Origin of the sequence: Falsiroseomonas frigidaquae (assembly GCF_012163145.1) — a bacterium.
GTDB lineage: Bacteria > Pseudomonadota > Alphaproteobacteria > Acetobacterales > Acetobacteraceae > Falsiroseomonas > Falsiroseomonas frigidaquae.
This window is the reverse complement of the sequence record NZ_JAAVTX010000002.1, coordinates 449,237-503,267: the sequence shown is the minus strand read 5'-3', so window position 1 is coordinate 503,267 and position 54,031 is coordinate 449,237. Positions and strand designations below refer to the sequence as shown.

The window sequence follows — 54,031 nt, the reverse complement described above, 5'->3', positions numbered from 1 at the left end:
GGAATGGATGGGCCGCAGCCCGGCGGCGCGCCAGGCCAAGTCCAAGGCGCGTATCGCCTCCTATGAGGAGATGCTGGCCAAGAGCCAGGAGAAGACCAGCGGCGAGGCCGAGATCGTCATTCCCCCGGCGCCCCGCCTGGGCAATACGGTCATCGTCGCCGACCATCTCCGCAAGGGCTATGGCAACCGCCTGCTGATCGACGATCTGAGCTTCAAGCTGCCGCCGGGCGGCATCGTCGGCATCATCGGACCGAACGGCGCCGGCAAATCCACGCTGTTCAAGATGATCACCGGCGTCGATACGCCCGATGGCGGCAGCCTGATCGTCGGCGAGACGGTGAAGCTCGGCTATGTCGACCAGTCGCGCGACAGCCTGGATGACACGCGCACCGTCTGGCAGGAGATCTCCGACGGGCTGGACCAGATCACCATCGGCAAGCGGACGATCCCGTCCCGCGCCTATGTCGCCGCCTTCAACTTCAAGGGGGCGGACCAGCAGAAGCGCGTCGGCGTGCTCTCGGGCGGTGAGCGCAACCGGGTGCATCTGGCAAAGATGCTGAAGCGGGAGCACAACGTGCTGCTGCTGGACGAGCCGACCAACGACCTCGACATCGACACGCTGCGGGCCCTGGAAGACGCGCTGGAGGAATTCGCCGGCTGCGCCGTGGTCATCAGCCACGACCGCTGGTTCCTCGACCGCCTGGCGACGCATATCCTGAGCTTCGAGGGCGACAGCCACGTGGAGTGGTTCGAGGGTAACTTCGAAGCCTACGAAGCGGACAAGCGACGTCGACTCGGCGCCGCGGCGGACCAGCCGCACCGCATCAAGTACCGGCCGCTGGCCCGATAAGTGGCAGGGTAGGGGATTGGTTCAACCCCGCCTGGCGGAAGGCAACGGCATCACCACGCCACGCCTTTCGCTGCGCCCCGTCGCGCCGGAAAACCTGCCGGACCTCATCGCCCTGAAGGGCGACGAGGCCGCTTTCGGCCTCATGCTCCACGGCACCCGCACCCCCGAGCGGGCGCGGGAGGAGCTGGAGGACGACATGGAATTCTGGCTGGTGCGCGGCTACGGCACCTGGGCGGTTTTTCTCCGCGAAACCGGGGAATTCCTGGGCATCACCGGGCTGATGGAGCGGCCGGATGGCCGCGGCGTTGCGCTGCGCTACGCGTTGTGGCCGGCATGCCGCGGCAAGGGCTTCGCGCGGGAGGCGGCGCGCGCCGCGCTGGCCTTCGGCTTCCGGCGCGGCCTTTCGCGCATCATCGCGGTGGCGTGGGAGGGCAATACCGCCTCCCGCCAGGTGCTGGCCGATATCGGCATGCGGGACTGCGACAGCTTCACCCATCGCGGCCGCCACATGCTGGTCTTCGAGGCGCTGCGGGACGCGAGCTAAGGCGCCGCCGCGAGGAAGCCGCGGATCCGCTCCGCCAACGGCGCCATGCCGAGCACGCCGTTGAGGTGGCCGAGCGGGCCGGTCACCTCCACCAGATCCGCCGGGCGGCCGACGCGTTGCAGGGTCGCCAGCAATTCCCGGTTGGCGTCGAACAGGAACACCCTGTCGCTGGGCGAGGCCACCACCAGCCAGCGCGCCTGGCTGCGCGCAAGGGCGGCCTCCGTGCTCGGGTATTCGTTCAGGAAAAGCTGGTTGGCGCGGGTCAGGTACAGGAAGTGGTTGGCATCCGACAGGCGCGCGCGGGCCATCGCCGCCGCGTCGATGGCGCGCTCGGCCTCGAAGCGGTCTGCCAGGCGCCGGGCGGGGTCCTGGCCCTCCGGAATGGCGCGGCCGAAGCGGGCCAGGCTGGCGCGGTCCTGGGCGTGGACGGTGACGATCTTCAGCGCGGCCGCCAGACCTTCCAGCGGCGGCTCCCGCCCCGGTGCGTAGTAGTCGCCGCCCTGCCAATTCGGGTCCAGGCGGATCGGCTGTTCCCAGATATCGAGCCAGTTCAGCATCCAGGGGTCGATTTCCCCGGCGCCGATCACCGGCATGACGCGGTCGATCATCTCCGGATAGGCGGCGGCCCATTCGATGGCCTGCAGCGCGCCCATGGACGGGCCGGTGACCATCGCCAGGCGCTTCACACCCAGGCTGTCCAGCAGCTTCTTCTGCACCTCGATGAAGTCCCGCATGGAAACCACGGGGAAATCCGTGCCCCAGGGGCGGCCGGTCGCGGAGTTGATGGTCACAGGGCCGGTGGTGACGGTGCGGCCGTCCCGCACATTCAGGTTCACCAGCGTGTCGGAGGAGACGACGAAGTAGCGGTTGGTGTCGATGGCGCGGCCCGGGCCGATGATGGCGTCCCAGTAGCCGGGCGGCTGGTCCGCCGCGTAGCGGCCGAAGGCGTGGCTGTTGCCGGAGAAGAAATGCGCCACCAGCACCGCGTTGTCGCCCGCCGCATTCAGCGTGCCGGCCGTCTGGTAGCCGATGCGGAGCGTGGGCAGGGTGGTGCCGTTGCGAAGGGTGTGGCCGGTGGCCTCGAAGCTTCGCTTCTCGACGATCCCGGTTTCGGATTGGGCCGAGGCGGCGCCTGCCAGCCCGGCCGCCATCAGGGCGGCCAGCAGCCATCGACGGTACATGTCCCGGAGTCCCTTCCCGTTTGCTTGCGGCAAGCCTGCGGCGGCGGCCGGGTCGGGCGCAAGCGCCTTTCGGGTCCCCCGAACCGCCCCTTGTAGGCCCCCCGTCGCCTCCCGCCGCCCGGCGCGCTAGGGTGGGGGATCAGAACGCAAGCCAAGGTCCTCCCCGACATGAACCTCGCCAAGATACCGACCGGCAAGGCCCCGCCGCACGACGTCAACGTGGTGGTGGAAATTCCCCAGGGCAGCCAGGTGAAGTACGAGCTGGACAAGGAAAGCGGCGCGGTGGTGGTGGACCGCTTCCTGTTCACCCCCATGGCCTACCCGGCCGCCTATGGCTTCATCCCCGGCACGCTCGCCGATGATGGCGACCCGGCCGATGTGCTGGTGCTGACCCCCGCCCCGGTGGTGCCGGGCTGCGTCATCCGCGCCCGGCCGATCGGCGTGCTGCACATGGAGGATGAGGCCGGCTCGGATGAGAAGCTGGTCTGCGTGCCGCATGACAAGGTCCACCCGATGTTCTCCGGCATCACCAGCGCGGAGGAACTGCCCGAGATCACCCGCCGCTCGATCGAGCACTTCTTCGCCACCTACAAGGATCTCGAATCCGACAAATGGGTGAAGGTGCGCGGCTGGGGATCGGCCAGCGAGGCGGCGGACATCATCCTGTCCTCGATGGCCGCCTATGAGGCGGAGGCAGCGAAGGGCGCGGCCGAGTAACGAACGCCCCGTTTTTTTCTCGGCTGCACTTGACGGGCGGCGTGGACAGCGCATCCGCCGCCCGGCAAGCTTCCACCGGCCCGCGGCGCGGACCGGCCCCACGCGGCTCCCCCCGCACCCGGACCGGCCCGAACAACGGACCGGGGGACCAAGAAAAAGGGGGAGATCGTCGCTTTGATGACGCTCGCATTGTTGCTGATCATCGCACTGGGCGCGCTATCCATCGCCTATGGCGTAATCACGGCGAAGGAGGTGCTGGCCCGTGATGCCGGCACCGACCGGATGCAGGAAATCGCCAAGGCCATCCAGGAAGGCGCCAACGCCTATCTGAAGCGCCAATACATCACCATCTCCATCGTCGGAATCGTGCTGTTCTTCGTCATCCTGGCGGCCTTCGGCTTCGGCGGGCATGCCTTCGCGGTGGCGATCGGCTTCCTGATCGGCGCGATCCTGTCGGGGGCCGCCGGCTTCATCGGCATGAACGTCTCGGTGCGCGCCAATGTCCGCACCGCCCAGGCGGCGACGCAGTCGCTGGCCCAGGGGCTCGACGTCGCCTTCAAGTCGGGCGCCATCACCGGCATGCTGGTGGCGGGCCTCGCCCTGCTCGGCGTCGCCACCTACTTCATGATCCTGGTGCCGATCGGCGGGCTGGCGGCCAACAGTCGGCTGGTGATCGATGCGCTGGTGGCGCTGGGCTTCGGCGCCTCCCTCATCTCCATTTTTGCGCGACTTGGCGGCGGCATCTTCACCAAGGGCGCGGATGTCGGCGGCGACATGGTGGGGAAGGTCGAGGCCGGCATCCCCGAGGATGACCCCCGCAACCCGGCCACCATCGCGGACAATGTGGGCGACAATGTCGGCGACTGCGCCGGCATGGCGGCGGACCTGTTCGAGACCTATGCCGTGACCATGGTGGCGACGATGGTGCTGGCCGCCATCTCCTTCACCGCGGAAGCGCGCATCGCGGGCATGCTGTTCCCGCTGGCGATCGGCGCGGTCTGCGTGGTGACCTCCATCGCCGGCACCTATTTCGTGAAGCTGCCGGCTTCCAACAACATCATGCACGCCATGTACCGGGGCTTCATCGTCACCGGCGCGCTGTCGCTCGCCGTGCTGCTGCCGCTTTGCTACCTGGTGTTCGGGACCGGCACGATCACCGCCGGCGGCCATACCTTCGGCGCCCTGGCGCTGTTCCTGTGCGGCGCGGTGGGCCTGGCGGTGACGGCGGCCATCGTGGTGGTGACGGAATACTACACCGGCACGCAGTTCCGCCCGGTGCGCTCCATCGCCGAAGCGTCGCAGACCGGGCACGGCACCAATGTGATCCGCGGCCTGGCCGTCTCCATGGAAAGCACGGCGCTGCCGGCGCTGATCATCATCGCGGGCGTGCTTTCGTCCTATGGACTTGCGGGCCTGTATGGCATCGCGATCGCCACGACGACGATGCTGGCGCTGGCGGGCATGGTTGTGGCGCTGGATGCCTTCGGCCCGGTGACGGACAATGCCGGCGGCATCGCGGAAATGGCCGGGCTGCCGAGCGAGGTGCGGGTTTCCACGGATGCACTGGATGCCGTGGGCAACACCACCAAGGCGGTGACCAAGGGCTATGCCATCGGCTCCGCCGGCCTCGGCGCGCTGGTGCTGTTCGCGGCCTATACGCAGGACCTGAACCACTTCATCGCCAACCCGGACATCTACCCGTACTTCGCCGGGATCGGCGTGATGACCTTCAGCCTGTCCGATCCCTACGTCGTGGTCGGCCTGCTGTTCGGCGGGTTGTTGCCCTATCTGTTCGGCGGCATGTCGATGACGGCGGTGGGCCGTGCGGCGACCGCGGTGGTGGAGGAAGTGCGCCGCCAGTTCCGCGAGCATCCGGGCATCATGACCGGCGCGGAAAAGCCGGATTACGGCCGGGCGGTGGACATGCTGACCAAGGCGGCGATCAAGGAGATGATCATCCCGTCCCTGCTGCCGGTGCTGTCGCCGATCGTGGTGTTCTTCGTGATCCTGATGATCGGCGGCAAGGCGGCGGCCTTCTCCTCGCTCGGTGCCATGCTGCTCGGCGTCATCGTCACCGGCTTCTTCGTCGCGGTCTCCATGACCACCGGCGGCGGCGCCTGGGACAACGCCAAGAAGTACATCGAGGAAGGCCATTACGGCGGCAAGGGCAGCGAGGCCCACAAGGCCGCGGTGACTGGCGACACGGTGGGCGATCCCTACAAGGACACCTCCGGCCCGGCGGTGAACCCGATGATCAAGATCACCAACATCGTGGCGCTGCTGCTGCTGGCGATCCTGGCGCATAGCTGAGTTGGGCTTCGCCCTCCCCCGCGCTTGCGGGGGAGGTTACCGGTCTCTCCCTCTCCCGCACTTGCGGGGGAGGGTCGGGGTGGGGGTTTCCCGACATGCGCGACCCCCACCTCCGTGACATCGCCCGCCGCCTGCGCCGCGACGCGACGGCCGAGGAACGCCGTCTCTGGCAGGCTCTGCGTCAGGACGCGCTCGGCGCCGCTTTCCGCCGCCAGCACCCCATCCCGCCGCATGTCGCCGACTTTGCCTGCCTGGAGGCCCGACTGGTCGTCGAGGTGGATGGCGGCCAGCACGGCGATGCACGGGATGCCGCGCGCGATAAGGCGATGGCCGCTGCGGGGTGGCGGGTGCTGCGCTACTGGAACAACGAGGTGCGCGAGAACCTGGGCGGGGTGGTGGCGGATATCGCGCGGGTGTTGGGGGACAGGTCGGAGTGGGGGTCTCTAACTCGCTGAAGCCTCAGCGCCCCCTGAACACCGGCTTCCGCTTCTCCACGAAGGCCCGCGTCGCCTCCCGGAAATCCTCGGTGTAGGGGAAGCTCTTGCTCGCCTCGTACTGCTCCGCGCTGATCGGCAGCGCGCCGCGCAACTCCTGCAGCGCCCGCTTGTGGAAGCGGTTGGCCAGTGGCGCGCCCTGGGCGATGCGGTGGGCCATGGACAGCGCCTCCTCCTGCACCGCCGCATCCTCCACCAGGCGGGACAGCAGGCCCTTCTCGTAGGCCTCGGCGCCGGTGAAGACGCGGCCCTCAACCAGCATCTCCATCGCCACGCCGTAGCCGACCGACTGCAACAGCGGGTCCAGCTCCTCATAGGCATAGAAGATGTTCAGGTTGCGCGCCGGGATGCCGATGCGCGTGGCGGGGCCGCCGACGCGGAAATCCGCCATCGTCGCCAGCCCGGCCCCGCCGCCCATGGTCCAGCCGCGGCAGGCGGCGACCACCGGGTGGCGGCACAGGCGGAGCGACTGGAAGCTGCGGCCGATCTCGGCGGCATAGACCGCCTCCCGTTCCGGCGTGCCGCGCTCGGTCGCGAAGGCGGCGATGTCGGCGCCGGCGCAGAAGGCGTCCTCGCCGGCGCCGCGCAGCACCAGGCAGCGCAGATCGTCATCGGCCGAGCAGGCCTCCACCGCCTCGGCCAGGCCGATCCACATCGGCAGGTCCATGGCGTTGCGCTTGGCCGGCCGGTCGATGGTGAGGATGACGATGGCGCCATCGCGCGCGAGCTTGATCAGGGGGTGCGACATGGGCGCGACCGTAACGCCGCGCTGCGCGCTCGGCCAGATGGCCGCGGAGAATGGCGGCCAGATGGCTGCACGCAACCCGCGCCCCGCCCATCCGTTCTGACCGCGACCGACCACAGGAGCCATCCATGACCCAGACACGCACCGACCAGGCCGCCCGCGACAAGGTTTGGGAGCTGATCCGCGACATCGAGGTGGCGACCATGGTCACCCTCGACCAGCAGGGCCACATGCGCGGTCGCCCGATGCGCGCGGTGGAGATGAAGGAATTCGACGGCACGCTGTGGTTCTTCACCGCAGGCGCCTCTCCCAAGGCCGACGAGATCCGCCAGGATGAGCGGGTGCTGCTGGCCTATGCCGAGCCGTCCGACCAGAACTACGTCTCGATCTCCGGCACCGCGCAGATCATCCGCGACGTGGCGAAGCAGAAGGCGATGTGGTCCGAGCCGCTGCGCACCTGGTTCCCGAACGGCCCGGAAGACCCCAACGCCGCGCTGCTGAAGGTGGAGGTCGAGGGCGCCGAATATTGGGACGCCCCGTCCTCCACCCTGCTGCACGCCTATGGCTATGTGAAATCGGCCATCACCGGCGAGCCGCCGAAGGCCGGCGAGAACGACAAGGTGGCCTTCAAGCGCCCGGCATAAGCCTTCTCAGGGCCGGGTGATTCACGCTTCCGGCCATTCGGCCTTCAGCGATCACCCGGCACACCGGAAAGCTCGGCCACCAGCGCCCCGACCGAGGCGCTGTCCAGCCCGCCGCGGCCGGAGGTGCACAGCGCCTCCAGCATCTGCGCCGTCAGCGCCGTGGCGGGGGCGAAGACCGCGTGGTCGCGCATCGCCGTTGCCGACAGGCGCAGATCCTTCCGCATCAGTTCCGCCCGGAAGCCCGGCGCGAAATTGCCGGCCAGCATGCGCGCCGCGTGGTTCTCCATGACGAAGCTGGCGGCGCTGCCGCCGCGCAGTGCCTGGCGCATCTTCTCCCCATCCAGCCCGGCCTTGGCGCCCAGCGCCAGCGCCTCCGCCACCGCCAGCATGGTCGTCGCAACGATCAGCTGGTTGGCCGACTTGCACACCTGCCCGGCCCCGGCCGGGCCAAGATGCGTCAGCGTCTTGCCCATGGCCCGGAAACAGGGCTCGGCGCGGGCGAAGGCGTTGGCGTCGCCGCCGACCATGCAGGTCAGCGTGCCGTCCAGCGCGCCCTTCGGCCCGCCGGAGACCGGGCTGTCCAGCAGGATCGCGCCCGTCTCCGCCGCCAGCCGGGCCGCGAAGCCCGCGGCGGCGGCGGCGGAGATGGTGGAGAAATCCACCACCACGGTTCCCGGTGCCACACCCTTCGCCACGCCATCCTTCCCGAACAGTACAGCCTCCACATCCGGCGTGTCCGGCAGGCAGAGCGCGACGAAGGCGGCGCCACGCGCGGCCTCTGCCGGCGTCTCGGCCCAGCGTGCGCCGCTCGCCTCCAGCGCCGCCGCCTTGCCGCGGCTGCGGTTGGACACAGCCAGCGCATAGCCGGCCTTGGCGAGATTGGCGGCCATGGCGGCCCCCATCACGCCCAAGCCTACGAAGGCAACGGGGGCGGGCGGCTGGATCGTGTCGGTCATGCTGTTTCCCTGGTCAGGCGCGGCGCATCGCCGCGCGGATGTTGTCCAGCAGCGTGTCCATGTCGCGCTGGAAATCGGCGCCGTTGGCATAGCCATCGGCCTCGCCGGTGGTTTCCATGAAGCGCTGCCAGCCGGGCGAGGACATGCCCTGGCGGAAGCGGTCATGCAGATAGCCCACCATCTCCGGCGGCATCCCGGCCGGGCCGACCCAGCCCTTCATATTGTCCGCCACCAGCTCGATCCCCAGCTCCCGCAGCGTCGGCACCTGCGGATAGGCGGGCATGCGCCGGGCGCTGGCGCAGGCCAGCGGCAGGATGTCGCCGGAGGCGGCGAGGCCCCGCAACTCGTCCGAGGCCTGCACCACCAGGTCCACCTGGCCCGCCAGAAGTGCCTGCTGCTGCGGTCCGCCGCCGGTATAGGGCACGTGCAGCAGCTCCGTCCCCGTCGCCCGGCCGAGCATGATGAAGATGGAATGCGACAGCGTGCCGACGCCGGAGGAGCCATGCGTCACCGCCTCCGGCCGCGCCTTCGCCGCCTCGATCACCTGCTGCATGCTGGTGAAGCGGCCGCCCTTGCCGCGGGCGCAGATGAAATGCGCATTTCGCGTCAAGCGAATGACGGAGGTGAAGGACCGCTTCGGGTCATAGGGCAGGTCCCGATGCGCGGGCAGGGAGGTGCTCTCGGACCCGCCCGCGATCAGCAGCGTGTGGCCATCCGGCGCCGCCCGGCTGACGAATTCGGCGGCGATGGCGCCACCGGCACCGGGCCGGTTCACCACCACCAGCGGCTGCGGGAACAGCGGGGCCGCGGCCTCCGCGATGGTGCGGGCGATGATGTCGGAGCCGCCACCGGGGGCGAAGCCGACGATGAGCTGGATCGGCCGGGTCGGCTGCCAGCCTGGCTGCGCCCGCGCCGGGGCGATGAAGGGCAGGGCAAGCGGGGCGGCCAGCAGGGTGCGGCGGGTCACTGACATGGAGACTCTCCCGGTTCCGGCCGTCTGCGCGGCCTGCCGGGCAGCATGCCGGCCGAGCCAGCCGGGGGCAACAAGCTCAGTTCTCGTCGTCCGGAATGTTGAGCTGGATGCCGCAGGCCTTGCAGTGCACCGCATCCGTATCGTGCCGGCCGAGGCCGCAGCTCGGGCAGCGGAAGCGCACCTTCAGCGGCCGGAACAGCGCCTGCGCCAGGCGCAGGAACAGGGTTACGCCGCACAGCATGATGATCACGGTCAGCAGCCGGCCCCAGGTGCCGTCCAGCGTGATGTCGCCGAAGCCGGTCGTGGTGAGGGCCGCCACGGTGAAATACAGCGCATCCGCCCAGTTAGCGATCTCCGGATTGCGGGCGTACTGCGTGGCGTGGACGATGCCGGTCATCACCGCGATGAAGACCAGCAGGTCCGCGGCGGCGATCGGGGCCTCCGGATTGGCGCGGAACAGCGGCAGGTCGCGCCGCAGCTGCGCCACCAGCCGGGCGGAGCGCAGCAGCCGCAGCGTCCGCAGGCTGCGCAGGAAGCCCCAGCCCGGGGCGAAGGGGGCCAGCAGGAAGGCCAGGACCGCGATGATGTCGGCGATGCCGGCGGGGTGCGTCGCCTCCCGCCACGGCCGCGGGCTGGCCGCCAGCCGCAGCACCAGCTCCGCACCGAGCACCAGGCCGAAGCCGAAATCCACCAGCCGCAGCGCCGGGCCTTGCGGCAGGAAGGATTCGCCGATGACCCAGGCCAGCGCCAGCAGGTCCAGCGCCAGCAGCCCATAGCCGCCACCGAGGCCGAACCGCCCGGCGAACCGGTCGAACGGGCCGATCTCGGCGGACATGTCTAGCGGGTCGGCTTGGGGGGGGTGGCGGAATAATCGTAGAAGCCGCGGCCCGATTTGCGGCCGAGCCAGCCGGCCTCGACATATTTGGCCAGCAGCGGGCTCGGCCGGTATTTCGGGTCGCCCATGCCTTCCTGCAGCACGCGCAGCACGGCGAGGCAGGTGTCCAGGCCGATGTAGTCCGCCAGTTCCAGCGGCCCCATCGGGTGGTTGCAGCCCAGCTTCATGCCGGCATCGATGGAGGCGACATCGCCCACCCCCTCATGCAGCGCGAAGCAGGCTTCGTTGATCATCGGCAGCAGGATGCGGTTGACGATGAAGGCCGGGTAGTCGGCGGCATAGGCCACCGTCTTGCCCATGCGCTCCGCCAGTGCCGCCACGGCCTGCACCGTGGCGTCATCCGTCGCGAGGCCGCGGATCACCTCGACCAGCTTCATCAGCGGCACGGGGTTGAAGAAATGCATGCCGACGAAGGCGCCCGGCCGGTCCGTCGCCGCCGCCAGCCGCGTGATCGGGATGGAGGAGGTGTTCGACGCCACCAGCGCGCCCGCCTTCAGATGCGGCGTCAGCGTCGCGAAGATCTTGTGCTTGATGTCCTCGCGCTCGGTCGCGGCCTCGATCACCAGGTCGCAATCGCCGAAGGCGGCGTAGTCCGTGCTGGTGGAGATGCGGGCGAGCGCCGCGTCACGGTCCGCCTGGGACAGCGTGCCCTTGGAGACCTGGCGGTCCATGTTCTTCGCCAGCGTCGCCATGCCCTTGTCGAGCGCCGCCTGGGCGACGTCCAGCAGCACCACCTCCAGCCCGGACTGGGCCGCGACATGGGCGATGCCATTGCCCATCTGGCCGGCGCCGATGACGCCGAGTTTCTGGATCTGCGTCATCATCGTCTCCGCCTAAGCGCCCTCTCCCCCCGACGGGGGGAGAGGGATGGGGTGAGGGGGGCCGCCCAGGTCGGGGAGAGCGAGTAACCCCGCTCGGATTCATTCATGGTCGGTGGCGCGGGCGGCAGGCCCCCCACCCAACCCTCCTCCCCAAGCGGGGGGAGGGCTTTGGCTACTTCTTGTCCAGCGCCGCTTCCAGCTCCGGGATCACCTTGAAGACGTCGCCGACCAGGCCGTAATCGGCCACCTGGAAGATCGGCGCCTCCTCGTCCTTGTTGATCGCGACGATCACCTTGCTGTCCTTCATGCCGGCCAGGTGCTGGATCGCGCCCGAGATGCCGAAGGCCATGTAGAGTTCCGGCGCGACGATCTTGCCGGTCTGGCCGACCTGCATGTCGTTCGGCGCGTAGCCCGCATCGACCGCGGCGCGGGAGGCACCGATGGCGGCGCCCAGCCGGTCCGCGATGCCGTCCAGGATCTTGAAGTTGTCGGACGAGCCCATGGCGCGGCCGCCGGAGATCACCACCCGGGCGGCGGTCAGTTCCGGCCGCTCGAGCTTCACAAGCTCGGCGCCGACGAAGCTGGAAACGCCCGGATCCTCCGCCGCGGCGGCGGTCTCGATGGCGGCGCTGCCACCTGCGGCGGCGACCGGGTCGAAGCTGGCGGCGCGCACCGTCAGCACCTTCTTCGCATCGGCCGTCTTCACCGTGGCCAGCGCATTGCCGGCATAGATGAAGCGGCGGAAGGTGTCGGGACCCTCCACGCCGGCGACGTCGGAGATGATCTGCACGTCCAGCAGGGCGGCGACGCGCGGCATCACGTTCTTGCCGGCGGCGCTGCCGGGGGCCAGCAGGTGGTCATAGGACGGGGCGAGGGAGACCAGCAGGGCCGCGACCGGCTCCGCCAGCCCCTGCGCGGTGGCGCCACCATCGGCCACCAGCACCTTGGCCACGCCGGGAAGCTGCGCGGCGGCGGCGGCGTCGGACTGCGCCAGCACCAGCACATGCACGTCGCCGCCCAGCTGCTGCGCCGCGGCAACCGCGCTGCGGGTCGGGGTGGAGACGGTTTCGCCGCGATCGGCGAGAACGAGCACGGCCATGGTCAGATCACCTTCGCTTCGTTGCGCAGCTTGTCCACCAGCTCGGCGACGCTGCCGACCTTCACGCCCGCCTGGCGCTTCGGCGGTTCCTCCACCTTCAGCACGGTCAGGCGCGGCGCGGCATCGACGCCGAGATCGGCCGGCTTCACCGTCTCGATCGGCTTTTTCCGAGCTTTCATGATGTTCGGCAGGGAGGCGTAGCGCGGCTCGTTCAGCCGCAGGTCCGCGGTCACGATGGCCGGCAGCTTGAGGGAGACGGTCTCAAGCCCGCCATCGACCTCGCGGGTCACCTTCGCCGCGCCATCCGCGATCTCGACCTTGCTGGCAAAAGTGCCCTGGCCCCAGCCCATCAGCGCCGCCAGCATCTGGCCGGTGGCGTTCATGTCGTCATCGATGGCCTGCTTGCCCATGATGACGAGTTCCGGCGATTCCTTGGCGATCAGCGCCTTCAGGATCTTGGCCACCGCGAGCGGCTCGACCACGCCATCGACCTCGACCAGGATGCCGCGATCGGCGCCCATGGCGAGCGCGGTACGGATCTGTTCCTGCGCCGCGGTCGGGCCGACGGAGACGGCGATGATCTCGGTGGCGGCGCCCTTTTCCTTCAGGCGCACGGCTTCCTCGACCGCGATCTCATCGAACGGGTTCATGGACATCTTGACGTTGGCCGTCTCGACGCCCGTGCCATCCGCCTTCACGCGGACCTTCACGTTGTAGTCCACCACCCGCTTCACGGGGACGAGGATTTTCATGATTTGCCGGGTCCCTGGTCGTCGCGCGGCGCAGAAACCAGGCGCCGGGCGTATTTCGCACATGCAAAAACGGCCCGGACCATAGGGCGGGGCTTCGGTGTGGGCAAGGCAGGCCCGGGTAAAGCAGACCCGGGTAATGCAGGCTCGGGCGAAGCAGGCCCGGGTAATGCAGGCTCGGGCGAAGCAGGCATCAGCCGCGCGTGGCGAGGATGAGGATCAGGAACAGCACCAGCGTGACGCCCTGCAGCGCCACGCGCCAGCGCATCAACCGGTTGGAACGGGCGCCACCGGCGGCCTCGTTGCGCGCCAGGCCGAGCATGCCTGCGAACATCACGCCGAGCGTGGCGAACATGGAAAGGCCCACCAGGACCGTCAGGAAGGTCGTCATCGGGCCAAGATGGCACGTCCCGCCGCCCCGGCAAGGCGGGAAGCGTCGCTACCTGCGCGCGCCCGCCATTACCTGCGCGCGCCCGCGATGGCGAAGGCGCCGATCGCCACGGCGACGACGCACATCAGGAAGCCGGCGGAATAGCCGCCGGTCAGGGCGATCAGCCCGGAAAAGGCCGGGGGCGCCACCAGCATGGTCATGCCGAAGGCGAAGGACAGCGCGGCGGTTGCACCGCCGACCTGGCCGGGCGGCGCCAGGCGGGCGGCCTCGGCCAGCATCACGCCGTTCCAGCCCACCGCGGTGGCGCCCATCACCACCCCGGCCGCGGCCACCAGGAAGCCCGGCCAGCCCGGCCCGGCCAGCGCCAGCGCCAGCCCGGCGAGCGCCGCGCCGCCGCCGCAGGCCGCCAGCACGCGGGATGCGCCCAGCCGGTCCGCCAGCAGCGCCCAGCCGACGCGCCCGACCACGCCGGCCGCCTGCGCCAGCGCCAGTCGCAGCCCGGCCTCGGCCAGGGGGGTCCCCAGGCTGGCCACCTGGAACGCCACGAAGAAGGTGGAGAAGCAGAATTGCGCGATGCCGTAGCCGCAGGCCATCACCGTCAGCCGCGCCAGTTCCCCATTGGTCCGCAGCAGGCCGACATTGGCCGCCGATTCGCGCAGCACCGCCAGCAGCCCGGCGCTGGCCCCGGGACGGTCCCGCCCGCCATCCAGCCCGGCCCGCAGCGGCTGGATGCCGAGCGCGACCAGGAAGGCGATGCCCGCCATGCACAGGATGCTGATGCGCCAGCCGGCGACCAGCGCGATGGCCGGCGCCAGGGCGGCGACGATCATGGCGCCCAGCGGCACCCCGGCCTGCTTCACGCTGAACACCAGCGCTCGCCGCCGGGCCGGGGTATGCGCCGCGATCAGATGGCTGCCGCCCGGCGTCACCGGCCCATGTCCCATCCCGGCCAGGACGGCGGAGGCGGCCAGCGCCAGCGGATGCCCCAGCGCCGCCAGCGCGATGCCGCAGCCGAGCACCACCATCGAAACCTGCAACATCCGCACGCCACCCCAGCGACGGATCAGCGGCCCGGTCAGCGGCCCGGTCACCAGCGCGCCGGCATAGACCAGCGCGGTGTGCAGCCCGGCCAGGCTGGCCGGCACGCCGGTTTCGGCGGCCATGGCCGGCGCCAGCACCGGCACCGTCAGGAAGGCGCCCATGCCGGCCAGATGCGCCGCCATCAGGGCCAGCATGATCACGGGCAGCGGGGGGGCGGGGGAGGTCACCGGTGCATCCTCAACCGGCCTGCGCTGCACCGCAACATGCCGGCGGGCATTCTTCCTGTTCCGAGCCTCCGGCTTCCTGTTCCAGGCCCCCGGCCCGGATGCGCCCGCACTCCAGGGTTGACCCGCCCGGCATGAGCAGGTTCATCCCCGGCATGCGCGCAATCCTTCATCTACTTCCGATCCTGGCGCTGCTGCTCGGCGGCCCGGTCCTTGGCCAGACCGCCGCCCCGGCCGCTCCCGCAGCCGCACCATCCGCAGCGCCTGCGGGCGGCAATGCGGAGCTGGAGCGGCTGCTGGCGACGCTGCGGAATGATGCTGCGCGCGCCGAATTGATGCGGAACCTGGAGGCGCTGGTCGCCGCCCAGCGCAGCGCGCCCCCTGGCACGGCGTCCTCTGGCACGGCGTCCTCTGGCACGGCGTCCTCTGGCACGGCGTCCTCTGGCACGGCGTCCCCCGGCACCGCGCCCGCCGCTGCTCCGGGCAGCACCCCCGCCGCCAGCGGCGCCCCGGCGCCGGGGGCTGCCACGCCCGCCACGCCGCCGGCGGCCGAGCCGGCGCTGCTCGCCCCCAACACGCTGGGCGCGCAGCTGCTGATGGGCGCCTCGCAGCGCCTGCAGGGCATCTCGGAAAGCCTGGTGGCGGCGGCGGAGGCGGCGACGGACCTGCCATCGGTGGCGCGCTGGGCCTCGGATTTCGCGCGCGACCCGGTGACGCAGACCCGCGTCATCGACGCCGCCTGGAAGCTGGCGCTGCTGTTCGGCGCCGGCCTGCTGGCGGAAATGCTGGTCCGCCGCCTGCTGCGGCGATTCTCCGACCGGCTGGACCGCATGGCGCCGCACAATGGCGATGCCTGGACGCGGATGCGCCGCGTGCCGCTGGTGCTGGCCCGCTTCCTGCTGGACCTGGTGCCGCTGGCCGCCTTCGCCGTCATCTCCTACGGCATGATCGGCGCGGTGCGCCCGCTGCCGACGACGGAACTGGTGCTGCTGACCGCCAACAATGCCTACATCGTGCTGCGCGCGGTGATGGCGCTGTCGCGGATGATCTTCTCCCCGGCGTCGAGCCATCTGCGCCTGGTGCCCTGCCACGACGAGACGGCGGCCTATGTCACCATCTGGGTGCGCCGCATCGTGGCCGTGGCGATCTTCGGCTATGCGGTGGCGGAGGCGGGGCTGCTGTTCGGCCTGCCCTGGGCGGCCTATGACGGCATCCTGCGGCTGACCGCGCTGGTCGTTTCCCTGCTGCTGGTCATCGTCATCCTGCAGAATCGCGGCGCCATGGCGGACCTGCTGCGCGCGCCGGACCTCAAGCCCGGCGACCAGCCGGACCGCATGCGGCGCATGCTGCGGACGCTGCGCAACCGCGTCGCGGACATCTGGCACCTGCTGGCCATCCTGTGGCTGATGGCGCTGTGGGGCGTCTGGGCGCTGGAGGTGCGGGATGGCTTCGAACGCCTGCTGCGCGTTTCCCTCGCCACGCTGCTGATCATCGGCCTGGCCAAGCTGGTGGATGAGCTGCTGCGGCGGGCGATCAACCGCGGCTTCGGCATCGGCCACGAACTCGCCCGGCGCTATCCGGGGCTGGAGGCGCGGGCCAATCGCTACGTGCCGGTGCTGAAGGGCATCGTCAGCGGCATCATCATGGTCGTCACCCTGCTGTTCCTTCTGGAAGCCTGGGGGGTTGCCGCCTTCGCCTGGTTCAGCCGCGGCCAGCTCGGCGCCCGGCTGCTCGGCTCGCTGGTCTCCATCGGGCTGACCGTGATCGTCGCGATCACGGTGTGGGAAGTGGCGAATGCCGCCATCCAGCGCTACCTGGTCCGCCTGTCGCGGGATGCCCAGGCGGCGCGTTCCGCCCGGGTGCGGACGCTTATGCCGATGCTGCGCACCCTGCTGTCCGGCACCATCCTGGTCTTCGTCGCGCTCAACGTGCTGACCGAGATCGGCATCAACGTCGCACCCCTGATCGCCGGTGCCGGCGTCATCGGCCTGGCCATCGGCTTTGGGTCGCAGACCCTGGTTCGGGACGTCATCACCGGCATCTTCCTGCTGTTCGAGGATGCGGTGGCGGTGGGCGACGTGGTTTCCGTCGGCGGGCTGGCGGGCGTGGTGGAGCAGCTTTCCATCCGCTCCATCAAGCTGCGCGCGCAGGACGGCTCCATCCACATCATCCCGTTCAGCGCCGTGACCACCGTGACCAACATGACCCGCGACTTCTCCTTCGCCGTGCTCGATGTCAGCGTCGGCTATGGCGAGGACACGGACCGGGTGGTGGAGGTGATGCGGGAGGTGGCGGCCGATATCCGCGCCGACCCGAAGTTCAACCCGATCGTCCGCGACGAGCTGGAAGTGCTGGGTGTCGAGCGGCTGGCCGATTCCGGCGTGCTGATCCGCGCCCGCATCAAGGGCGAGCCGATGGCGCGCTGGAGCATCGGGCGCGAGTTCAACCGCCGCATCAAGCAGCGCTTCGACCAGCTCGGCATCGAGATCCCGTACCCGCACCAGAAGCTGATCATCGACCGCCAGCAGGGCCGCCACCCGACAGAGGACTTCCCGGACGCGCCGGAAGCCGCTAAGACCTAGGCGTGACGATTTTCCGGATCCTTACGGGCCGAATTACCGGCCCGGCCGCCTGACCCCGATCCCCCTCATGGGGGGATGGGCGCATGTGCGGCCGGGTGCCTTTTCGGTTCTTCGCCACCCGATCCGGAGCTTCCCCATATGTCCTTCTACGATCCCGAGCCGCTCTGCGCGGCGCGTTTCACCGTCACCGCGGATGCCGCGCCCGGCCTGCTGCCGCGCATCCTGGAGCCTTTCGCCAAGCGCGACCTGATCCCCGACCTGGTGCGCGCCTCGCGGGATGGCGATGCGATCCGCGCCGAAGTCGCCCTGCACGCCATGCCGCTGTGCATGGTGCATCTGGTGGCGGGCAATCTCGGGCAGATCATCGGCGTGCGGCGGGTGGAGGCGATGGAGGGCCGCGTGGTCCATCCGGTGCTGGACCTCGCCACGGCGGCGTGACCGACTAGGCGGATTGAACCCGGGGGGCGGCGAAACGATATGAGGGGTATCATGCAATACCTCCTCGCCATCCTCCTCCCGCCGCTCGCCATCCTCTTCGCCGGCAAGCCGTTCCAGGCCGTGTTCAACGGGCTGCTTTGGATCGGCGGGCTGGCCTTCATCCTGCTGCCCTTCGTCGCCGGGCAGGCGGCCTGGGGCATCGCGGTGATCTGGGCGCTCGCCGTGGTGCATGGCCGCCGCAACGAGGCGCGCGACCGGCAATTGGTGGAGGACGCGCTGCGCCGGCGGGGCTAAGTGACCGTTGAGAATGCGGGCGGCTGAGGATCCGCAGGGGATTTTTCGTCCCTGGAAGGCGCCAGATGCCGCCGATGCTGATTACATCGGCAAGTTCGGCAACGCTCCAGGGGCAAAGACCCGCGGAGCCGACCCGCAGGCGTTTTCAAACAGTCACTCAGCCCCAAGCACCCGCCGCGCCTCCGCCGCATCCGCCGCGATTGCCGCCTTCAGTTCCTCCAGCCCGGTGAAGGTGGCGTCAGGCCTCAGGAAGCGCACCAGGCGCACGCCGATCTCCTGGTCGTACAGGTCGCCGGCGAAGTCGAAGATGTGGGTTTCCAGCCGCGTCACCGGGTCCCCGCCCAGCGTCGGGCGGCGGCCGACATTGGCGACGCCATCGGCCACCCGTCCATCCGGCAGTGCCACGCGCACCGCATAGACCCCGCGCGCCGGCTCCAGATGCCGGCCGAGCAGGATATTGGCGGTGGGCCAGCCGAGTTCCCGCCCCAGCTTGTCGCCGTGGAACACCGTGCCACGCACTTCCCAGTCCCGCCCGAGCTCCGCGGCGGCACGGTCCGGGTAGCCATCCTGCAGGGCCCGCCGGATACGGGTGGAGGAGATCGGCCCCCCCTCATCCACCACCGGCGGTACCACCGTCAGGCCGATGCCACGCGCCTCGCATTGCTGTGCCAGGAAGGCCACGTCGCCGCCGCGGCGGTGGCCGAAGGCGAAGTCGGCGCCACAGGCCAGATGCCTGGCGCCGATCGCCTGGTGCAGCACCTGTTCCACGAAGGCCTCGGCCGGCATCGCCGCCAGCCGGGCATCGAAAGGCAGCGCGAATACCGTGCGCACGCCCTGGGCCGCCAGCGCCTGCGCCTTGGCCGGCAGCAGGGTCAGGCGGAAGGGCGGGTCCTCCGGCCGAAAATGCTCGCGCGGATGCGGCTCGAAGGTCAGCGCGGCCAGCGTCAGCTCCGGCCGGGCCGCATGGGCGGCGCGCAGCACCGCCGCATGGCCCAGATGCACGCCGTCGAAATTGCCCAGCGCGACGGTGGCGCCGCGGGCCGCCTCCGGCACCGCGTGCCAGTCCGCGTGAATTTCGGGCATCACGCCTGGTCGGGCCGCAGCCAGGGCTGGGTGCCTGGGGGCGGGGCGAAGGCGGCGAGCTTGTCCAGCGCCTCCGCCACCGTCGCGGCCCGCATGGCGAGCGGCCGCTGCGCCTCCCGCACGAAGCCTTCCTTCTGCATGAAGTCCAGCACATCCAGGAAGGGGGTCCAGAAGCCGGCGACATCGAGGAACACCACGCCCTTGGCCTGGATGCCGAGCTGTGCCCAGGTCAGCGCCTCCACCGCCTCCTCCAGCGTGCCGAAGCCGCCCGGCAGCACGATGAAGCCGTCCGACAGCTCCGCCATCTTCGCCTTGCGCTCATGCATCGTGTCGACGACATGCATCTCGACGCCGCCGCCATGGCCGACCTCGCGCTTCAGCAGGCCGTGCGGGATCACGCCGATCACCTCGGCCCCGGCGGTCAGGGCCGCGTCCGCGGCGATGCCCATCAGCCCGACGGCGCCGCCGCCATAGACCAGGCCGAGGCCGCGCCGTGCGACCTCTCGCCCCAATTCCCGCGCGGCTTCCGCATAATCGTCCCGGGCGCCGGTCATGGAGCCGCAGAATACGCACACCCGCTTCGGTCTGGTCACGAAATGGCCCTCATGCTGCGCCGCCGCATGGTGGCGTTAGCCGGGGCGGGTCGGATCGACAAGGCCGGGGCGGTTTGCGAGAACCGCCCGGCCCAATAGCAGATGGATCTTGCAATGCCCGCCACCACCCTCGGCACTTCGGAGCAGCTTCTGGCGGAACTCCGCCAATGGGTGGAGCAGGAGACGCCGACCACCGATCCGCGGGCGGTGAACACGCTGATCGACCGCTGCGAGGCCGAGCTGCGGGCGGTTGGTGGCGAGATCACCCGCATCCCGGGCCGGGACGGCTTCGGTGATACGCTGGTCTGCCGCACCCCGGCCGCCGCGGGCAGCAACCTGGCGCCGGTGATGGTCTCCGGCCATCTCGACACGGTGTGGGACCATGGCACGCTGGCCGGCCCGATGCCGTTCCGGGTGGAGGGCGACAAGGCCTATGGCCCGGGCATCTACGACATGAAGGCGGGCTCCTTCATGGCCTTCCACAGCGTGCGGGAAATCCTGCGCCAGAAGATCCCGACGAAGCGGCCGATCGTGCTGCTGCTGACGCCGGATGAGGAAGTCGGCAGCCCGACCAGCCGCGACATCATCGAGGATACCGCGCGTGGCGCGCGGGCCGTGCTGATCCCGGAACCGGCCGGCGCCGGCGGTGCCTGCGTCACCGCGCGCAAGGGCGTCGGCCGCTTCGTCATCAAGGTGCGCGGCGTCTCGGCGCATGCCGGCGGCAACTGGTCCGAGGGCCGCAGCGCCGTCGTTGCCCTGTCCCGCCTGGTGCTGAAGATCCATGAGCTGACGGATCTGGCGGCCGGCATCACCACCAATGTCGCCCCCGTCTTCGGCGGCACCCGCCCCAATGTCATCCCGCCCGAGGCCGGGGCGGAGGTCGATCTGCGCGTGCCGACCATCGCCGAGGGCGAGCGGCTGGAGAAGCTGATCCTGGGCCTGGCCGGCGAGCAGGACGGCATCCGCATCGAGATCACCGGCGGCATGAACCGCCCTCCCTTTGCGGAGAATGGCGAGATCGTCGCGCTGTATGAGCAGGCGAAGGCCCTGGCGGCGGCGGCGGGCTACACGCTGCCGAAGCAGCATCGCGGCGGCGGCTCGGATGGCAACTTCACGGCGGCGCTGGGCATCCCGACGCTGGATGGCCTCGGCTGTACCGGGGCGGGCGCCCATGCGCCGCATGAGCACATCGTCTGGACCGACCTCGCCGCCCGCTGCGCGACGCTGTGCGGGCTGCTGGAGGAGATCGACTGACCGGCTGCCCCACCATGCGGGCGGCCCGGTCCGGTGCGCCCGTTCCAGGTGGGCGGCGTTGCCGTCGCGGCCTGGATGCGAAATCCGCGGCCGGCCGCCAGCCGCCTGCCTCGTGGGGCAGGCGATGACCACCTTCCCCCTCTACGCCCTGGCGGCCCTGGCCGAGATCGCCGGCTGCTTCGCCGCCTGGGCGGTGTTGCGGGACGGGCGCAGCGCCTGGTGGCTGGTCCCGGGCCTGCTGTGCCTGGCCTTCTTCGCCTGGGCGCTGACGCGGATCGACACGCCCTTCGCCGGGCGCGCCTTCGCCGCCTATGGCGGGGTCTATATCGCCGCCTCGCTGGGCTGGATGTGGGCGGTGGAGGGCGCGCGGCCGGATCGCTTCGATCTGCTGGGTATGCTCCTATGTCTGGCGGGCGCCGGCTTCATCCTGCTGGCGCCACGCGGGTAAAGCATTTTCGGGCCTAGCGGCTGCGCAAGGCGGCCCGGAAATGCGCAAGAACAATAGGATGGAGACGTTGCACCGTCCTCCTTCCGGTGAAACGGCTCCAGGGGAACAGCCATGCCAAGAGCACTCATCGTCGGCGCCGGGCCGGGCTTTTCCGCCTCCCTCGCCAGGTTGCTGGCCCGCGAGGGCTATACCGTCGCGCTGGCGGCACGGGACACCGGCAAGCTGGCCGCCCTGGCCGCGGAAACCGGCGCCAGCCTGCATCGCTGCGACGCCAGCGACCCCGCCCAGGTCGCCGCCTTGTTTGGCCAGCCGGAGGCGGCGGAGGCGGAGGTGGTGTCCTACAACGCCTCCTTCCGCGTGCGCGGCCCGACGGTGGAACTGGCGCCGGAGGATGTGCGCCGCACGCTGGAGGTCTGCGCCTTCGGCGCCTTCCTGGTGGCGCAGCAGGCTGCCGCCCACATGCTGGCGCGTGGCAACGGGACCATCCTGCTGACCGGCGCCTCCGCCGGGGTGAAGGGCTATGCCCGCTCCGCCCCCTTCGCCATGGGGAAGTTCGCCCTGCGCGGCCTGGGCCAGGCGCTGGCGCGGGAGATGCATCCGCAGGGGGTGCATGTGGTCCATATCGTCGTGGATGGCGGCATCCGCAGCGAGCGGCGGCCGGAGACGGGGCAGGACACGCTGCTGGACCCTGATGCCATCGCCACCGCCGCACTGGCCGCCATCCGCCAGCCACGCAGCGCCTGGTCAGCCGAGATCGAGCTGCGGCCTTGGGTCGAGACCTTCTGAGGGGAAACGCCAGATGTACACTGATGCCCAGGGCAACGCCCTGACCGTCGCCTCCGCCGAGGCCGCCCGCGCCTTCGACCATGCGATCGAGGGCTTCCTGAAGTACCGCTTCGACGCCGGGCTGCGGCTGAAGGCTTTCATCACCGCCGATCCCTCGGCGCCGCTGGGGCAGGTGATGGCGGGCAGTTTTGCCATGCTGGCCTATGACCGGGGCCTGCTCGGCCGCGCCGCCGGGTCGCTCGCCAAGGCGCAGGCGCTGCCGGCCAATGCGCGGGAGAAGGCCCATATGGCCGCGCTCTCGGCCTGGATCGACGGCACGCCGGAGAAGGCGCTGTCGGTCTGGGAGCAGATCGTGGCGGAACACCCGCGCGACCTGCTCGCCTTCCGCCTGCACCATTTCTGCGCCTTCTGGATGGGCGCGCCGGAACGCATGGTGACGCTGGTGGAACAGGTGATGCCGGCCTGGTCCGATGAGACGGCGGGCTATGGCAGCGTGCTCGCCTGCCGCTGCTTCGCGCATGAGGAAACCGGCAGCTACACCATCGCCGAACATGCGGGCCGCGATGCGGTGGCGCTGGACCGCGGCGACCTATGGGCCGCGCATGGCGTGGCACATGTGCTGGAGATGCAGGGCCGCCGGGCCGAGGGCCTGGATTGGATCGCGGCGCTGGAGCCGAACTGGGATGGCGGCAACAACCTGATGCACCATCTGTGGTGGCACCAGGCGATGTTCATGGCGGAGCAGCGCGATTTCGACGGCGTGCTGCGGCTGTACGACACGCGCTTCCGCAACCGCGAATCCAAGGTCCACCTGGCGCAGCCGGATTTGTACATCGATGTGCAGAATGCGGCTTCGATGCTGTTCCGCCTGCAGCTGCGCGGCATCGCCGTGGGCGATCGGTGGGAGGAGTTGGCGGAGAAGGCGGAGGCCCGCATCGGCGACACGCTGTCGGCCTTCACCCAGCCGCACTGGATGATGGCGCTGGCCGCCAGCGGCAGGCGGGACGCGGCGGCGCGGATGCTGACGGCGCTGGAGGATGCGGCGCGCGGCAACACCCACCACGCCCGCATCCTGCGCGACGCCGCGCTGCCGGCGACGCGCGCCGTGGCATTGCATGCGGAAGGCCGGCACGACGAGGTCTGCGACATCCTGCGCCCGGCGCTGGGCGACCTGCATCGCCTCGGCGGCAGCCACGCGCAGCAGGATGTGCTGGAACAGATCTTTGTTGATTCCGCCATGAAGGCGGGGCGGCAGGCGGATGCGCGGCTTGCGCTGGAACGCGCCGCCGCGAAATCCCCGGTGCCGCCGGCGCGGCGCGTCGGTTTTGCCGAAGCCGCGCTGGCGGTCGCCTACTGAGGGGGGACCTACTGACCGGCCAGCGCGCGGGCGAAGACCGGCACGGCGTCGATCAGGTCCTGCGCGCGTACATATTCGCGCGGCGTATGCGCCATGGCGATGTCGCCCGGGCCGAGCACCACGCAGGGCGCCAGCACCTGCAATTCGCTGGCGTCGGTGCCATAGGGGGCGGTGCGTGGCGCGTGGTTGGTCAGCCGCGTGGCGCGGGCGACGAAGGGGTGGTCCGCCGGCAGCTCGGGCGGGAAACCCTCCATCTGCTCCGCCAGGTCGATGCCGGCATCGCGCGCCGCCTGGCGCACGGCCTGCAGGATGGGCTTCGGGTCCACCTTGGCGCTGTAGCGGAACTTGATCTGCGCCGTGGCCTTGGCGACCGTCACATTCATCGCCGTGCCGTGGTTGTCCAGGATCAGGTTGAAGTCGGAGAAGGGCGGGTCGTAATCCGCATCCTGCAAGGCGGGGTTGCTGCGAAGCTCGTCATGCACCGCGCGCATCGCCACCAGGAAGGGCAGCAGCTTCCAATTGGCGTTGGTGCCCTTGCCGGTGGAGGAATGTGCCTGCACCCCATGCGCCGTGGCGGTGAAGGCGATGTGGCTGCGATGGCCGCGCACCGGCACCAGGCTCGTCGGCTCCACCACGAAGATGCCTGCCAGGTTCAGTGACTTTGCCAATGCGCTGTCGCGGGCGATGCGGCGGGCGCCGGCCTTGGTGGTTTCCTCATCCGTCGTGATCAGCAGCGTCGCCCCGACATCCGCCGGCGCCCGCTGCGCGGCGATGATGGCCGCCGCCACCTGGCCCTTCATGTCCACGCTGCCGAGGCCGTGCAGCAGCCCCGCCTCATCCAGACGCGGCGCCCAGGGATCACTCTCCCATCCCGTGGCCGGCACCGTGTCCATATGGCCGGACAGCGCATAGCCGCCCCTCGGCCCCTTATGGGCGACCAGCACCCGCTTCGGCACGCCGTTGGCATCCGTGTAGTCCAGCCGCTCCACCTCGAATCCCGAAAGCTCCTGCTCGATGCGGTCGGCGACCGGCAGGTTGGAGAGGCTGGATCGGCTGTCGATCGCGATGAGGTCGGCTGCCAGGCGCAGCACAGGGTCGGAGAAGGTCATGCGCCGCAGGGTCGCTTGCCGAGGCCGGGCGGGCAAGGGAGGATGGGCGCATGACCCCGCAAAGCTACCTCGACCCCCGCAGCGGCCGGACCTGGCCGCTCGACACCCCCCGCTGGTGCGGCGACGACCAGGCACCGCTGCTGCTGACGCTGCGGCAGGGCCTGACCCGCGCCGAGATCGAAACCGGCACCCGCAGCATCTGGCGCTATGCCGCCGCCCTGCCTTGGATGCCCAAGGCCCCGATCAGCATGGGGGAGGGCTGCACGCCGCTGGTGGAACGCGTGCTGCCCGGCGGCACGGCGCTGCTGAAATGCGAATGGTTCATGCCGACCGGCAGCTTCAAGGACCGCGGCGCCAGCGTCATGCTGTCCCTGCTGCGCGACCAGGGCGTAACGAGCGTGCTGGAGGACAGCTCCGGCAATGGCGGCGCGGCGGTTTCCGCCTATGCCGCGGCCGGTGGCATGGCCGCCACCATCTTCGTCCCCGCCAGCACCAGCCCGGCCAAGACCGTGCAGTCCCGCGCGGCGGGCGCCGCCATCGAACTCATCCCCGGCTCCCGCCAGGACTGCGCCGATGCGGCGCTCGCGAAATCGGCGGAGATCTTCTACGCCAGCCACAACTGGCAGCCCTTCTTCCTGGAGGGCACCAAGACCCTGGCCTATGAGCTGTGGGAAGACCTCGGCTTCAAGGTGCCGGACAACGTCATCGTCCCCTGCGGCGCCGGGTCCAATGTGCTGGGCTGCTGGCTCGGCTTTTCTGAACTCTTGCGGGCGGGCCAGATCGCGAAGCTCCCGAAGATCTGGGCGGCGCAGCCGGCGAATTGCGGCCCCATCGCGCGCGCGGCCCTAGGCCTGCCGGCGGTGGAGGCGCAGCCGACCATCGCGGAGGGCACCGCCATCGCCCAGCCGATCCGCCTGCCGGAATGCCTCACGGCGCTGCGCGAATCGCATGGCGGCGCCGTGCTGCTGGAGGAGGCGGAGATCGCCGAGGCCGCGCTGGCCCTGGCCCGCACCGGCCTCTACGTGGAGCCCACCTGCGCCCAGGCCGCCGCCGCCTTCTCAAAGCTGCGCGCCGAGGGCCGGATCGCGGAGCGCGAGACCACGGTCGTGGTGCTGACCGGTACCGGCCTGAAGGCCACGCCGCGATTCGCGGAAATGCTGGGGGTCGCCATCTGATGTCGCTGGACCATCTGCCGACCCCCTGCCTGCTGCTCGACCTGGCCACGCTGAAGCGCAACATCGCGCGCATGGCGGCGGCGGTGGCCCGCCACCCCGGCGTGCAACTGCGGCCGCATATGAAGACCGCGAAATCGGCGGCGGTGGCGGAGCTGGCCGCGCCGGGCGGCGGCCCCATCACCGTCTCCACCCTGGCGGAGGCGCGCTACTTCGCGGCGCACGGCTTCCGCGACCAGATCTATGCCGTCGGCATCACCCCCTCGAAGCTGGATGCCGTCGCCGCCCTGAACGCGGAGGGCGCGGAGATTCGGATCATCACGGATGACCTGGAGACGGCGCAGGCCATCGCCGCCCATCCCGGCCGCCTGCCCACCCTGATCGAGGTGGATATCGGCGAGGGCCGCGCCGGCGTGGCGCCGGATGGCGAGGCGCTGCTGGCGATCGGCGCCGCGCTGGGGGCGAAGCTCGCCGGCGTGCTGTCCCATTCCGGCCATTCCTATGCCGGCCGCAGCGAGGCCGCGATGGCGGAGCTGGCGGAGATCGAGCGCGCGGGAATCGTGCTCGCGGCGACGCGGCTGCGCGAGGCGGGCCATGTGGTCAGCGTGGTTTCCGCCGGCGCCTCCCCCACCGCCATGTATGCGGCGCATCTCGACGGCGTCACCGAAATGCGGGCCGGCGTCTATATGATGGGCGACCTGCTGCAGGCGCAGCTCGGCGTGCATCCGCTGGAGGATATTGCCGTCACCGTGCTGACCAGCGTCACCGGCCGCTACCCCGCGCGCAATGCGGTGCTGGTGGATGCTGGGGCGCTCGCCTTGTCCAAGGACCGCAGTACGGAAGCCGCGCCGCGCGACTGGAAGTTCGGCCGCGTGCTGGATGCCGCCGGCCAGCCGAGCCTGGGCGACGCCATGGTGGTGCGGGTGCACCAGGAACATGGCGAGGTCCGCGCGGCGGAAGGCGGCACGCTGCCGATGGACCAGCTGCGTGTCGGCACCCGGCTGCGAGTGGCGCCCAACCATGTCTGCCTGACCGCCGCGGCGCATCCGCACTATCATGTGCTGGATGAATCCGGTCGCGTGGTGGCGGTGTGGGACCGGGTGAACTTCTGGTAGCCGTTGCGGAATGTGACATTTCTTGTTCGGCGCGGTGACATCTGGGATGCTGTGGCTTCCCCATGATGGGTGTCCGCAATGGCTCGATTGTCCCGCCGGGCCGCCATCTCGCTGCCCGTGCTGTTGCTTCCGGTTGCGCCCGCGCGCGCCGGTCGTCTTGTGCCGCCCTTTCCCGAATGGGTAGGGCGCACCGCGCGGCTGCGCAGCCCGGCGGGTGACGCCCGGCGTCTCCTCGCGGCGGATGGCACCGGGCTGATCGCCGTGCGCGCCCTGTTCGCCTGCCGCCCCTTGCCTGTGCGGTCCTGGCGCATGGATGAATCGGGCCGGGCGCTGACCTACCAGCGGCAAAGCGCGCTGTTCCCCGGCCGCCTGGTGCAAGGCAGCGCCCGCATCGAACCGGGCAGCGGCGGCCTGCGCTGGATCGAGGCGCAGGAACAGCTCGCGGAGTTCGATGGGTTCGAGGCGGCGGAGGCGGCCGGACACTGCCTCTGATGGCGGAAATCTGAACCTCGCCAGGCACCGCCTGGGTGGGCGGCCCGGCCCGCGCTGCTTAATCTTGCCGCATGTCCGCTTTCGCCAACGCGGCCACCTCCGCCCTGCTGGTCGCCCTGGCCGGCGCCGCGATCCTGGTGGTCGCCATCCTCGGACCCTTCGGCCTGGTGCTGCTCGGGCTGCTCACCCTGGTCGTCTGCGTGCGGCTGCAGCTCGTTGAGCTGGTGCCGAGCTGGGGCAGCCGGGTCGATGCCGGGGAAACGCGGGCGCGGCCGGCGGAGCGTGCGGCGCTGGCCGGCCAGCTGCGCTTCTATCGTCGCTGCGGGCTGCTGCTGCTGGCGGCTGGCCTCGCCGGCACCGCCTTCGGCAAGTGGCGCCGCGGCGGTCAGCGGCGGTCGGGATAATCCCGTGCCGGGCGCGGCTTGAAGGCCGGCAGCGACCAGCCGCGCCAGATCGCGGCGCCACGGATGCCGAAGCCCAGCGCGATGCCCGCCAGCAGCGCCACGTCCCGCGGCAGCGGCGCCAGGCGCAGCGCCACATAGGCGAAGGCGGCGGCCGCTGCGGCGGTGATGTAGATTTCCTTGCGCAGGATCAGCGGCAGCTCGTCGCAGACCACGTCGCGGATGATGCCGCCGGCCGTGGCCGTGACGGTGCCGAGCAGCACCGCCGCCCAGGGCTGCGCGCCGCCGATCAGCGCGATCTCCGCCCCCAGCACGGCGAACAGCGCCATGCCCAGCGCATCCGCCCAGAGCAGCGCCTTGAAGCGGCTTTCGATCAGATGGGCGAAGAAGAACACCACCAGCGCGGCGGCGGCGGCAATCGCCGGCAGTTCCGGCTGCTTCAGCCAGAACAGCGGCGTGCGGCCCAGCAGCAGGTCGCGGATCGTGCCGCCGCCGAAGCCGGTGATCATGCCGATCAGCACGAAGCCCACCGCATCCAACTGCTTGCGGCTGGCGACCAGCGCGCCGGAGGCGGCAAAGACGGCGATGCCCAGCAGGTCCAGGACCTGCAGCGCGGTGTCCAGCCCGCCCAATTATTCCGCCGGCACGGCAAGCGGCGCGGCGCGCCGTGCGGCATGGCTGGCGCGGCCCATGCACAGCAGCGATCCCAGCAGCAGCAGGGCCGCCAGCGGCAGCACCAGCGCGGCCAGCCCGAAATCGATCAGCAGCCCCACCGGCACCGGCGTGATGGCGCCACCGAGCGGCAGGCCGGAGGAGACGAAGCCGAACACCTTGCCCATCTGCCCCGGCGGGATCGCGTCCTTCAGCATCACGTCGCGCGGCGTGCGGGACGAACCCATCGCCAGCCCCGCCGCGGCGGCCACCACCGGCTGCAGCCAATGCGGCATCGGCAGCACGCCCAGCGCCAGCAGCAGCACCACCGCCACCAGCGTCAGCCCGACTATGAAGGCCAGGTGCTTCTTCGAACGGTCCGCGAACCAGCCGCCCACCAGCGTGCCGCCCGTCGCACCCACCATATATCCGGTGAGCGCGAAGGACGCGATGGCAACCGGCGTGCCCCAGATCTCCATCAGCACGGTGATGGAAAAGGCCTGGATCACCGACCCCGCCATGGCGGAGAGCAGGAAGAAGCCGAAGAACAGCAGGATCGGACGGGACAGCAGCAATTCCCGCCCGCCCGGCCCGCCGGCGGCCTTCTTCGGCTTCGCCTGGTCCTGCAGGATGCGGCTCTGCCACAGGATCGCCAGCACCACCGGCAGGCCGATCAGGCCGAGCAGCAGCAGCGTCGGCCGCCAGCCCATCACCAGCAGCAGCCCGGCCACCACCGGCGGGCCCGCGGCGAAGCCCAGATTGCCGGTGAAGGTGTGCATGGCGAAGGCGCGGCCGATGCGGCTCGGGTGGATCGACCCGCCGAGGATCGCGTAATCCGCCGGGTGGATCACCGAATTGCCCACCCCCGACAGCAGCGCCAGCAGCAGGATCGCCCAGTAGCCCGGCGCAAAGGCCATGGCGGCGATGGACAGCGCCATCAGCAGGACGCCGCCCACCAGGAAGGGCCGCGCGCCGTGCCTGTCCACCAGGAAGCCCACCGGCGTCTGCAGCGCCGCCGTGACCGCCGCCATCAGCGCCACGGCCAGGCCCAGCTCACCGAAGGACACGCCGAATTCGTCCCGCCACACCAGGAACAGCGGCGGCAGGCACAGCATGTAGAAATGGCTGAGGAAATGCCCGGTGCCGATCAGCGCCAGGATGCGGGCGTCATGGCCGGGCGGCGGCAGGGTCGAGAGCGAGACGTCGGGGGAGGCGGGGGCGACCATGCCGGGCGGGCTCCGAGGTTGCCCGAAACTGCGCCCGGCCCGGCCCCAAGGTCAATCGGCCGCCTTCAGCCCGGCCAGATCCAGAACAGATACAAGCCATACAGCGCCAGCAGCAGCGCGCCTTCACGCCGGCCGATGCGCCAGCCACTGCGCGCCAGCACCAGCAGCAGCAGGGCCACGCCCAGCATCACGAACATGTCGAAGCCCGCAATCTCCGGAGGCACCGCGGTGGGCGCGATCAGCGCCGTGGCGCCGCCGATGCCCAGCAGGTTGTAGATGTTGGAGCCGAGCACATTGCCCAGCGCCACATCCGCATGCCGCCGCAGCGCCGCGACCAGGGAGGTGACGAGTTCGGGCATCGAGGTGCCGATGGCGACGATGGTCAGCCCGATCACGCTCTCCGACACGCCGAGGCTGCGGGCCAGGGTCGTCGCCCCCTCCACCAGCAGCCCGCCGCCGCCCACCACCAGCGCCAGCCCCACCGCCACGAAGCCGATCGAGGCCGGCACGCCGCGCCAGAAGCCGCCGGGCGGGACCGGCCCATGCTGTGCCAGCCCGCCCGGATGCACCTCCTCCAGCGCCTGCGCCTTCTCGAAGGCGGCGGTGTGGTCGCCGGTGGTGGCGCTTTCCTGCCGCCAGGCATAGACGAGGTAGGCCGCCAGCCCGAGCAGGAAGGCCACGCCGACCATCCGGTCCAGCGTCCAGGCCAGCCCCACCGCCAGCAGCGCCGCCGCCGCCGCGGCGCCCAGCACGCCATCCCGCCACAGCGCCGCGGAGGGCACCGCGATGGGGAAGATCAGCGCCGACAGGCCCAGGATCAGCAGGATATTGGCGATGTTGGAGCCGACGATATTGCCCAGCGCGATGCCGGGCGACCCGGCCAGCGAGGCCTGCACGCTGGTCACCAGCTCCGGCGTCGAGGTGCCGAAGCCGACCAGGGTCAGACCGATCATCAACGGCGAGACGCCCAGCCGCTCCGCGATCCGGACCGAGCCGCGCACGAACAACTCGCCCCCCAGCACCAGCAGGACGAGGCCGAGCAGGATCAGCAGCGGGCTGCTCATGCCGGCTGGCGCCGCAGCGCCAGCAGCAGCGCCACGAGACCCCAGCCCGCCACCAGCGCCGTCGCGACGCGGGATGCGGCGGCGGCGCCGGCCTCCCCCGCCAGCAGCGCCGGCACCTGCGCGAGCGCGGAGCCGCCGCCGAACAGGGCCAGGGCGCAGATGACGAAGCCGGTGACCAGCGCCGGGCCGCGCCGCTGCCAGGCGGCCAGGATGGCCAGCGCCCCAAGCCCGGCCGGAATCAGCGCCGTCCCATGCACCGGTCCCGCCGGCAGCAGGTAGCCGGCAAGCCCGATCGCCAGCAGCAGAGCGCCGAGGATGCGAAGCGTGGTTCCGGGATGGGAGGCAGTCATGGCGAACCCCTGTGCGTCATGCGGCAAACCCGCCTGGAGGGTTCGACATCACGCCGGCCACCCCCGAGGGCGGCGGGGCGCCAGAGGGGCCCGAACCAGCGCGGCAATTGGCCCGGCGCCCGCCGGCTTTCAAGCGGGCCGCAGCAGCCCCACTGCATCGACCACCGGCCGGCCGGCGAAGACCTCGCGCGACAGGGCCCGGAAGGCGGCATGCGGCACCAGGATGGCCAGGATGTCGGCCTGCGCCAGCGCCGCCTGGACATCGACCAGCACCACGCCGGGCCGGGCCGCCAGGGTCGGCGGCAGGGTGGCCAGCAGCGGGTCGCAGCACAGCAGCCGCAGCGTGGCGTCGCGGGCGAGATCCTCCGCGATCGCGAGCGCCGGGCTGGCGCGCAGATCCTCCACATCCGCCTTGTAGGTCAGGCCGAGGCAGGCCACCGCGGGAGGCTCCAGCCCCCCCGCCAGCCCCGCCGCCAGGGCCCGGATGCGCGCCGCCACCTGGCCCGGCTTCGCCTCGTTCACCGCGCGTGCGGCGCGGATTAGGCCGGATGCCGCGGGCGCGGCTTCCGCCAGGAACCAGGGATCCACCGCGATGCAATGCCCGCCGACGCCGGCGCCGGGCTGCAGGATGGCGACGCGGGGGTGCCGGTTGGCCAGGGCGATCGCCGCCCAGGGGTCCACCTCCATGGCCTCGCAGATCGCCGCGAGTTCATTGGCGAAGGCGATGTTCACGTCCCGGAAGGCGTTCTCCGCCAGCTTCGCCAGCTCCGCCGTGCGGCTGTCCGTGACCCAGCACCGGCCGGTGACGAAGCCGGCATACAGGTCCCGCGCCAGCGCCGCGCAATCCGCTGTCAGCCCGCCGATGATGCGGTCATTCGCCACCAGCTCCCGCAGCATGGAGCCTGGCAGCACGCGTTCCGGGCAATGCGCGAGATGCACGCAGCCCGGCGGCGCCGGAAACCCGCGCCGCGGAAGCGCCAGGTCCGGCCGCGCGGCGGCCAGGCGTGCCGCCAGCGCCTCCGTCGTGCCGACCGGGACAGTGGATTCCAGGATCACCAGGTTGCCCGGGCGCAGCAGCGGCGCGATCGCATCGGTGGCCGCCTCCACGCTGGCCAGGTCGGCGCGGTTGCCGGGGCCGAGCGGCGTCGGCACGGCGATGACGAAGACCTCCGCCGGGGCCGGCACCGCCTGCGCCGCCAGCCGCCCGGTGGTCAGCGCCGCCGCCAGCAGCATGTCGAGGTCCGGCTCCTGGAAATGCGCCTGGCCGGCCTGCACCGCAGCGACCACGCGCGGGTCGGTATCGCAGCCCGTCACCTGATGGCCGCGGCTGGCCAGCATCGCCGCGGCCGGCAGCCCGATATAGCCCAGCCCCATCACGCAGAGGCGCTGCACCTGGCCTCCCACCAAAGCCCCACCGCCTCCGCGATGCGGTCCGCGGCGCGGCCGTCGCCATAGGGGAAGACCGGCCGGGCCATCTCCGCCAGCCGGTCCGGGCGGTCCAGCAGGGCGTTGGCCGCGGCGAGGATCACGCTGGTGGCGGTGCCGGTCACCAGGGCGGCGCCGGCGGCCACCACCTCGGGCCGTTCCGTCACCTCCCGCAGGACCAGCACGGGCAGGCCGAGGGCGGGCGCTTCCTCCTGCATGCCGCCGCTGTCGGTCAGCAGCATGCAGGCCGCGCGCATCAGGGCGACGCTGTCGCAATAGGGCAGGGGACCCAGCAGATGCACGCCGGGCACGCCCGCGAGCCGTTCTGTCACCGGATCCCGCACCGCGGGGTTCGGGTGCAGCGGCCAGACGATCTCGACATCGCCGCGCGCCGCCAGCGCCGCCACCGCATCGGCGATCCGCAGCAGGGGGGCGCCCCAATTCTCCCGCCGATGCGCCGTCACCAGAACGATGCGGCGGCCGGGGGCGATGGCGACCGGCACCACGCCGGTACGGCGGGCGCGGAACAGCGCGTCGATCCCGGTATTGCCGGTGATCAGCACCTGGCCCTTGCCGTATTCGCCGCGCAGATTGGCCGCTGCCGCCGCGGTCGGGGCGAAGCGCAGCACCGCCAGGGCATCGATCGAGACGCGGTGGAATTCCTCCGGCCAGGGATTGCCGAGGTCGCCGGAGCGCAGCCCGGCCTCGACATGGCCGACCGGCACTCCGGCCTGGTGCGCCGCCAGCGCCGCGGCGAAGGCGCTGACCGTGTCGCCCTGCACCAGCACGAGATCCGGCCGCGCCGCGGCGATGGCGCCGGCCATGGCGGTCAGCAGGTAGCCGGTGAGCAGCGGCAGGCCCTGGTTGGCGGGCTGCGCGCCGAGGTCGATATCCGCGCGTTCGTCGAATTCGGCCAGCACATCGGCCACCAGCCCGGCATGCTGGCCGGTGGCGCAGGCCAGTGCCCGCAGCCGGGGCTGGCGGCGCAGCGCGGCCAGCACCGGCATCATCTTGATCGCTTCCGGCCGCGTGCCGAAGACCACCAGGATGCGGCAGCCGGGTTGCGGCGGCGGTATCGCGTTCATGCGGCGTGGCCGACCGAGGCCAGATGAGGCACGACCAGCGGCTGGCCGGCGGCCGGTGCACCGAGGGATTCACGGATGAAGCCGACCAGCGGCTCCACCACCTGGCTGCGGCGTTCCGGGTCGCCGAAGACGGCCATTTCCACCACGCCGAGCTCCGGCAGCCCCGCCACCTCCCGCAGCCCGGCCGGGAAGCCGCTGCGGCCGAGCACCGTCAACGCGAAGCCGGCCTGCGCGGCGGCTGCGAGGCCCAGCAGGCTGTCGCAGGTGAACACGGCCTCCGAGGCCAGGCCGGCGCGGGACAAGGCGCGCAGCGCGCGTTCGCGGAACATGCAGCCTTCCGGCAGCAGCGCCAGCGGCAGCGGCCGGCCGGCCGGCGCCTGCCAGTCCGGCGCGGCGGCCCAGACCACCGGCTCGGTCCAGATCGCCACGCCGGCGACTTCCCCGTCCCGCCGCTTGCCGAGCACCAGGTCGAGCCCGCCGGCTTCCTGCTTCAGGCGCAATTCGTGGCTGCGCCCGACCTCCACCTCCAGCCTTACGTCGGGGTAGGTGCGGGCGAAGCGGGCGAGGATATGGGCCAGCGTGCGCGGCACGAAATGGTCGGCGACGCCGAGGCGCAGGCGCCCGGCCACCGGCGGTTCCACCATCCGGCGCACCGCCTCGTCGTTCAGGGCCAGCATGCGGCGGGCGTGGGTGAGCAGCGTCTCGCCCTCGGCGGTCAGCTCGACCCGCCGGCTGGTGCGCCGGAACACCGGACGCCGCAGCAGATCCTCCAGCCGCTTGATCTTGAGGCTGACCGCCGACTGCGTGAGGCAAAGGGCGGTGCCGGCCGCGGTGAAGCCGCCGAGTTCGGCGACCATCACAAAGCAGCGCAACAGGTCGAGGTCGAGGTCGGGCCTACGCATGATTCACCGATAATGGTGAATCAAACGTTAATGAGCAACCCGTGGTTGAACCGCTACCAACGCGATTACAACGCCGGCGGCCACCGCTGTTCCGGCACCGGCGCGGCGACGATGCCGCCGCGCCAGCCAGGCTCAGATATCCTCGTCGTAGCCACCGCCATCATCATAGGCGCCGGCATCATTGTCATAGGCAGCGGCATCCTGGCCGCCCGCATCCTGGCCCGCCGGATCGGTCCAGGTGGAGGAGGTGGGCACCGCTTCCTGCGCGAAATCGCCGGCGCCCGCCGCGGCCGCGCTGGTCGCCGCCTCCGCCGTGCCGCCGCCGAGCGCGCCCATCAGCGCGTTGCCCAGCATCATGCCGCCGGCAACGCCGACCGCCGTCATCATCGCCGTCCGCATGAAGCCGCCGCTCTGGCCCTGCTGCAGCGCCTGCGGGTTGTAGCCGGGCGGGTATTGCGGCTGCGGCTGCGGCCGGGTGCGCATCATCGGCCGCTGCTGCGGCTGGCCGCCACCGAACATGCCGCCGAACAGCCCGCCGCGCTGCGGCTGCTGCTGGGCGTGCTGCGCCTGGGTCTGCGCCTGCTCCAGTTCCCATTCCAGTTGCTGGATGCGGTTCTGCATCTCGACCACCGCGTGTTCCTGCACGAAGGCGGTCTGGGTGATGCGGTAGCGGGCTTCCGGGTAGCGGGCGAACAATTCGCCGATCAGCCGGTCGGCCTCCGGGTCCACCGGCGGCAGCGGCTGCGCCGGCTGCTGCTGGCCACCGCCCAGCGCGCCCCAGGGCGAGGCCGGGCGCGCCGGCGCCGCGCCTGCTGCGCCGCTCACCCGCTCCACATAGCCGGTGATGATCCGGCGTTCCTCGTCCGTCATGGTCCCCTGTTTCCTCTATGGCATGCAGGGCGCCGGCCGGGAGTGGCCCGGTACGTTACCTGCATTTCATCCGGGCGGGGAATTGGCCCGTCGCCGCGATCATTTCAAGCGGCGCCGGCGTGACGTTCAGCGATCGAGCTGGGATGGCAGGCCGAGCCGGCGCCATTCTATGACCGGGCAACGGTCCATCACCACCGCGACGCCGGCTTCCCGGGCGCGGGCGGCGGCGGCCTCATCCACCACGCCGAGCTGCAGCCAGACGGATTTCGCCCCGAGCCGCACCGCCTCGTCCATCACGGCGCCAGCCTCCGAACTGCGGCGGAACACATCCACCATGTCGAGCGGCCCGGCTTCCTCCAGGCTGGCCAGCACCTTGCGGCCATGGATCTCGTGGCCGGCCAGCATCGGGTTCACCGGGACGGCGTCGTAGCCGCGGGCCAGCAGGAAGCCCATGACGCCGTGGCTCGCCCGGTCAGGCCGGTCCGAGGCGCCGACCACGGCGATGCGGCGGGTGGTCGTCAGCAGGTCGCGGATGCGGTCGTCCTCGGATGCCATTCAGAACCTCTCCAGCAGGCTGCCGCAGCCTTCCACCTTGTCCGTGATGCCGCGGCTTCGCAGGGCGTGCCAGTAGGTGGCAACGTTGATGGCAATGACGGGCTTGCCGAGCCAGAGTTCCGCCATCGCCGCCAGCTTCACCATGGACAGGTTGGTGCCGACCTGGACGATGGCGTCCACGTCGTCGCCATCGATCTCCTTGATCCCCTGCACGCAGCGCGCCGGGGTCTGCGCCGCGATGTCGGTCCAGGATGTGCAGCGGAAGGCGGTGTCGCGCACCACGCTGAAGCCCATGTCGGCGAAGTAGCGTGCCACCTCGATGTTCATCGCCGGCCAGTAGGGCGACATGACGGCGATGCGTTTCACGCCGCCATGTGCGTTGAGCGCCGCGGTGCAGGCATGGCTGCCGACGCTGATCTTCAGGCCAGACAGGTCCTCCACCTCCTTCACGAAGCGGTCGGCGCCGCGCGCACCGTCGAAGAAGGTCACGGCGGACATGCCCATGACCAGCGCATCCGGGTTGCAGGTCATCACCGAGCGCACCGCATCCAGCGTGTTGCGACCGATCAGCTCCGCACCCGCGCGGAACGTCTCGTTGGAGACGGCGTCGGCATTGGGCGTGAAGATACGGCTGTAGTGGTTGGTCACGCCGGCCGGGCGCATCATGTCGAAATCCGGCTGCACCACCGTGTTGGTGGAGGGGCCCATCACCCCGAATTTGCAGCGCCAGCCCAGCACGTCGCCCATCGGAGCCCCTCCATCGCCAATCCGGCGTGCAGCCTGCCACAGCGCGCGGCAGGCGCCAGACCCCGCGGGTCGCTTTCGCAACAGCTTGCCCTTGCCAGAAGTCCCGGCGCGACGTCTCCTTCCCTTCCAGGAAGGCTTCCGGAGAAAAACAATGTCGATCCCCACTCTGTCGCGGCGCACGGCGCTGCTCGGGCTTGCGGCTGCCCTGCCGATTGCTGGCGCCCGCGCGCAGACGGGTGACTGGCCCAGCCGGCCGATCCGCTGGGTCAATCCCGGTCCGGCCGGCGGCGCCGGCGACGTGATCTCCCGCCTGGTGGGCGACCGGCTGCAGGCGCGGCTCGGCCAGCCGGTGGTGGTGGACAACCGGCCGGGCGCCGGCACCAATATCGGCATGACCCAGGTCGCCCGGGCGGCGCCGGATGGCTACACGGTGGGGCTGGCGACCATCGCCGCCAATGCCGCGAACAAGTGGCTGTACCGCAGCATGCCCTTCGACCCGGAGAAGGATTTCGCCGCCGTCGGGCTGATTGCCTTGGTACCGAACATCGTCGTCATCCCGCCCGCGGTGCCGGCGCGGACGCTGCAGGAATTCATCACCTGGGCGAAGGCGCAGGGCCGGCCGATCAATTTCGGATCCGTCGGCGCCGGGTCGTCGCAGCACCTGGCCGGGTCGCAGTTCCAGATCATCACCGGGCTGCAGCTTCAACACCTGCCCTATACCAACAGCGGCCAGATGAACACGGACCTGATCGAAGGCCGCATCGACATGCTGTTCCAGTCGATCTCCGCCGTGACGCAGATGGCGCAGGCCGGGCGCATGCGACCGATCGCCGTCAGCGGCACGGCGCGGGTCTCCGCCTTCCCCGACCTGCCGACCATGCAGGAGCAGGGCGTCGACATCACCTCCACCGGCTGGTTCGGCCTGTGCACGCCGGCCGGCGTGCCGGAGCCGATCCTGGCGCGGCTGGACACGGAATTGCAGGCGATCGTGCAGGACCCGGCGCTGGCGCAGCGGCTGACCGCCAGCGGCGCCATCCCGCGCGCCATGGGCCGCGCCGACTTCACCCGGTTCATGGCGGAGGAAAGCGCCAAGTGGCGGGTGGTGATCGAGGCGGTGGGCGCCAAGGTGGATTAATACCAGATCCCGGTGATCGTGACCGATCACCGCCTCAATCGCCGGCGCCGGCATCCGCCGGCTTGGCTACGCGCCACTTGGCGCGGCGGCCATTCGGCCGCTCGCCCGCCTTCGGCGGGCGCAGGTTCCCATCAGTGGGATTTGGTATGAGCCGCCCTCAGGGCAGCGGCGGAACCAGGTTCCTGGGGCGGTAGATGATCTCCGCCCCGGTGCGGTCCTTCTCGCCGTCCAGCCGGGTCACCGGCAGCCCGAAGCGCGCGGCCAGGCTGGGGTGCAGGCTTTCGTTGATCGGCTTCAGCGCGCGGCCCTCCGCATCCCGCGGCCGCGCCAGGCTTTCCCAGGGGCGGAGCGCCGGAACCCGTTCCAGCACCGCGCGATAGCGGGGCGGCAGGTGGCGCGTGACGCGCCAACGGGATTCATGCTGCGGCGCCAACGGGTCCGGCGGCCCGCCGCGGGCCGGCGGCAGCATGCTGGCATCGAGCTGCAACCCGGCCGCCTGCGCTTCCTCCGCCATCCACAGCAGCGGGATCTCCGCCAGCCGGCGATCAGTGTAGCCACCGCCGACATCGGAATGGGCGCCGGCGAACCAGACCTGGCGGATGTCGCAGCCGGCCGGCTCGACCCCGGTCCACAGCGTCGGCACGAAGCTGCGGCGCAACTCGTCGATCGCCAGCGCATGCCGCCCGTGCCGCACGATGCGCGAGGGCTCGGTATCGTGGAACCGGTAGGACGGCGCGGAGATCAGCATGTTCCGCAGCGTCGATGGCACGCCGAGCGCGCCAACCGTGTCCCAGACGCCGAGGAAGGCGATCTCGACCGCCGTGTGGCAATCGGATTGATGGCGCTCGCAGAAATCCTCCGGGCTGCGCGGGGAGGCGGTGCGGTAATAGGTCCAGGCGGCGCGCAGATCCGCCAGCCTCTGGCGCTTCAGCAGCCCGCAGGCGCCGATCAGCCCGGACAGGCTGCGCGCGCTGAAGGCACCGCGGGAGAAGCCGAACAGGAAGATCTCGTCGCCCGGCACGTAGTTCTGCACCAGGAACATGTAGCCGGACCGGATATTGTCATCGACGCCCTCGCCGAAGGCGCCGCCGACCAGCTTCTGCAGCGCGATGCCGGTGGAGCCGACGCCGCGCAGGTACAGCGTGACCTGCCGGATGCCATCCTGGCCGCTATTGGCCCGCACCGCGCGCGCCAGCCGCGCCACATTGGTCTCCGACCGCTCGGCGTCGGCGCTGTTCCAGGTACCGTCGAAGCAGACGACCAGCCGCTTTGCCGTCACGCCGATGTCCTCCTTGCGTTATTGCCGCGCCGCCCCCGAAATCTCCACCAGGCGCCGCCAGACCGGGGTTTCCCGCGCAATCTTCGCCGTCATCGCCGCCGGGCTTTCGCTGACCGCCGCATCATAGCCGAAGGGCCGCAGCGCGGCGGCGAAGGACGGGTCCTGGCCGACCCGGCGGATGGCGGCGAACAGGCGCTGCACCTCCGCCTCCGGCGTCGCGGCCGGGGCCAGGATGGTGTTCCAGGACCGGATGTCGATGGAGGCCAGCGCCGGCGTCTCGGCCAGCGCCGGCACATCCGGCAGGAAGGCGAGGCGGGTGCCGGAGCTGACGCCCATCGCCTTCATCCGCCCCGCCGCGATATGCGGCAGCAGCGCGGCGGGCAGGTCGGCCGTCGCCTCCACCGTGCCGGCGATGACATCCATCGCCTGCTGCGCGCCGCCGCGATAGGGCACGCCGGTCAGCTCCACCCCGGCCGCGCTGTTGATGGCCGAGAGCGTGAGATGCGTGACGGTGCCGATGCCCGCATTGGCCACGCGCAGCCCGCCGGGATTCGCCTTGGCCCAGGCCAGCAGCGCCGCCATGTCCGTCCAGCCATGCCGCCGCGCCACATCCGCGCCCACCGCGATCACCACCGCGCTGTCGGAGATCTGGCTGATGGCGCGGAAATCCTTCGTCACGTCGAAGGGCATGCTGGGCTGGATGAAGGGCGCGGCGCAGAGGGTGGCGGCGCCGATCACGCCGATGATGCTGCCATCCGCCGGCCCCTTCGCCACCGCATCGGCGCCGATCAGCCCGCCGCCGCCGCTGCGGTTCTCCACCACCACCTGCTGGCCCTCCAGCAGCGGCGTCAGCCGCTCCGCCAGCAGCCGGCCCAGGCTATCCACGCCGCCACCGGGCGGGAATGGGACGACCACCCGCAGCGGGCGCCGGGTTTGTGCGAATGCGAGGGAGGGGGTTGTGAGCGCGGCGAGCAGGACGGCGCGGCGGCTGAAGCGGGTCATCGATGAAGCTCTCCCAGGGTTGCCGTTACCGTAGGGAGACAAGCTGCGTCAGTGCAACGGGATCGCCGCGCGCGATGCGATCGATGCCGGAATTGCGCCGCGTCGCGCGGCTTCGCGCCAGACGCGCTCGATCGCCGCGCGGCCGCGGCGGGTGATGGCGGCTTCATCGGCCACTGTCGTGCGGCCATCGCGCAGCAGCACGCGGCCCTCGACCATCGCCAGCGACAGGTCGGCCGCGCTGCCATTGGTGATCAGCGATTTCAGCGGGTCCCAGACCGGCTGGTAGCGCGAGGAGCCGAGGTCGAACATCACTAGGTCGGCCCGCGCGCCCTTCGCCACCAGGCCCAGGTCGTCTCGCCCCAGGGCCAGCGCCGCATCCCGCGTCGCTGCCCGCAGGATGCGCGGCGCCGCCAGCCCATGCGGCGTGCCCGACTGCGCCTTGGCGAAGACGGAGGCAGTGCGGAGCTCATGCAGCATGTCGAGCGTCACGCCATCCGTGCCGATGCCCAGCCGGAGGCCCGAAGCCTCCATCCGCGCCAGCGGCACGAAGCGGCCGGAGCGGGCGAAGGCGAGCGGGCAGGAGGCGAGCGCGGCCCCCGATTCCGCGATCATCGCCATTTCCTCATCCGTGGCGAACATGCCATGCGCCAGCACCACGCCTGGCCGTAGCAGGCCCATGTCACGGAGGTGCTCGATGGAGCCCTTGCCATGGGCGGCCCGCACCTTCTCGATCTCGATCAGGTTCTGCGCGGCGTGGATGGAGACGATGGTCTTTCGTTCATGCGCCGCGGCATCGATGGCCCGCAGCAGATCAGGCGTGCAGCTATCGGGACCATGCGGGCCGAAGCCCACGCGGGTGACGCCGCGCGGGCCTTCATCGTAGCGGTCGAACAGTTTCAGGATGGCCTCGAAGCCGGTGTCGCCGGTCGGGCTATAGGTGGGCTTGCCATCCGGGGTCATGCCGACCGGCGCGGAGAACAGGTACGGGCAGGACCAGCTGCGCAGGCCGAGCCGCTTCGCCCGTTCGATGAAGGGCCATTGCGCCACGCGGTACACGTCGAGCAGTGCGGTGGTGCCGCTGCGGAGGCCTTCCAGCAGCGCCATCTCGGCCGCGTCGCCGATCTCCTCCTCCGTCATCACCTGCGCGGCGACGTCGCCGAGGGGCATCAGCAGCGAATAGACGATGTGCCCCGGCAGGTCGCCCGGCGCGATGTCATCCGCCAGGCCGCGGAACAGCGGCGCGGACAGCGCGTGGTTGTGCAGGTTGATGAAGCCCGGCAGCAGCAGCGCATCCGGCGCCACGATGCGCTCCGCCTCCATGCTCGGCGATCCGGCGACCACATCGGCCACCACGCCATCCTGCACGATCACGCTGTGGCCGGTGCGCAGCCCGTTCTCGGCATCCCAGACCCAGCCGGGTTCGATGATGAGCGTCATGGCAGGATCCCCCGGAAATGCCCGATCAGGGCGGAGAGCGTCAGCACCGACAGGGCGGTGGTGACCACCACGGCGGCGCCGGAGCGGTCCGTGCCGGTGGCGTAGCGCCGCGCCAGGATGAAGGCGTTGGCGCCGGTCGGCAGCGCCGCCATGGTGACGGCCACCGCCTTCTCGATCGGTGGCAGGTCGAGCAGCAGCGCCAGGCCCCAGACCAGCGCCGGCAGCGCCAGCAACTTCACCACCACGATGGCCGTGGTTTCCTGCCACAGCGCCGCGCCGGCGATGCCGGCCAGCCCGCCGCCAAGGCAGAACAGCGCCAGCGGCGGCGCGGCGGCGCCCATCATCTCCAGCGTCCGCCGCGCCACATCCGGCAGGTGCAGGCCGAGCAGTGTCCAGATGAAGGCGGCCAGCACGGCCAGCACCACGGGGTTTCGTAAAATGCCCTTCAGGCTGGCGCCGAGCACTCGTCGCCAGGGTGCATTGGCATGCAGGCCCACCTCGGTCAGCACCGTCGCCTGGCCGAGCAGGATCATGGTGGTGAAGGCCAGGATGCCGAGCATCGGCGGCACGCCGGCCGGGCCATAGGCGGCGACGATGATCGGCACGCCCATCATCACGGAATTGCCGAAGATGCAGGACAGCGCGAAGAGCGAGGCCTCGCCAAGGTTCAGCCGGAACACGGCGCGCCCGCCCGCCACCGCCAGCCAGAACATCACGACGGAGCCGGAGAGCAAGGCCAACGCCGCGCCACCGCCGCCTTCATGCGGCCGCGTGCCGCCAGCAAACAGCAGCGCCGGGGCGGCCAGGCCGAAGACGAACAGCGTCATCGCCTTGAAGCCCTCTTCGCTGACCAGCCTGCGCTTGGCGGCAGCGAAGCCGAGCAAAATCATGGCGAAGACCGGCAGCACCACCTCCACCACCCCGGCCAGGCTGCCCATGCCGCGCTACCCCTGCAAAAGCGTGTCGATGAAGTCCGGCAGCCAGGGCTGGCGGGCGCTCGTGTTGCGGGCGGCGTGCAGGATGGCGCGCACCTCCGCCACCGTGCGGTCGAAATCACGGTTCACCAGCACATGGTCGAAATCCGACCAATGGGCGATCTCGTCCTTCGCGGCCACCAGGCGGCGGGCGATCTCGGCCTCGCTGTCCTGGGCGCGGCCGCGCAGGCGGCGCTCCAGCTCCGCCATGGAGGGCGGCAGCAGGCAGACGCCCACCACATCGCCCGGCAGGCGTTCGCGCAATTGCAGATGGCCCTGCCATTCGATGTCGAACAGCACGTCGCGCCCGGCGGCCAGGCTCGCCTCCACCGCCGCGCGGGGGGTTCCGTAGGAGCGGCCGATGAACTTGGCGTATTCCAGGAAGTCGCCGGCCTCCACCATCGCGTCGAACTGGCTTTGCGTGCGGAAGAAGTAGTGCACGCCTTCCAGCTCCCCGGGCCTTGGCGCGCGGGTGGTGGCGCTGACCGACAGCGCCAGCTCCGGCTCCATCTCCAGCAGGGCGCGGGAGACGCTGGTCTTGCCGACGCCCGGCGCCGAGGCGAGCACCAGGCAGACGCCGCGACGGGGCGCGTGGGTGGTGGTGGTCATTCGACGTTGGCCGCCTGCTCACGCAGCCGCTCGATCGCCGCCTTCAACTCCAGCCCGACCCGCGTCAGCGCCACGCTGGCCGATTTGCTGCACAGCGTATTGGCCTCGCGGACGAATTCCTGCGTCAGGAACTCCAGCTTGCGGCCGATCGCGGCGCCGGAGGCCAGCAGGCTGCGCGCCTCCGCGATGTGCGCCGAAAGCCGGTCCAGCTCCTCCCGCACATCGGAGCGCTGGGCGAGCATCGCCACTTCCTGCGCCAGCCTTTCCTCCGGCACCCTGGCGCGGACATCGCCATCGCCGAGCAGGTTCGCCAGGTTCTCCAGCAGCCGGGCGCGCTGGGCGGCGGGCTGGCCGGCGGCCTCCACCGTGGCGGCGTCGCGCAGCGCCGCGATCTCGCCCAGCAGCGTCTCCAGGATCTTTGCGAGCTGCGCGCCTTCACGGGCGCGGGAGGCGACGAGGCCGTCCAGGGCGACGGCGAAGCTGGCGGCGAGGCTGGTGCGCTTGGCTTCCTCCGCCGCCTCATCCGGTTCGGACACCTCGGCGCGCAGCACGCCGGGCAGGGACAGCACGGCCTCGGCACTCGGCACCGGGGCGCCGGGCAGCCGGGCGGAAACCTCCAGCACCAGCTGGATGGCGGCTTCCAGCGCCACCGGGTCCGGCGTCAGCCGCGGTGCCCGGTCCTCCCGCTTCAGGGTCAGCGTGGCGTTGAGGTTGCCGCGCTTCAGGCGCTTGCCCACCGATTCCCGCAGCGGGGCTTCCAGCACCTCCAGCCCCGGCGGCAGGCGCAGCCGCACATCCAGGCCGCGGCCGTTGACGCTGCGCAACTCCCAGACGAAGGAAGATCCGTCCGGCAGCGCGCCGCTGTCGCGGGCGAAACCGGTCATCGAGGCGAGGATGCTCATGCGCGCCTTGTCCTCCGGGGCGTGGCGGAGGGCAAGGCATGCGATACGATTCCTGGCAGGGCGTGCTGATCACCGGTGCCTCCTCCGGCCTCGGCCGGGCACTGGCGGAGGCCTGCGCGGCGCCCGGCGTCACCCTGCACCTGTCCGGCCGCGATGCCGCGCGGCTGGCGGCGGCGGCGGAATCCTGCGCCGCCCTGGGTGCCACGGTGCGCCCGGCCGTGCTGGACGTGACGGATGCGGCGGCCATGGCGGGCTGGATCGACGCGGCCGGGCGGCTGGACCTGGTGATCGCCAATGCGGGGGTCTCGGGCGGCACCGGGGACGCGACGGAACCGCCGGCCCAGGCCAAGCGGGTCTTCGCCACCAATCTCGGCGGCGTGCTGAACACGGCGCTGCCGGCATTGGAGGCGATGGCGGGGCAGGCGCCGGGGCCGGATGGGCTGCGCGGGCGCGTCGCGGTGGTGGCCAGCCTGGCCGCCTTCGTCGCCGCCCCCGGCGCGCCGGCCTATTGCGCCAGCAAATCCGCGGTGCAGCGCTGGGCGGAGGCGACCGATGCCAGCCAGCGGCCCCGCGGCATCCGCCTGCACGCCATCTGCCCCGGCTACATCCGCACCCCGATGACGGAACGCAATCCCTTCCCGATGCCCTGGCTGATGACGCCGGAGCAGGCGGCGGCGCGCACGCTTTCCGGCATCGCGGCGGGGAAGCTGCGGGTGGCCTATCCGCGCCGCCTCTATGCCCTGGCCCGCATCGCCGGGGCTCTGCCGCCAGGCTGGCGCAACCGGCTGATGTCCCAGGTGCCGGCCAAGCCCGTGGAAGGCTGATTGACGCAGGTCAAGGCGGTGGGTGGCGAAGCGATCGATGCTGCCCCCGCGGCTGGCGACCGCCGCCGCACCGTGCCTGGACCCCATGCGGAGTGACCGCCATGAGCCAATCCACGCTTTCACCCAACACCCAGAACCGCCCATCCCCGCCGGCCCATTGGAACGAGACGGACCCCTTCCTTGCCCTGCGCCGGGGCATGGATCGCCTGCTGGAGCAGGTTTCGAGCGGCTGGGGCCTGCCCGCCGCGCCCTTCGCCGCCCCCGCCTTCGCCACCGGCATCAGCCCGCCACGGCTGAACGTGGCAGAGACGCAGGCCGGACTTGAAGTGACCGCGGAACTGCCGGGCCTCGACGCCAAGGACGTGACCATCGAGGTGGAGGACGGTGTCCTGACCATCCGCGGCGACCGCCACGACACGCGGGAGGAAGCCGACCCGCAGAAGCGCTGGCACCTGGTGGAACGTGCCTCCGGCACCTTCCTCCGCCGCCTGGCGCTGCCCTTCGACCCGGCACCGGACCAGGTGCTGGCCAGCTTCGACAAGGGCGTGCTGCATCTGAGCATCCCCCGCCCGCCGACGGCCAGGCCGCAGGCGAAGCGGATCGAGATCAAGGCCGCCGGCTCGGGTTGAGCCGTGCCGGCTGACGGCGCCGTTCAGGGCGCGGCGGAAGCACGCTTCCGCTGCGCCGCCTTGCGGGCGAACAGGTTCAGCAACTCCACCGCCACCGAGAAGGCCATGGCGACGTAGACGAAGCCCTTCGGCACATGGACGTGGAAGGCTTCCGCCACCAGCACCATGCCGATCATCACCAGGAAGGCCAGCGCCAGCATCACCACGGTCGGGTTCTTCTCCATGAAGCGCGACAGCGCATCCATCGAGAACAGCATGACGGTGACGGAGACGATGATGGCGACCACGATCACCCACATCACGTCGGTCAGCCCCACCGCGGCCAGGATGGAATCGACGCTGAACACCAGGTCCAGCGCCAGGATCTGCGCCACCACGGACCAGTAGCCGGCCTGGACGCGGTCCTTGGCGTGGCTTTCCGCCTGGGCGTCGGGGTCCACCCGGTGATGGATCTCGATCGTCGCCTTGCCGATCAGGAACAGCCCGCCCGCCAGCAGGATCAGGTCCTTGCCGGAGAAGGTGACGATGCCGAGGTCGATCCAGGGCGTGGTCAGCGACATCAGCCAGCCGACACCCGCCAGCATGCCGAGCCGCATCACCACCGCCAGGCCGAGGCCGATGCGCCGGGCCGATTGCCGCTGCGATTCGGGCAGGCGGTTCGACAGGATGGCGATGAACACCAGGTTGTCGATGCCGAGCACGATCTCCATCCCGATCAGCGCGACCAGGGCAATGAGAATTTCGGTATCCAAGATCATGTCTCCGCCGGAACAGCGGCGTTATCGCACCAAGCCTGCCGCAGTTGCACGCCTCACCTGCGCGATGTCGCAAGCCAGACCCCGGCCAGCACGATGGTGCCGCCCATCAGCACCAGCGGCGAGGGCCATTCGCCGAGCAGCAGCGCCCCCACCCCGGCGGCGAAGGGCGGCTGGATGTAGCCGACCATGGAGGCATCGGTGACCCGCGATCGCGCCAGCAGCCGCAGGAACATGGTCAGCGGCAAGGCGGAGGTGACGATGCCGAGCAACGCCAGCACGCCATAGATCCAGCCCGGCTGGATGTAGGATTCGGCGCCGCCGAAAGGCAGCGACAGGCCGCCCGCCACAAGCCCCGCCACCACCTGCTGCCCCAGCACGATCTGCGGCGCCCCGCCGATGCGGGCCTTGCGCGCATAGACGGTACCCATGGCGTAGAACAGGCCAGCCAGCAGGATCAGCAGGCCGCCGGTGAAGCTGGCGCCGCCGGCCAGCGCATCCGGCCCCAGGATCACTGCGATGCCGCAGAAGCCGAGCAGCAGCCCGGCCGCCCCGCGCAGCCCCGGCCGTTCCTCCCGCAGCACCACGAAGGCGATCAGCGCCACCAGCAGCGGCGTGCCGGCATGGATCAGGGCAGCCGGGGCGGCCTGGATGTGGCCGAGCGCGAAGGCGGTCAGCAGGTTCGGCGCCCAGCCATTGCAGGTGCCCAGCACCAGCGCCGGCAGCCAGTAGCGCCGCAGCGGCCCGCGCAACTGCCCGCTGGCCGCCAGGAAGGCCAGCACCGCCAGCGCCGCGAAGCCGCCGCGTACCGCGGCGAGCGCGAAGGGCGACATCTCGGCGGCGATCATCCGCAGCAGCGGGAAGGAACTGCCCCACAGGCCGCCGATCACCAGCAACCGCCACCACAGCGCCGGTCCGCTGAGCAGCGCGGTGCTTGGCAAGGCGGGGGCGGTCATCGCGGGTTGGCGCGGGACCTCTCGATCTCCCGCCAGCGGGCCACGTTGCGGTTGTGCTCCTCCAGCGTGCGGCCGAAGGCGTGGCCGCCGGTGCCGTCGGCGACGAAGTACAGGTAGTCCGTGGCTTCCGGCCGCGCCACGGCGCGCAGCGCCTCCCGCCCCGGGCTGGCGATGGGGGCGGGCGGCAGGCCGCGGATGCGGTAGGTGTTGAAGGGGTGGTCGCGGTCGAGGTCCGCCCGGGTCAGCGCCCGTTCCAGCACGCCGCCATCCGCGGCGGCATAGGCGGCCGTGGGGTCGGACTGCAGCGGCATGCCGCGGCGCAGGCGGTTGATGAAGACGCCGGCGACTCGGGCGCGTTCCTCGCGCTGTCCGGTTTCACGCTCGACGATGCTGGCCAGGATCAGGGCTTCCCGCGCCGTGTCGATCGGCAGGTTCTCGGCGCGTGCGGCCCAGATCTCGGCCAGCGCCTGGTCCATCGCCTGCTTCGCCCGGCGCAGCAGGGCGGCGCGGTTGTCGCCCCATTGATAGGCATAGGTCTCGGGCAGGATCTCGCCCTCGGCGAAGCTCGGCGTGTCACCCACCAGGCCCTCCGCCGCCTCCAGCAGCCGGGTGATCTGCTGCACGGTCAGGCCTTCCGGGATGGTCAGGCGGCGCTGCACCGGGCGGGCATCCCGCAGCACGTGCAGCACCTCGCACAGGCTGGCGCGGGCCGGAAACTGGAATTCCGCGGCGCGCAGCGGGCCCTCGGAGCGGGTCAGCCAGGTGGCGGCGAGGAAGGGCAGCGGCTGGGCGATGATGCCGCGCTCGGCCAGCGCATCGGCGATGGCGGCAGTGCCGCCGCGCGGCACCACCATCTGCACCGGTTCGGCCAGCGGGCCGGGCGCGGTCCATTGCTCCCGCGCATACCAGAAGGCCCCCCCGGCACCGGCGGCCAGGAACAGCAGGAGAAGCAGCAGGGCGATCAGTCGGCGCATGGGCTATGACTGGCGCCGGACGCCACCCCTGGCAAGGCGGTTGGACGTAACGTCAGCCGGCCTTGCGGAAAATGATGCTGGCATTGGTCCCGCCGAAGCCGAAGCTGTTGGACAGCACCGTGTCGATCTTGCGGGGCTGGGCTTCCAGCGCCACCCGGTCGATCGGGCTCTCGCGGGACGGATTCTCCAGGTTCAGCGTCGGCGGCGCCACGCTGTCGCGGATCGCCAGGATGGAGAAGATGCCTTCCACCGCGCCGGCCGCACCCAGCAGGTGCCCGATGGCCGATTTGGTGGAGGACATGGCGAGGTTCTTGGCCTCGTCGCCCCACAGCCGCTCCACCGCCTGCAATTCCAGATCGTCGCCCATCGGCGTGGAGGTGCCATGCGCGTTGACGTACTGGATCTGCGAGGGCTGCAGGCTGGCGGATTTCAGCGCCGCGCGCATGGCGCGGAAGGCGCCGTCGCCATCCTCGGTGGGCGCAGTGATGTGGTAGGCGTCGCCGGACATGCCGTAGCCGATCACCTCGGCGTAGATCTTGGCGCCGCGCGCCTTGGCGTGCTCCAGCTCCTCGAGCACCAGCACGCCGGCACCCTCGCCCATGACGAAGCCGTCGCGGTCGCGGTCCCAGGGGCGGCTGCCCTTGGTCGGGTTGTCGTTGAAGCCGACGGACAGGGCGCGGGAGGCGCAGAAGCCGGCCATGCCGATCTCCGCGACCGCGGCCTCGGCCCCGCCGGCGACCATGACGTCGGCGTCGTTCAGCGCGATCAGCCGCGCCGCGTCGCCCAGCGCATGCACGCCGGTGGCGCAGGCGGTGACGACGGCGTGGTTCGGGCCCTTGAAGCCGTATTTGATGGAAACGTGGCCGGAAGCCAGGTTGATCAGCGCGGAGGGGATGAAGAAGGGCGAGATCCGCCGCGTCTTGCCCTGCTGGATCAGCGTCGAGGCTTCGTAGATGGTCGGCAGGCCGCCGATGCCCGAGCCGATCATCACGCCGGTGCGGCAGCGTTCTTCCTCCTGGTCCTCGCCAGGATTCCAGCCGCTATCCTCGACCGCTTCCGTGGCCGCCACCAGCGCGAGCTGGATGAAGCGGTCCATCTTCTTCTGGTCCTTGACCGGGATCCACTCGTTGATGTCGAGTTTGCCCTCGGACCTTGTGCCCAGCGGCACCTGGCCCGCGATCTTGGCCGGCAGGGCGCTGGTGTCGAAATTCTGGATCGCCGCCAGCCCGCTTTCGCCGGCCAGCATGCGCTTCCAGACATTCTCCACACCCAGTCCGAGCGGGCAGGCGATACCCATGCCCGTGACGACGACGCGCCGCGGCGCAACGAGATGACCGAACACCGCTGCTTCCCCTACCTAAGTCTTAAACGCTCGAAATCAGGCGGACTTCTGCTTCTCGATGTAGTCGATCGCGTCCTTGACGGTCGTGATCTTCTCGGCCGCGTCGTCCGGGATCTCGACCCCGAAGGCCTCCTCGAAGGCCATCACCAGCTCGACGGTGTCGAGGCTGTCCGCGCCCAGATCGTCGATGAACGACGCCTCGGTGGTCACCTTCGACTCCTCGACGCCGAGGTGCTCCACAACGATCTTCTTCACCTTGTCGGCGGTGTCGCTCATCCCGCGATGTCTCCTGCTGGTCGTGCCGTGCGCGTCGGGCCGCCCGGAACCTGGAATCCCTCGATCGGGGTCCGGGGCGGCGCGGCTTAACATGGAAGCGTCACTTGGCCTAGGCGGACGCGCTACGCAAGCGGTCGGGCACCGCCAACTGCGGCTTTCCTGCCGAAGAAGCGTGCCGGAGCGGCGGCCAGGGCCGCCTGTGTCAGCCGCGCCACGCCGCCCGGCCCGATAGCGCGACTGTGAAATGCACGGATGCGCCGCGAAACACGGGTGACGCGTGTCCGAAGCCTGGGTGAAACCGGACGCTGGCATAAGCCGCAGCGGCACGGGCCCGCCAGCCGGCCCACAACTCAAGGAAATACGCCATGTCCACCAGCCTCGCGGCCGCCAAGGCGGCCAATGCCTCCGCGCGCCCCGCCCCCGCCACCATCCTGCGGCGCCTGGCGCTGTGGTTCAGCGATCTGTACCAGCCCTGGCGCGACGACCTTCGCAGCTATGACGCGCATCTGCTGCGCGACATCGGACTGACGCGGGAGGAGGCGCAGCGCCTCGTCGGGGACCGCCGCTGATCCGGTCCAGGGCCGGCGGCTAATCCAGGCCGGGGCCGGCGGCAGCAAATCCACGCCGGGGCCGGCGGCAGCAAATCCAGGCCGGGGCCGGCGGCCCACGCCGGAAGCGCCTCAGATCATCGCCATGCCGCCATTCACATGGATGGTCTGGCCGGTCACCCAGCCGGCCTCGGTGCTGGCGAGGTAGGTGACGGCCGCGGCGACATCCTCCGGCGCGCCCATGCGCTGGGTCGGGATCCTGGTCAGCAGCGCCGTGCGGGCGGCTTCCGGCAGCGCGTCCGTCATCGCGGTCTTCACGAAGCCCGGTGCCACCACGTTCACTGTGACGCCACGTGTCGCCACTTCCTGGGCGAGCGACTTGCTCATGCCGATCAGCCCGGCCTTGGCGGCGGCGTAGTTCGCCTGGCCGGCATTGCCGGTGACGCCGACGATGCTGGCGATCGAAATGATCCGCCCGGCGCGGCGCTTCATCATGCCGCGCAGCGCGGCGCGGGCCAGCCGGAAGGGGGCGGTCAGGTCCACCTCCAGCACCGCGTTCCAATCGGCATCGCCCATCCGCAGCGCCAGCATGTCACGCGTGAAGCCGGCATTATTCACCAGGATTTCCAGCGGTCCGAGGCCCGCCTCCACGGTCTCCACCAGCGCGGCCGGGGCGGCCGGGTCGGCCAGGTCGGCGGGCGCCACCAGCACGCGGTCGCCAAGAGTTTCGGCCAGCGCGGCGAGCTCCGCCTCCCGCCGCCCGGTGATCGCCACCTTGGCGCCCTGTGCATGCAGCGCCGTGGCGATGGCGGCGCCGATGCCGCCGGTGGCGCCGGTGACCAGCGCCACCTTGCCGGTGAGGTCGAACATCAGGCTTCTCCGTCCGTGAGACGTTTCATCAGATAGTGCCGGGCATGGCCGGGCGGGCAATCCGGCAGCGTGGCGAACAGCCCGAAGCCGCAGGATTCGTAGAAGGGCCGCGCCTGGAAGCTGAATGTGTCGAGCCAGATGCCGGTGCAGCCCCGCGCGCGGGCCACCGCCTCGGCCCGCTGTAGCAGGGCGCGGCCGAGCCCCTGGCCGCGCAGCGTCTCCGGCAGGTGGAACAGGCTGATGTACATCCAGCGGTAGAAGATTCGCGCCTGCAGGCCGCCGAGCGGCGCCGCCTCGCCGGGCGCGCGCACCACCAGGTTCAGCGTCTCGGCGTCGGGCGGCCCGGCCTGCGGCGCGGCGTGGGCGGTCAGGCCGGCCAGCAGCACGGGCACCACCGGGTCGGCCTGTGCCGCGGTCTGCGTGATGGTGACGCGCGGCGCGGCGCCATCTGGCCAAGGCTCCGAAGCGGCTTCGGGGCGATCGAGCCGCTTGGTCATGGTGAAGCGGGTCTGGCCCGGTGGGCAATCCTCGATCTGGCCGACCACGGCGAAGCCGAGCCCCTCGTAGAAGCCGCGCGCCTGGAAGCTGTAGGTGTCGAGCCGGATGCCGGTGCAGCCGCGCCGCCGCGCCTCATCCTCCGCCGCCCGCATCAGCCGGGCGCCCCAGCCGGCGCCGCGCAGTTCGGCCGGCACCACCAGGTTCTCGACATAGAGCCAGCTCCAGCCCGTGGCGCCGAGCAGCCCGCCGATGACGGTGCCATCCGCATCGCGGAGCAGCAGGGACAGCCCCTGGCGGTCGCGCGGATGGCCGGCCGAGGCGTTGTACTGCCATAGCGCGTCCCGGACCGCCTTTTCCTCCTCCGCGCTGGGCTGGGAGGTGAGGTCGAACCAGTGGCCCACCCCGGGGGTCACCCCGGCGCTCAAAGCGACTTGAGGAAGGCTTCGATATCCGCCGGCGTGCCGATGGCGCTTGCGGTGGCGTCCGGCGCCAGCCGCTTCATCAGCCCGGTCAATACCCGGCCGGAGCCGATTTCCACGAACCGCTCGCAGCCCATCGCGCCCATCGCCAGGATGCATTCGCGCCAGCGCACCGTGCCGGTGACCTGGCGCACCAGCAGGTCGCGGATCTCCACCGGGTCGGTCGCCTTGGCGGCGGAGACATTGGCCACCAGGGGCACCAGCGGCGCCCGCATCTCGGCCGCCGCCAGCGCCTCGGCCATCGCGTCGGCGGCGGGCGCCATCAGCGCGCAGTGGAACGGGGCGGAGACCGGCAGCTTCATCGCGCGCTTCACGCCGGCGGCCTTGGCGCCCTCGATGGCTCGATCCACGGCCGCGGCATGGCCGGAGATGACGATCTGCCCGCCGCCATTGTCATTCGCCACCTGCACCACCTGGCGGGCGCCGGTGACCGGGTCTTCCGCCGCCGCGGCGCAGATCGCCCCGGCCTGCTCGGCCTCGGCGCCGAGCAGCGCGGCCATGGCGCCTTCGCCGGCCGGCACCGCCTTCTGCATCGCCTCGCCGCGCAGCCGCAGCAGGCGGGCGGTGGTGGACAGGCTGAGGCTGCCGGCGGCGGCCAGCGCCGAATACTCGCCGAGCGAATGGCCGGCCACCAGCGCAACGCGGGACTTCAGCTCGAAGCCGCCTTCCTGCTCCAGCACCCGCAGCACCGCCAGCGACATCGCCATCAGCGCCGGCTGCGCATTTGCCGTGAGGGTGAGTTCCTCCGGCGGGCCTTCGAACATCAGCCGGGACAGCTTCTGGTTCAGCGTGTCGTCGACTTCCTGGAACACTTCGCGCGCGGCGGGGAATGCGGCTGCGAGGTCGCGACCCATGCCGGGGGACTGGCTGCCCTGGCCGGGGAAGGTAAAGGCGAGCGCCATTTTTCTCGGTCCGTGCGATCTGTCGTGAGGCGGTCGCGCGGCCTAGGGCGGTGTGGGCGGCGGCGTCAAGGGTTGCCACGCGCCGGGGCGGCCATCCGAGTCGAAACTGCTTGCCCCGAACCCCCCGCGCGTGCTTTACGCCGCGCTCCCCTGCCGGGACCCGAGGCATCGGTCCTGGCTATGCCCGTTTGCGCGCGTCCCAGGCATTGTGCCCGGGGCCGCAGGGCTGAGACAGCCGGAGGGAATCGGATGCCCTTGTATGAATGCGTGCTGATTGCACGCAACGACGTTACGCAGGCCCAGGTCGAGGCGATTGCCGACCAGGTGCAGGCGACCCTCACCGAACTGAACGGCGGCGAGATCAAGAAGCGGGAATATTGGGGCCTCCGTGGCCTCGCCTACCGCATCAAGAAGAACCGCAAGGCCCATTACATGCTCCTCGGCCTGGACGCGACGCCGTCCGCGCTGCTCGAGGTCGAGCGCCAGCTCGGCCTGAACGAGGACGTGCTGCGCAGCCTGACGCTGCGGATCGAGGCGATCGACGATGCGCCGTCCGCCATCCTGGCGCGCCGCTCCGACGACCGCGAGCGTGACCGCGGCTTCCGCGGCCCGCGCCCGGCCGGCCGCTTCAGCTCCGGCCGCACCGGCGGGCGCGAGCGTGACGACCGTGAGGAATTCCGTGCCCGTCCGCGCGACGAGCTCGATGGCGGCCCCGGCGGCGAGGAGTAATTCATCATGTCCGACCATAACGAAGAGACCTCGCTGAACCCCGCCGCGCGGCGCCCCGCCGTCGGTGCCCGCCGGCCGTTCTATCGCCGCCGCAAGTCCTGCCCCTTCTCCGGCCCGAACGCGCCGAAGATCGACTACAAGGACGTGCGTCTGCTGTCCCGCTTCCTGAGCGAGCGCGGCAAGATCGTGCCGAGCCGCATCACGGCGGTCTCCGCCAAGAAGCAGCGCGAGCTGGCCAACGCCATCAAGCGCGCGCGCTTCCTGGCGCTGCTGCCCTA

At 71.0% G+C, this 54,031-nt stretch carries 60 protein-coding genes (2 of these 60 cut by a window edge); 23 read left to right on the top strand and 37 right to left on the bottom strand.

The window, feature by feature from the left end; translation table 11 throughout:
- Both ettA and HB662_RS06840 read left to right on the top strand, forming a co-directional pair.
- Nucleotides 1-850, top strand: the 3' portion of a protein-coding gene (ettA, locus tag HB662_RS06845) for an energy-dependent translational throttle protein EttA (RefSeq protein WP_168048528.1). The gene continues 830 nt to the left of window position 1, outside the view; only the last 850 of its 1,680 coding nucleotides appear in the window; its start codon lies off the left edge, out of view; the stop codon is at nucleotides 848-850.
- 16 nt (nucleotides 851-866) lie between these two features.
- Nucleotides 867-1,394: a GNAT family N-acetyltransferase gene (locus tag HB662_RS06840; protein WP_168048526.1), complete on the top strand. Its 528-nt coding sequence runs from the start codon at nucleotides 867-869 to the stop codon at nucleotides 1,392-1,394.
- On the opposite strand, the gene HB662_RS06835 is transcribed toward HB662_RS06840, so the two are convergent.
- Nucleotides 1,391-2,575 carry an E22 family MetX-like putative esterase gene (locus HB662_RS06835; protein WP_168048524.1) on the bottom strand — a complete coding sequence of 395 codons (1,185 nt, stop codon included), beginning with the start codon at nucleotides 2,573-2,575 and terminating at the stop codon, nucleotides 1,391-1,393. The genes HB662_RS06840 and HB662_RS06835 overlap by 4 nt on opposite strands.
- A gap of 168 nt (nucleotides 2,576-2,743) precedes the next feature.
- Here HB662_RS06835 and ppa point away from each other — a divergent pair, with 168 nt between their 5' ends.
- From ppa to HB662_RS06820, 3 genes are all read left to right on the top strand, one after another.
- A complete protein-coding gene (gene ppa, locus HB662_RS06830) occupies nucleotides 2,744-3,292 on the top strand; it encodes an inorganic diphosphatase (protein ID WP_168048522.1) in 549 nt (182 codons plus the stop codon).
- 177 nt (nucleotides 3,293-3,469) lie between these two features.
- Nucleotides 3,470-5,602 carry a sodium-translocating pyrophosphatase gene (locus HB662_RS06825; RefSeq protein WP_168048520.1) on the top strand — a complete coding sequence of 711 codons (2,133 nt, stop codon included), beginning with the start codon at nucleotides 3,470-3,472 and terminating at the stop codon, nucleotides 5,600-5,602.
- Between the two features lie 95 nt (nucleotides 5,603-5,697).
- Nucleotides 5,698-6,057 (top strand): endonuclease domain-containing protein, encoded by a 360-nt coding sequence (locus HB662_RS06820; protein WP_168048518.1) that lies wholly within the window; start codon nucleotides 5,698-5,700, stop codon nucleotides 6,055-6,057.
- A gap of 4 nt (nucleotides 6,058-6,061) precedes the next feature.
- Here HB662_RS06820 and HB662_RS06815 read toward each other — a convergent pair whose 3' ends face one another.
- Nucleotides 6,062-6,844: an enoyl-CoA hydratase/isomerase family protein gene (locus HB662_RS06815; protein WP_168048516.1), complete on the bottom strand. Its 783-nt coding sequence runs from the start codon at nucleotides 6,842-6,844 to the stop codon at nucleotides 6,062-6,064.
- Between the two features lie 125 nt (nucleotides 6,845-6,969).
- Between HB662_RS06815 and HB662_RS06810 the strand changes: the two genes are divergently transcribed.
- On the top strand, nucleotides 6,970-7,485 hold the full coding sequence (locus HB662_RS06810; protein WP_168048514.1) for a pyridoxamine 5'-phosphate oxidase family protein: 516 nt from the start codon (nucleotides 6,970-6,972) through the stop codon (nucleotides 7,483-7,485).
- Between the two features lie 44 nt (nucleotides 7,486-7,529).
- Here the strand turns inward: HB662_RS06810 and HB662_RS06805 are convergent, their stop codons facing one another.
- The 8 genes from HB662_RS06805 to HB662_RS06770 form a co-directional block, all read right to left on the bottom strand.
- Nucleotides 7,530-8,441, bottom strand: coding sequence for an NAD(P)-dependent oxidoreductase (locus tag HB662_RS06805; RefSeq protein WP_168048512.1), 912 nt, complete (start codon nucleotides 8,439-8,441; stop codon nucleotides 7,530-7,532).
- A gap of 13 nt (nucleotides 8,442-8,454) precedes the next feature.
- Nucleotides 8,455-9,414: a Bug family tripartite tricarboxylate transporter substrate binding protein gene (locus HB662_RS06800; protein ID WP_168048510.1), complete on the bottom strand. Its 960-nt coding sequence runs from the start codon at nucleotides 9,412-9,414 to the stop codon at nucleotides 8,455-8,457.
- 76 nt (nucleotides 9,415-9,490) lie between these two features.
- On the bottom strand, nucleotides 9,491-10,249 hold the full coding sequence (locus HB662_RS06795; RefSeq protein ID WP_168048508.1) for a potassium channel family protein: 759 nt from the start codon (nucleotides 10,247-10,249) through the stop codon (nucleotides 9,491-9,493).
- Nucleotides 10,250-10,251: 2 nt separating this feature from the next.
- Complete coding sequence (locus HB662_RS06790) at nucleotides 10,252-11,130, bottom strand: 3-hydroxybutyryl-CoA dehydrogenase (RefSeq protein WP_168049385.1); 879 nt, start codon at nucleotides 11,128-11,130, stop codon at nucleotides 10,252-10,254.
- Between the two features lie 172 nt (nucleotides 11,131-11,302).
- Nucleotides 11,303-12,229, bottom strand: coding sequence for an electron transfer flavoprotein subunit alpha/FixB family protein (locus HB662_RS06785; RefSeq protein WP_168048506.1), 927 nt, complete (start codon nucleotides 12,227-12,229; stop codon nucleotides 11,303-11,305).
- Between the two features lie 2 nt (nucleotides 12,230-12,231).
- Complete coding sequence (locus HB662_RS06780; RefSeq protein ID WP_168048504.1) at nucleotides 12,232-12,981, bottom strand: electron transfer flavoprotein subunit beta/FixA family protein; 750 nt, start codon at nucleotides 12,979-12,981, stop codon at nucleotides 12,232-12,234.
- Nucleotides 12,982-13,171: 190 nt separating this feature from the next.
- Nucleotides 13,172-13,369 (bottom strand): twin transmembrane helix small protein, encoded by a 198-nt coding sequence (locus HB662_RS06775; protein WP_168048502.1) that lies wholly within the window; start codon nucleotides 13,367-13,369, stop codon nucleotides 13,172-13,174.
- A gap of 68 nt (nucleotides 13,370-13,437) precedes the next feature.
- The gene (locus tag HB662_RS06770) at nucleotides 13,438-14,637 is read right to left on the bottom strand and encodes an MFS transporter (RefSeq protein ID WP_168048500.1); all 1,200 of its coding nucleotides are present in this window, start codon (nucleotides 14,635-14,637) and stop codon (nucleotides 13,438-13,440) included.
- A gap of 152 nt (nucleotides 14,638-14,789) precedes the next feature.
- Between HB662_RS06770 and HB662_RS06765 the strand changes: the two genes are divergently transcribed.
- From HB662_RS06765 to HB662_RS06755, 3 genes are all read left to right on the top strand, one after another.
- A complete protein-coding gene (locus HB662_RS06765) occupies nucleotides 14,790-17,216 on the top strand; it encodes a mechanosensitive ion channel family protein (protein WP_168048498.1) in 2,427 nt (808 codons plus the stop codon).
- Nucleotides 17,217-17,354: 138 nt separating this feature from the next.
- Nucleotides 17,355-17,654 carry a hypothetical protein gene (locus tag HB662_RS06760; protein WP_168048496.1) on the top strand — a complete coding sequence of 100 codons (300 nt, stop codon included), beginning with the start codon at nucleotides 17,355-17,357 and terminating at the stop codon, nucleotides 17,652-17,654.
- A gap of 51 nt (nucleotides 17,655-17,705) precedes the next feature.
- On the top strand, nucleotides 17,706-17,948 hold the full coding sequence (locus HB662_RS06755) for a YqaE/Pmp3 family membrane protein (protein WP_168048494.1): 243 nt from the start codon (nucleotides 17,706-17,708) through the stop codon (nucleotides 17,946-17,948).
- Between the two features lie 153 nt (nucleotides 17,949-18,101).
- Here the strand turns inward: HB662_RS06755 and HB662_RS06750 are convergent, their stop codons facing one another.
- Nucleotides 18,102-19,031: a bifunctional riboflavin kinase/FAD synthetase gene (locus HB662_RS06750; RefSeq protein ID WP_168048492.1), complete on the bottom strand. Its 930-nt coding sequence runs from the start codon at nucleotides 19,029-19,031 to the stop codon at nucleotides 18,102-18,104.
- Entirely contained in the window at nucleotides 19,031-19,624 is a 594-nt protein-coding gene (locus HB662_RS06745) for an LOG family protein (RefSeq protein WP_342449457.1), read from the bottom strand. Before HB662_RS06745 ends, HB662_RS06750 begins: the two co-directional genes overlap by 1 nt.
- 114 nt (nucleotides 19,625-19,738) lie before the next feature.
- Here HB662_RS06745 and HB662_RS06740 point away from each other — a divergent pair, with 114 nt between their 5' ends.
- From HB662_RS06740 to HB662_RS06725, 4 genes are all read left to right on the top strand, one after another.
- A complete protein-coding gene (locus HB662_RS06740) occupies nucleotides 19,739-20,878 on the top strand; it encodes a M20 family metallopeptidase (protein WP_168048490.1) in 1,140 nt (379 codons plus the stop codon).
- Nucleotides 20,879-21,002: 124 nt separating this feature from the next.
- Nucleotides 21,003-21,326, top strand: coding sequence for a YnfA family protein (locus HB662_RS06735; RefSeq protein WP_168048487.1), 324 nt, complete (start codon nucleotides 21,003-21,005; stop codon nucleotides 21,324-21,326).
- 111 nt (nucleotides 21,327-21,437) lie between these two features.
- Nucleotides 21,438-22,112: an SDR family NAD(P)-dependent oxidoreductase gene (locus tag HB662_RS06730; protein WP_168048485.1), complete on the top strand. Its 675-nt coding sequence runs from the start codon at nucleotides 21,438-21,440 to the stop codon at nucleotides 22,110-22,112.
- 13 nt (nucleotides 22,113-22,125) lie between these two features.
- The gene (locus HB662_RS06725; protein ID WP_168048483.1) at nucleotides 22,126-23,469 is read left to right on the top strand and encodes a tetratricopeptide repeat protein; all 1,344 of its coding nucleotides are present in this window, start codon (nucleotides 22,126-22,128) and stop codon (nucleotides 23,467-23,469) included.
- Between the two features lie 8 nt (nucleotides 23,470-23,477).
- On the opposite strand, the gene HB662_RS06720 is transcribed toward HB662_RS06725, so the two are convergent.
- Nucleotides 23,478-24,578, bottom strand: coding sequence for a M20/M25/M40 family metallo-hydrolase (locus tag HB662_RS06720; protein ID WP_168048481.1), 1,101 nt, complete (start codon nucleotides 24,576-24,578; stop codon nucleotides 23,478-23,480).
- 50 nt (nucleotides 24,579-24,628) lie between these two features.
- Between HB662_RS06720 and HB662_RS06715 the strand changes: the two genes are divergently transcribed.
- From HB662_RS06715 to HB662_RS06700, 4 genes are all read left to right on the top strand, one after another.
- On the top strand, nucleotides 24,629-25,753 hold the full coding sequence (locus HB662_RS06715; protein WP_168048479.1) for a pyridoxal-phosphate dependent enzyme: 1,125 nt from the start codon (nucleotides 24,629-24,631) through the stop codon (nucleotides 25,751-25,753).
- Nucleotides 25,753-26,865, top strand: coding sequence for an alanine racemase (locus HB662_RS06710; RefSeq protein WP_168048477.1), 1,113 nt, complete (start codon nucleotides 25,753-25,755; stop codon nucleotides 26,863-26,865). The genes HB662_RS06715 and HB662_RS06710 overlap by 1 nt, the downstream gene beginning before the upstream one ends.
- A gap of 78 nt (nucleotides 26,866-26,943) precedes the next feature.
- A complete protein-coding gene (locus HB662_RS06705; RefSeq protein WP_168048475.1) occupies nucleotides 26,944-27,357 on the top strand; it encodes a hypothetical protein in 414 nt (137 codons plus the stop codon).
- A 71-nt stretch (nucleotides 27,358-27,428) separates the two neighbouring features.
- Nucleotides 27,429-27,761 carry a hypothetical protein gene (locus HB662_RS06700; RefSeq protein ID WP_168048473.1) on the top strand — a complete coding sequence of 111 codons (333 nt, stop codon included), beginning with the start codon at nucleotides 27,429-27,431 and terminating at the stop codon, nucleotides 27,759-27,761.
- Here HB662_RS06700 and HB662_RS06695 read toward each other — a convergent pair.
- From HB662_RS06695 to HB662_RS06650, 10 genes are all read right to left on the bottom strand, one after another.
- On the bottom strand, nucleotides 27,743-28,390 hold the full coding sequence (locus HB662_RS06695) for a trimeric intracellular cation channel family protein (protein ID WP_245185479.1): 648 nt from the start codon (nucleotides 28,388-28,390) through the stop codon (nucleotides 27,743-27,745). The genes HB662_RS06700 and HB662_RS06695 overlap by 19 nt on opposite strands.
- Entirely contained in the window at nucleotides 28,391-29,635 is a 1,245-nt protein-coding gene (locus tag HB662_RS06690; RefSeq protein ID WP_168048471.1) for an MFS transporter, read from the bottom strand.
- 65 nt (nucleotides 29,636-29,700) lie between these two features.
- On the bottom strand, nucleotides 29,701-30,699 hold the full coding sequence (locus HB662_RS06685; RefSeq protein WP_168048469.1) for a calcium/sodium antiporter: 999 nt from the start codon (nucleotides 30,697-30,699) through the stop codon (nucleotides 29,701-29,703).
- Nucleotides 30,696-31,049: a hypothetical protein gene (locus HB662_RS06680; RefSeq protein WP_168048467.1), complete on the bottom strand. Its 354-nt coding sequence runs from the start codon at nucleotides 31,047-31,049 to the stop codon at nucleotides 30,696-30,698. The genes HB662_RS06685 and HB662_RS06680 overlap by 4 nt, the downstream gene beginning before the upstream one ends.
- A gap of 129 nt (nucleotides 31,050-31,178) precedes the next feature.
- Nucleotides 31,179-32,441, bottom strand: a complete 1,263-nt coding sequence (gene wecC, locus HB662_RS06675) for a UDP-N-acetyl-D-mannosamine dehydrogenase (RefSeq protein ID WP_168048465.1) — start codon at nucleotides 32,439-32,441, stop codon at nucleotides 31,179-31,181.
- Complete coding sequence (gene wecB, locus HB662_RS06670) at nucleotides 32,423-33,559, bottom strand: non-hydrolyzing UDP-N-acetylglucosamine 2-epimerase (protein WP_168048463.1); 1,137 nt, start codon at nucleotides 33,557-33,559, stop codon at nucleotides 32,423-32,425. Before wecB ends, wecC begins: the two co-directional genes overlap by 19 nt.
- Nucleotides 33,556-34,461, bottom strand: a complete 906-nt coding sequence (locus HB662_RS06665) for a LysR substrate-binding domain-containing protein (protein WP_168048461.1) — start codon at nucleotides 34,459-34,461, stop codon at nucleotides 33,556-33,558. Before HB662_RS06665 ends, wecB begins: the two co-directional genes overlap by 4 nt.
- Nucleotides 34,462-34,593: 132 nt before the next feature.
- Nucleotides 34,594-35,331, bottom strand: a complete 738-nt coding sequence (locus tag HB662_RS06660; RefSeq protein WP_168048459.1) for a DUF2076 domain-containing protein — start codon at nucleotides 35,329-35,331, stop codon at nucleotides 34,594-34,596.
- Nucleotides 35,332-35,457: 126 nt separating this feature from the next.
- A complete protein-coding gene (locus tag HB662_RS06655; protein ID WP_168048457.1) occupies nucleotides 35,458-35,886 on the bottom strand; it encodes a CoA-binding protein in 429 nt (142 codons plus the stop codon).
- Nucleotides 35,887-36,633 carry a maleate cis-trans isomerase family protein gene (locus tag HB662_RS06650; protein WP_168048455.1) on the bottom strand — a complete coding sequence of 249 codons (747 nt, stop codon included), beginning with the start codon at nucleotides 36,631-36,633 and terminating at the stop codon, nucleotides 35,887-35,889. It abuts the gene before it with no gap.
- Nucleotides 36,634-36,784: 151 nt separating this feature from the next.
- Here HB662_RS06650 and HB662_RS06645 point away from each other — a divergent pair, with 151 nt between their 5' ends.
- Nucleotides 36,785-37,768, top strand: a complete 984-nt coding sequence (locus HB662_RS06645; RefSeq protein ID WP_168048453.1) for a Bug family tripartite tricarboxylate transporter substrate binding protein — start codon at nucleotides 36,785-36,787, stop codon at nucleotides 37,766-37,768.
- Nucleotides 37,769-37,925: 157 nt separating this feature from the next.
- Here the strand turns inward: HB662_RS06645 and HB662_RS06640 are convergent, their stop codons facing one another.
- From HB662_RS06640 to HB662_RS06615, 6 genes are read right to left on the bottom strand one after another with little or no spacing between them, the layout of a single operon-like run.
- On the bottom strand, nucleotides 37,926-39,047 hold the full coding sequence (locus HB662_RS06640; RefSeq protein WP_209443143.1) for a DUF2235 domain-containing protein: 1,122 nt from the start codon (nucleotides 39,045-39,047) through the stop codon (nucleotides 37,926-37,928).
- Nucleotides 39,048-39,065: 18 nt separating this feature from the next.
- Nucleotides 39,066-40,049: a Bug family tripartite tricarboxylate transporter substrate binding protein gene (locus tag HB662_RS06635; RefSeq protein ID WP_168048452.1), complete on the bottom strand. Its 984-nt coding sequence runs from the start codon at nucleotides 40,047-40,049 to the stop codon at nucleotides 39,066-39,068.
- A gap of 48 nt (nucleotides 40,050-40,097) precedes the next feature.
- A complete protein-coding gene (locus HB662_RS06630) occupies nucleotides 40,098-41,486 on the bottom strand; it encodes an amidohydrolase family protein (protein ID WP_168048450.1) in 1,389 nt (462 codons plus the stop codon).
- The gene (locus tag HB662_RS06625; protein ID WP_168048448.1) at nucleotides 41,483-42,424 is read right to left on the bottom strand and encodes an AEC family transporter; all 942 of its coding nucleotides are present in this window, start codon (nucleotides 42,422-42,424) and stop codon (nucleotides 41,483-41,485) included. The genes HB662_RS06630 and HB662_RS06625 overlap by 4 nt, the downstream gene beginning before the upstream one ends.
- A gap of 6 nt (nucleotides 42,425-42,430) precedes the next feature.
- Nucleotides 42,431-43,069: a guanylate kinase gene (gene gmk, locus HB662_RS06620; RefSeq protein ID WP_168048446.1), complete on the bottom strand. Its 639-nt coding sequence runs from the start codon at nucleotides 43,067-43,069 to the stop codon at nucleotides 42,431-42,433.
- Nucleotides 43,066-43,971, bottom strand: a complete 906-nt coding sequence (locus tag HB662_RS06615; protein WP_245185478.1) for a YicC/YloC family endoribonuclease — start codon at nucleotides 43,969-43,971, stop codon at nucleotides 43,066-43,068. Before HB662_RS06615 ends, gmk begins: the two co-directional genes overlap by 4 nt.
- A 38-nt stretch (nucleotides 43,972-44,009) precedes the next feature.
- Here HB662_RS06615 and HB662_RS06610 point away from each other — a divergent pair, with 38 nt between their 5' ends.
- Together HB662_RS06610 and HB662_RS06605 are read left to right on the top strand one after the other, a co-directional pair.
- Entirely contained in the window at nucleotides 44,010-44,795 is a 786-nt protein-coding gene (locus tag HB662_RS06610; RefSeq protein ID WP_168048444.1) for an SDR family NAD(P)-dependent oxidoreductase, read from the top strand.
- A 101-nt stretch (nucleotides 44,796-44,896) separates the two neighbouring features.
- Complete coding sequence (locus HB662_RS06605) at nucleotides 44,897-45,424, top strand: Hsp20/alpha crystallin family protein (RefSeq protein ID WP_168048442.1); 528 nt, start codon at nucleotides 44,897-44,899, stop codon at nucleotides 45,422-45,424.
- Nucleotides 45,425-45,447: 23 nt separating this feature from the next.
- On the opposite strand, the gene HB662_RS06600 is transcribed toward HB662_RS06605, so the two are convergent.
- From HB662_RS06600 to HB662_RS06580, 5 genes are read right to left on the bottom strand one after another with little or no spacing between them, the layout of a single operon-like run.
- Nucleotides 45,448-46,182: a TerC family protein gene (locus HB662_RS06600; RefSeq protein ID WP_168048440.1), complete on the bottom strand. Its 735-nt coding sequence runs from the start codon at nucleotides 46,180-46,182 to the stop codon at nucleotides 45,448-45,450.
- Between the two features lie 53 nt (nucleotides 46,183-46,235).
- Complete coding sequence (locus HB662_RS06595; RefSeq protein WP_168048438.1) at nucleotides 46,236-47,120, bottom strand: DMT family transporter; 885 nt, start codon at nucleotides 47,118-47,120, stop codon at nucleotides 46,236-46,238.
- Nucleotides 47,121-47,131: 11 nt separating this feature from the next.
- A complete protein-coding gene (mltG, locus tag HB662_RS06590; protein ID WP_168048436.1) occupies nucleotides 47,132-48,109 on the bottom strand; it encodes an endolytic transglycosylase MltG in 978 nt (325 codons plus the stop codon).
- A gap of 52 nt (nucleotides 48,110-48,161) precedes the next feature.
- Nucleotides 48,162-49,451: a beta-ketoacyl-ACP synthase II gene (fabF, locus tag HB662_RS06585; RefSeq protein WP_168048434.1), complete on the bottom strand. Its 1,290-nt coding sequence runs from the start codon at nucleotides 49,449-49,451 to the stop codon at nucleotides 48,162-48,164.
- 36 nt (nucleotides 49,452-49,487) lie between these two features.
- Complete coding sequence (locus tag HB662_RS06580) at nucleotides 49,488-49,727, bottom strand: acyl carrier protein (RefSeq protein WP_092963667.1); 240 nt, start codon at nucleotides 49,725-49,727, stop codon at nucleotides 49,488-49,490.
- 365 nt (nucleotides 49,728-50,092) lie between these two features.
- Between HB662_RS06580 and HB662_RS06575 the strand changes: the two genes are divergently transcribed.
- Nucleotides 50,093-50,296 carry a DUF1127 domain-containing protein gene (locus HB662_RS06575; RefSeq protein ID WP_168048432.1) on the top strand — a complete coding sequence of 68 codons (204 nt, stop codon included), beginning with the start codon at nucleotides 50,093-50,095 and terminating at the stop codon, nucleotides 50,294-50,296.
- 111 nt (nucleotides 50,297-50,407) lie between these two features.
- On the opposite strand, the gene fabG is transcribed toward HB662_RS06575, so the two are convergent.
- Genes fabG through fabD form a run of 3 tightly spaced genes read right to left on the bottom strand, consistent with a single transcriptional unit; the run spans nucleotide 50,408 to nucleotide 53,024 of the window.
- Nucleotides 50,408-51,145, bottom strand: a complete 738-nt coding sequence (gene fabG, locus HB662_RS06570) for a 3-oxoacyl-[acyl-carrier-protein] reductase (RefSeq protein WP_168048430.1) — start codon at nucleotides 51,143-51,145, stop codon at nucleotides 50,408-50,410.
- Nucleotides 51,145-52,056 (bottom strand): GNAT family N-acetyltransferase, encoded by a 912-nt coding sequence (locus tag HB662_RS28755; RefSeq protein ID WP_342449456.1) that lies wholly within the window; start codon nucleotides 52,054-52,056, stop codon nucleotides 51,145-51,147. The genes fabG and HB662_RS28755 overlap by 1 nt, the downstream gene beginning before the upstream one ends.
- Nucleotides 52,057-52,064: 8 nt before the next feature.
- The gene (gene fabD / locus HB662_RS06555) at nucleotides 52,065-53,024 is read right to left on the bottom strand and encodes an ACP S-malonyltransferase (protein WP_168048428.1); all 960 of its coding nucleotides are present in this window, start codon (nucleotides 53,022-53,024) and stop codon (nucleotides 52,065-52,067) included.
- Between the two features lie 249 nt (nucleotides 53,025-53,273).
- Here fabD and rpsF point away from each other — a divergent pair, with 249 nt between their 5' ends.
- Together rpsF and rpsR are read left to right on the top strand one after the other, a co-directional pair.
- A complete protein-coding gene (gene rpsF / locus HB662_RS06550) occupies nucleotides 53,274-53,753 on the top strand; it encodes a 30S ribosomal protein S6 (RefSeq protein WP_168048425.1) in 480 nt (159 codons plus the stop codon).
- A gap of 6 nt (nucleotides 53,754-53,759) precedes the next feature.
- Nucleotides 53,760-54,031, top strand: partial view of a 30S ribosomal protein S18 gene (gene rpsR / locus HB662_RS06545; RefSeq protein ID WP_168048423.1) — the 5' portion only. The gene runs 16 nt beyond the window's last position; only the first 272 of its 288 coding nucleotides appear in the window; its start codon is at nucleotides 53,760-53,762; the stop codon falls past the right edge of the window.

Coding starts and splice junctions, on each gene's coding strand:
- HB662_RS06835 (WP_168048524.1), bottom strand. CDS start 2,575: ATGTACCGTCGATGGCTGCTGGCCGCCCTGATGGCGGCCGGGCTGGCA.
- ppa (WP_168048522.1), top strand. CDS start 2,744: ATGAACCTCGCCAAGATACCGACCGGCAAGGCCCCGCCGCACGACGTC.
- HB662_RS06825 (WP_168048520.1), top strand. CDS start 3,470: ATGACGCTCGCATTGTTGCTGATCATCGCACTGGGCGCGCTATCCATC.
- HB662_RS06820 (WP_168048518.1), top strand. CDS start 5,698: ATGCGCGACCCCCACCTCCGTGACATCGCCCGCCGCCTGCGCCGCGAC.
- HB662_RS06815 (WP_168048516.1), bottom strand. CDS start 6,844: ATGTCGCACCCCCTGATCAAGCTCGCGCGCGATGGCGCCATCGTCATC.
- HB662_RS06810 (WP_168048514.1), top strand. CDS start 6,970: ATGACCCAGACACGCACCGACCAGGCCGCCCGCGACAAGGTTTGGGAG.
- HB662_RS06805 (WP_168048512.1), bottom strand. CDS start 8,441: ATGACCGACACGATCCAGCCGCCCGCCCCCGTTGCCTTCGTAGGCTTG.
- HB662_RS06800 (WP_168048510.1), bottom strand. CDS start 9,414: ATGTCAGTGACCCGCCGCACCCTGCTGGCCGCCCCGCTTGCCCTGCCC.
- HB662_RS06795 (WP_168048508.1), bottom strand. CDS start 10,249: ATGTCCGCCGAGATCGGCCCGTTCGACCGGTTCGCCGGGCGGTTCGGC.
- HB662_RS06790 (WP_168049385.1), bottom strand. CDS start 11,130: ATGACGCAGATCCAGAAACTCGGCGTCATCGGCGCCGGCCAGATGGGC.
- HB662_RS06785 (WP_168048506.1), bottom strand. CDS start 12,229: ATGGCCGTGCTCGTTCTCGCCGATCGCGGCGAAACCGTCTCCACCCCG.
- HB662_RS06780 (WP_168048504.1), bottom strand. CDS start 12,981: ATGAAAATCCTCGTCCCCGTGAAGCGGGTGGTGGACTACAACGTGAAG.
- HB662_RS06775 (WP_168048502.1), bottom strand. CDS start 13,369: ATGACGACCTTCCTGACGGTCCTGGTGGGCCTTTCCATGTTCGCCACG.
- HB662_RS06765 (WP_168048498.1), top strand. CDS start 14,790: ATGCGCGCAATCCTTCATCTACTTCCGATCCTGGCGCTGCTGCTCGGC.
- HB662_RS06760 (WP_168048496.1), top strand. CDS start 17,355: ATGTCCTTCTACGATCCCGAGCCGCTCTGCGCGGCGCGTTTCACCGTC.
- HB662_RS06755 (WP_168048494.1), top strand. CDS start 17,706: ATGCAATACCTCCTCGCCATCCTCCTCCCGCCGCTCGCCATCCTCTTC.
- HB662_RS06750 (WP_168048492.1), bottom strand. CDS start 19,031: ATGCCCGAAATTCACGCGGACTGGCACGCGGTGCCGGAGGCGGCCCGC.
- HB662_RS06740 (WP_168048490.1), top strand. CDS start 19,739: ATGCCCGCCACCACCCTCGGCACTTCGGAGCAGCTTCTGGCGGAACTC.
- HB662_RS06735 (WP_168048487.1), top strand. CDS start 21,003: ATGACCACCTTCCCCCTCTACGCCCTGGCGGCCCTGGCCGAGATCGCC.
- HB662_RS06730 (WP_168048485.1), top strand. CDS start 21,438: ATGCCAAGAGCACTCATCGTCGGCGCCGGGCCGGGCTTTTCCGCCTCC.
- HB662_RS06725 (WP_168048483.1), top strand. CDS start 22,126: ATGTACACTGATGCCCAGGGCAACGCCCTGACCGTCGCCTCCGCCGAG.
- HB662_RS06720 (WP_168048481.1), bottom strand. CDS start 24,578: ATGACCTTCTCCGACCCTGTGCTGCGCCTGGCAGCCGACCTCATCGCG.
- HB662_RS06715 (WP_168048479.1), top strand. CDS start 24,629: ATGACCCCGCAAAGCTACCTCGACCCCCGCAGCGGCCGGACCTGGCCG.
- HB662_RS06710 (WP_168048477.1), top strand. CDS start 25,753: ATGTCGCTGGACCATCTGCCGACCCCCTGCCTGCTGCTCGACCTGGCC.
- HB662_RS06705 (WP_168048475.1), top strand. CDS start 26,944: ATGGCTCGATTGTCCCGCCGGGCCGCCATCTCGCTGCCCGTGCTGTTG.
- HB662_RS06700 (WP_168048473.1), top strand. CDS start 27,429: ATGTCCGCTTTCGCCAACGCGGCCACCTCCGCCCTGCTGGTCGCCCTG.
- HB662_RS06690 (WP_168048471.1), bottom strand. CDS start 29,635: ATGGTCGCCCCCGCCTCCCCCGACGTCTCGCTCTCGACCCTGCCGCCG.
- HB662_RS06685 (WP_168048469.1), bottom strand. CDS start 30,699: ATGAGCAGCCCGCTGCTGATCCTGCTCGGCCTCGTCCTGCTGGTGCTG.
- HB662_RS06680 (WP_168048467.1), bottom strand. CDS start 31,049: ATGACTGCCTCCCATCCCGGAACCACGCTTCGCATCCTCGGCGCTCTG.
- wecB (WP_168048463.1), bottom strand. CDS start 33,559: ATGAACGCGATACCGCCGCCGCAACCCGGCTGCCGCATCCTGGTGGTC.
- HB662_RS06665 (WP_168048461.1), bottom strand. CDS start 34,461: ATGCGTAGGCCCGACCTCGACCTCGACCTGTTGCGCTGCTTTGTGATG.
- HB662_RS06660 (WP_168048459.1), bottom strand. CDS start 35,331: ATGACGGACGAGGAACGCCGGATCATCACCGGCTATGTGGAGCGGGTG.
- HB662_RS06655 (WP_168048457.1), bottom strand. CDS start 35,886: ATGGCATCCGAGGACGACCGCATCCGCGACCTGCTGACGACCACCCGC.
- HB662_RS06650 (WP_168048455.1), bottom strand. CDS start 36,633: ATGGGCGACGTGCTGGGCTGGCGCTGCAAATTCGGGGTGATGGGCCCC.
- HB662_RS06645 (WP_168048453.1), top strand. CDS start 36,785: ATGTCGATCCCCACTCTGTCGCGGCGCACGGCGCTGCTCGGGCTTGCG.
- HB662_RS06635 (WP_168048452.1), bottom strand. CDS start 40,049: ATGACCCGCTTCAGCCGCCGCGCCGTCCTGCTCGCCGCGCTCACAACC.
- HB662_RS06630 (WP_168048450.1), bottom strand. CDS start 41,486: ATGACGCTCATCATCGAACCCGGCTGGGTCTGGGATGCCGAGAACGGG.
- HB662_RS06625 (WP_168048448.1), bottom strand. CDS start 42,424: ATGGGCAGCCTGGCCGGGGTGGTGGAGGTGGTGCTGCCGGTCTTCGCC.
- gmk (WP_168048446.1), bottom strand. CDS start 43,069: ATGACCACCACCACCCACGCGCCCCGTCGCGGCGTCTGCCTGGTGCTC.
- HB662_RS06615 (WP_245185478.1), bottom strand. CDS start 43,971: ATGAGCATCCTCGCCTCGATGACCGGTTTCGCCCGCGACAGCGGCGCG.
- HB662_RS06610 (WP_168048444.1), top strand. CDS start 44,010: ATGCGATACGATTCCTGGCAGGGCGTGCTGATCACCGGTGCCTCCTCC.
- HB662_RS06605 (WP_168048442.1), top strand. CDS start 44,897: ATGAGCCAATCCACGCTTTCACCCAACACCCAGAACCGCCCATCCCCG.
- HB662_RS06600 (WP_168048440.1), bottom strand. CDS start 46,182: ATGATCTTGGATACCGAAATTCTCATTGCCCTGGTCGCGCTGATCGGG.
- mltG (WP_168048436.1), bottom strand. CDS start 48,109: ATGCGCCGACTGATCGCCCTGCTGCTTCTCCTGCTGTTCCTGGCCGCC.
- HB662_RS06580 (WP_092963667.1), bottom strand. CDS start 49,727: ATGAGCGACACCGCCGACAAGGTGAAGAAGATCGTTGTGGAGCACCTC.
- HB662_RS06575 (WP_168048432.1), top strand. CDS start 50,093: ATGTCCACCAGCCTCGCGGCCGCCAAGGCGGCCAATGCCTCCGCGCGC.
- fabG (WP_168048430.1), bottom strand. CDS start 51,145: ATGTTCGACCTCACCGGCAAGGTGGCGCTGGTCACCGGCGCCACCGGC.
- fabD (WP_168048428.1), bottom strand. CDS start 53,024: ATGGCGCTCGCCTTTACCTTCCCCGGCCAGGGCAGCCAGTCCCCCGGC.
- rpsF (WP_168048425.1), top strand. CDS start 53,274: ATGCCCTTGTATGAATGCGTGCTGATTGCACGCAACGACGTTACGCAG.